56 protein-coding genes and 1 pseudogene (2 of these 57 only partly in view) are annotated in these 54,625 nt (G+C 70.5%); 29 read left to right on the top strand and 28 right to left on the bottom strand.

Annotation, left to right across the window (positions count from 1 at the left end):
• The 4 genes from ACZ4D5_RS33730 to ACZ4D5_RS33715 form a co-directional block, all read left to right on the top strand.
• A protein-coding gene (locus tag ACZ4D5_RS33730; protein ID WP_467776282.1) for a D-isomer specific 2-hydroxyacid dehydrogenase family protein crosses the window boundary here: on the top strand, window positions 1-241 show its final stretch. The gene continues 773 nt to the left of window position 1, outside the view; 241 of the gene's 1,014 nt are visible here — the last part of the coding sequence; its start codon lies off the left edge, out of view; its stop codon occupies window positions 239-241.
• Window positions 234-1,301, top strand: a complete 1,068-nt coding sequence (gene vanA, locus ACZ4D5_RS33725; protein ID WP_467776281.1) for a D-alanine--(R)-lactate ligase — start codon at window positions 234-236, stop codon at window positions 1,299-1,301. The genes ACZ4D5_RS33730 and vanA overlap by 8 nt, the downstream gene beginning before the upstream one ends.
• Window positions 1,294-1,917 carry a D-Ala-D-Ala dipeptidase VanX gene (gene vanX, locus ACZ4D5_RS33720; protein WP_467776280.1) on the top strand — a complete coding sequence of 208 codons (624 nt, stop codon included), beginning with the start codon at window positions 1,294-1,296 and terminating at the stop codon, window positions 1,915-1,917. Before vanA ends, vanX begins: the two co-directional genes overlap by 8 nt.
• A gap of 152 nt (window positions 1,918-2,069) precedes the next feature.
• Window positions 2,070-3,431 carry a UDP-N-acetylmuramoyl-tripeptide--D-alanyl-D-alanine ligase gene (locus tag ACZ4D5_RS33715; protein ID WP_467776279.1) on the top strand — a complete coding sequence of 454 codons (1,362 nt, stop codon included), beginning with the start codon at window positions 2,070-2,072 and terminating at the stop codon, window positions 3,429-3,431.
• A 15-nt stretch (window positions 3,432-3,446) separates the two neighbouring features.
• On the opposite strand, the gene ACZ4D5_RS33710 is transcribed toward ACZ4D5_RS33715, so the two are convergent.
• From ACZ4D5_RS33710 to ACZ4D5_RS33700, 3 genes are all read right to left on the bottom strand, one after another.
• The gene (locus ACZ4D5_RS33710) at window positions 3,447-4,601 is read right to left on the bottom strand and encodes a lipid II:glycine glycyltransferase FemX (protein WP_467776278.1); all 1,155 of its coding nucleotides are present in this window, start codon (window positions 4,599-4,601) and stop codon (window positions 3,447-3,449) included.
• Window positions 4,602-4,970: 369 nt separating this feature from the next.
• Window positions 4,971-5,411, bottom strand: a complete 441-nt coding sequence (locus ACZ4D5_RS33705) for an OsmC family protein (protein ID WP_467776277.1) — start codon at window positions 5,409-5,411, stop codon at window positions 4,971-4,973.
• Window positions 5,412-5,546: 135 nt separating this feature from the next.
• The gene (locus ACZ4D5_RS33700; RefSeq protein ID WP_467776276.1) at window positions 5,547-6,218 is read right to left on the bottom strand and encodes a molybdopterin-dependent oxidoreductase; all 672 of its coding nucleotides are present in this window, start codon (window positions 6,216-6,218) and stop codon (window positions 5,547-5,549) included.
• 192 nt (window positions 6,219-6,410) lie between these two features.
• Between ACZ4D5_RS33700 and ACZ4D5_RS33695 the strand changes: the two genes are divergently transcribed.
• Window positions 6,411-7,322: a helix-turn-helix domain-containing protein gene (locus tag ACZ4D5_RS33695; protein ID WP_467776275.1), complete on the top strand. Its 912-nt coding sequence runs from the start codon at window positions 6,411-6,413 to the stop codon at window positions 7,320-7,322.
• A 93-nt stretch (window positions 7,323-7,415) separates the two neighbouring features.
• Window positions 7,416-8,474, top strand: a complete 1,059-nt coding sequence (locus ACZ4D5_RS33690) for a vWA domain-containing protein (protein WP_467776274.1) — start codon at window positions 7,416-7,418, stop codon at window positions 8,472-8,474.
• Between the two features lie 83 nt (window positions 8,475-8,557).
• On the opposite strand, the gene ACZ4D5_RS33685 is transcribed toward ACZ4D5_RS33690, so the two are convergent.
• From ACZ4D5_RS33685 to ACZ4D5_RS33675, 3 genes are all read right to left on the bottom strand, one after another.
• The gene (locus tag ACZ4D5_RS33685; protein ID WP_467776273.1) at window positions 8,558-9,304 is read right to left on the bottom strand and encodes a DUF4232 domain-containing protein; all 747 of its coding nucleotides are present in this window, start codon (window positions 9,302-9,304) and stop codon (window positions 8,558-8,560) included.
• 190 nt (window positions 9,305-9,494) lie between these two features.
• Complete coding sequence (locus ACZ4D5_RS33680) at window positions 9,495-10,058, bottom strand: GNAT family N-acetyltransferase (protein WP_467776272.1); 564 nt, start codon at window positions 10,056-10,058, stop codon at window positions 9,495-9,497.
• Between the two features lie 286 nt (window positions 10,059-10,344).
• A complete protein-coding gene (locus ACZ4D5_RS33675) occupies window positions 10,345-10,815 on the bottom strand; it encodes a DIP1984 family protein (protein ID WP_467776271.1) in 471 nt (156 codons plus the stop codon).
• Between the two features lie 161 nt (window positions 10,816-10,976).
• Here ACZ4D5_RS33675 and ACZ4D5_RS33670 point away from each other — a divergent pair, with 161 nt between their 5' ends.
• Window positions 10,977-11,504, top strand: coding sequence for a hypothetical protein (locus ACZ4D5_RS33670; RefSeq protein ID WP_467776270.1), 528 nt, complete (start codon window positions 10,977-10,979; stop codon window positions 11,502-11,504).
• 52 nt (window positions 11,505-11,556) lie between these two features.
• Here the strand turns inward: ACZ4D5_RS33670 and ACZ4D5_RS33665 are convergent, their stop codons facing one another.
• Together ACZ4D5_RS33665 and ACZ4D5_RS33660 are read right to left on the bottom strand one after the other, a co-directional pair.
• Complete coding sequence (locus tag ACZ4D5_RS33665; RefSeq protein ID WP_467776380.1) at window positions 11,557-12,591, bottom strand: endonuclease/exonuclease/phosphatase family protein; 1,035 nt, start codon at window positions 12,589-12,591, stop codon at window positions 11,557-11,559.
• 227 nt (window positions 12,592-12,818) lie between these two features.
• Window positions 12,819-13,472: a M15 family metallopeptidase gene (locus ACZ4D5_RS33660; protein ID WP_467776269.1), complete on the bottom strand. Its 654-nt coding sequence runs from the start codon at window positions 13,470-13,472 to the stop codon at window positions 12,819-12,821.
• Between the two features lie 406 nt (window positions 13,473-13,878).
• On the opposite strand from ACZ4D5_RS33660, the gene ACZ4D5_RS33655 reads away from it, so the two are divergent.
• A complete protein-coding gene (locus ACZ4D5_RS33655) occupies window positions 13,879-14,793 on the top strand; it encodes a GNAT family N-acetyltransferase (RefSeq protein WP_467776268.1) in 915 nt (304 codons plus the stop codon).
• Between the two features lie 186 nt (window positions 14,794-14,979).
• Here the strand turns inward: ACZ4D5_RS33655 and ACZ4D5_RS33650 are convergent, their stop codons facing one another.
• Window positions 14,980-15,741: a VOC family protein gene (locus ACZ4D5_RS33650; RefSeq protein ID WP_467776267.1), complete on the bottom strand. Its 762-nt coding sequence runs from the start codon at window positions 15,739-15,741 to the stop codon at window positions 14,980-14,982.
• A gap of 229 nt (window positions 15,742-15,970) precedes the next feature.
• On the opposite strand from ACZ4D5_RS33650, the gene ACZ4D5_RS33645 reads away from it, so the two are divergent.
• The gene (locus tag ACZ4D5_RS33645; protein ID WP_467776266.1) at window positions 15,971-16,300 is read left to right on the top strand and encodes a deoxyxylulose-5-phosphate synthase; all 330 of its coding nucleotides are present in this window, start codon (window positions 15,971-15,973) and stop codon (window positions 16,298-16,300) included.
• 18 nt (window positions 16,301-16,318) lie between these two features.
• On the opposite strand, the gene tpg is transcribed toward ACZ4D5_RS33645, so the two are convergent.
• Both tpg and tap read right to left on the bottom strand, forming a co-directional pair.
• Window positions 16,319-16,876, bottom strand: coding sequence for a telomere-protecting terminal protein Tpg (gene tpg / locus ACZ4D5_RS33640; RefSeq protein WP_467776265.1), 558 nt, complete (start codon window positions 16,874-16,876; stop codon window positions 16,319-16,321).
• Window positions 16,877-16,882: 6 nt separating this feature from the next.
• On the bottom strand, window positions 16,883-19,117 hold the full coding sequence (gene tap, locus ACZ4D5_RS33635; RefSeq protein ID WP_467776264.1) for a telomere-associated protein Tap: 2,235 nt from the start codon (window positions 19,115-19,117) through the stop codon (window positions 16,883-16,885).
• Between the two features lie 328 nt (window positions 19,118-19,445).
• Between tap and ACZ4D5_RS33630 the strand changes: the two genes are divergently transcribed.
• Window positions 19,446-20,222: a dienelactone hydrolase family protein gene (locus ACZ4D5_RS33630; protein WP_467776263.1), complete on the top strand. Its 777-nt coding sequence runs from the start codon at window positions 19,446-19,448 to the stop codon at window positions 20,220-20,222.
• 232 nt (window positions 20,223-20,454) lie between these two features.
• Here ACZ4D5_RS33630 and ACZ4D5_RS33625 read toward each other — a convergent pair whose 3' ends face one another.
• Complete coding sequence (locus tag ACZ4D5_RS33625) at window positions 20,455-20,913, bottom strand: carboxymuconolactone decarboxylase family protein (protein ID WP_467776262.1); 459 nt, start codon at window positions 20,911-20,913, stop codon at window positions 20,455-20,457.
• Window positions 20,914-20,995: 82 nt separating this feature from the next.
• Between ACZ4D5_RS33625 and ACZ4D5_RS33620 the strand changes: the two genes are divergently transcribed.
• From ACZ4D5_RS33620 to ACZ4D5_RS33610, 3 genes are all read left to right on the top strand, one after another.
• Entirely contained in the window at window positions 20,996-21,910 is a 915-nt protein-coding gene (locus ACZ4D5_RS33620; RefSeq protein WP_467776261.1) for a sigma-70 family RNA polymerase sigma factor, read from the top strand.
• Between the two features lie 348 nt (window positions 21,911-22,258).
• On the top strand, window positions 22,259-23,029 hold the full coding sequence (locus ACZ4D5_RS33615; RefSeq protein ID WP_467776260.1) for an alpha/beta fold hydrolase: 771 nt from the start codon (window positions 22,259-22,261) through the stop codon (window positions 23,027-23,029).
• A gap of 78 nt (window positions 23,030-23,107) precedes the next feature.
• Entirely contained in the window at window positions 23,108-24,133 is a 1,026-nt protein-coding gene (locus ACZ4D5_RS33610; RefSeq protein WP_467776259.1) for an aldo/keto reductase, read from the top strand.
• A gap of 592 nt (window positions 24,134-24,725) precedes the next feature.
• Here the strand turns inward: ACZ4D5_RS33610 and ACZ4D5_RS33605 are convergent.
• Together ACZ4D5_RS33605 and ACZ4D5_RS33600 are read right to left on the bottom strand one after the other, a co-directional pair.
• Window positions 24,726-25,241 carry a lytic polysaccharide monooxygenase auxiliary activity family 9 protein gene (locus tag ACZ4D5_RS33605; RefSeq protein WP_467776258.1) on the bottom strand — a complete coding sequence of 172 codons (516 nt, stop codon included), beginning with the start codon at window positions 25,239-25,241 and terminating at the stop codon, window positions 24,726-24,728.
• 270 nt (window positions 25,242-25,511) lie between these two features.
• Complete coding sequence (locus ACZ4D5_RS33600; protein ID WP_467776257.1) at window positions 25,512-27,359, bottom strand: coagulation factor 5/8 type domain-containing protein; 1,848 nt, start codon at window positions 27,357-27,359, stop codon at window positions 25,512-25,514.
• Between the two features lie 256 nt (window positions 27,360-27,615).
• Here ACZ4D5_RS33600 and ACZ4D5_RS33595 point away from each other — a divergent pair, with 256 nt between their 5' ends.
• Window positions 27,616-28,203, top strand: coding sequence for a GNAT family N-acetyltransferase (locus ACZ4D5_RS33595; RefSeq protein WP_467776256.1), 588 nt, complete (start codon window positions 27,616-27,618; stop codon window positions 28,201-28,203).
• 392 nt (window positions 28,204-28,595) lie between these two features.
• Here the strand turns inward: ACZ4D5_RS33595 and ACZ4D5_RS33590 are convergent, their stop codons facing one another.
• Window positions 28,596-28,967, bottom strand: a complete 372-nt coding sequence (locus tag ACZ4D5_RS33590) for a VOC family protein (RefSeq protein ID WP_467776255.1) — start codon at window positions 28,965-28,967, stop codon at window positions 28,596-28,598.
• A gap of 74 nt (window positions 28,968-29,041) precedes the next feature.
• Here ACZ4D5_RS33590 and ACZ4D5_RS33585 point away from each other — a divergent pair, with 74 nt between their 5' ends.
• The 3 genes from ACZ4D5_RS33585 (at window position 29,042) to ACZ4D5_RS33575 (ending at window position 30,716) form a co-directional block, all read left to right on the top strand.
• Complete coding sequence (locus ACZ4D5_RS33585) at window positions 29,042-29,503, top strand: MarR family winged helix-turn-helix transcriptional regulator (protein WP_467776254.1); 462 nt, start codon at window positions 29,042-29,044, stop codon at window positions 29,501-29,503.
• A 25-nt stretch (window positions 29,504-29,528) separates the two neighbouring features.
• Window positions 29,529-29,819, top strand: a complete 291-nt coding sequence (locus tag ACZ4D5_RS33580; protein WP_467776253.1) for a hypothetical protein — start codon at window positions 29,529-29,531, stop codon at window positions 29,817-29,819.
• A gap of 135 nt (window positions 29,820-29,954) precedes the next feature.
• Entirely contained in the window at window positions 29,955-30,716 is a 762-nt protein-coding gene (locus ACZ4D5_RS33575) for a dienelactone hydrolase family protein (protein ID WP_467776252.1), read from the top strand.
• Between the two features lie 116 nt (window positions 30,717-30,832).
• On the opposite strand, the gene ACZ4D5_RS33570 is transcribed toward ACZ4D5_RS33575, so the two are convergent.
• The 4 genes from ACZ4D5_RS33570 to ACZ4D5_RS33555 all read right to left on the bottom strand — a co-directional run bounded on the left by ACZ4D5_RS33570 (window position 30,833) and on the right by ACZ4D5_RS33555 (window position 33,703).
• A complete protein-coding gene (locus ACZ4D5_RS33570) occupies window positions 30,833-31,717 on the bottom strand; it encodes a S41 family peptidase (RefSeq protein WP_467776251.1) in 885 nt (294 codons plus the stop codon).
• A gap of 85 nt (window positions 31,718-31,802) precedes the next feature.
• On the bottom strand, window positions 31,803-32,063 hold the full coding sequence (locus ACZ4D5_RS33565; RefSeq protein ID WP_467776250.1) for a hypothetical protein: 261 nt from the start codon (window positions 32,061-32,063) through the stop codon (window positions 31,803-31,805).
• A gap of 67 nt (window positions 32,064-32,130) precedes the next feature.
• Window positions 32,131-32,490: a hypothetical protein gene (locus ACZ4D5_RS33560; protein ID WP_467776249.1), complete on the bottom strand. Its 360-nt coding sequence runs from the start codon at window positions 32,488-32,490 to the stop codon at window positions 32,131-32,133.
• A 127-nt stretch (window positions 32,491-32,617) separates the two neighbouring features.
• Window positions 32,618-33,703: an LLM class flavin-dependent oxidoreductase gene (locus ACZ4D5_RS33555; RefSeq protein WP_467776248.1), complete on the bottom strand. Its 1,086-nt coding sequence runs from the start codon at window positions 33,701-33,703 to the stop codon at window positions 32,618-32,620.
• A gap of 240 nt (window positions 33,704-33,943) precedes the next feature.
• Between ACZ4D5_RS33555 and ACZ4D5_RS33550 the strand changes: the two genes are divergently transcribed.
• From ACZ4D5_RS33550 to ACZ4D5_RS33535, 4 genes are all read left to right on the top strand, one after another.
• Window positions 33,944-35,449: a hypothetical protein gene (locus tag ACZ4D5_RS33550; RefSeq protein WP_467776379.1), complete on the top strand. Its 1,506-nt coding sequence runs from the start codon at window positions 33,944-33,946 to the stop codon at window positions 35,447-35,449.
• Between the two features lie 43 nt (window positions 35,450-35,492).
• Window positions 35,493-36,524 carry an ADP-ribosylation family protein gene (locus ACZ4D5_RS33545; protein WP_467776247.1) on the top strand — a complete coding sequence of 344 codons (1,032 nt, stop codon included), beginning with the start codon at window positions 35,493-35,495 and terminating at the stop codon, window positions 36,522-36,524.
• Window positions 36,525-36,569: 45 nt separating this feature from the next.
• A complete protein-coding gene (locus ACZ4D5_RS33540; protein ID WP_467776246.1) occupies window positions 36,570-38,507 on the top strand; it encodes an SMI1/KNR4 family protein in 1,938 nt (645 codons plus the stop codon).
• Window positions 38,508-38,746: 239 nt separating this feature from the next.
• Window positions 38,747-39,322 carry a HEAT repeat domain-containing protein gene (locus tag ACZ4D5_RS33535; RefSeq protein WP_467776245.1) on the top strand — a complete coding sequence of 192 codons (576 nt, stop codon included), beginning with the start codon at window positions 38,747-38,749 and terminating at the stop codon, window positions 39,320-39,322.
• A gap of 82 nt (window positions 39,323-39,404) precedes the next feature.
• Here ACZ4D5_RS33535 and ACZ4D5_RS33530 read toward each other — a convergent pair whose 3' ends face one another.
• Window positions 39,405-40,346, bottom strand: coding sequence for a LysR family transcriptional regulator (locus ACZ4D5_RS33530; protein WP_467776244.1), 942 nt, complete (start codon window positions 40,344-40,346; stop codon window positions 39,405-39,407).
• A gap of 112 nt (window positions 40,347-40,458) precedes the next feature.
• Here ACZ4D5_RS33530 and ACZ4D5_RS33525 point away from each other — a divergent pair, with 112 nt between their 5' ends.
• Complete coding sequence (locus tag ACZ4D5_RS33525) at window positions 40,459-41,373, top strand: NAD(P)H-binding protein (protein ID WP_467776243.1); 915 nt, start codon at window positions 40,459-40,461, stop codon at window positions 41,371-41,373.
• A complete protein-coding gene (locus ACZ4D5_RS33520; protein ID WP_467776242.1) occupies window positions 41,363-41,767 on the top strand; it encodes a darcynin family protein in 405 nt (134 codons plus the stop codon). The genes ACZ4D5_RS33525 and ACZ4D5_RS33520 overlap by 11 nt, the downstream gene beginning before the upstream one ends.
• A gap of 75 nt (window positions 41,768-41,842) precedes the next feature.
• Here ACZ4D5_RS33520 and ACZ4D5_RS33515 read toward each other — a convergent pair whose 3' ends face one another.
• The 4 genes from ACZ4D5_RS33515 to ACZ4D5_RS33500 form a co-directional block, all read right to left on the bottom strand.
• Window positions 41,843-42,823 carry a helix-turn-helix transcriptional regulator gene (locus ACZ4D5_RS33515; RefSeq protein WP_467776241.1) on the bottom strand — a complete coding sequence of 327 codons (981 nt, stop codon included), beginning with the start codon at window positions 42,821-42,823 and terminating at the stop codon, window positions 41,843-41,845.
• Between the two features lie 108 nt (window positions 42,824-42,931).
• Window positions 42,932-43,516, bottom strand: coding sequence for a VOC family protein (locus ACZ4D5_RS33510; protein ID WP_467776240.1), 585 nt, complete (start codon window positions 43,514-43,516; stop codon window positions 42,932-42,934).
• 204 nt (window positions 43,517-43,720) lie between these two features.
• The gene (locus ACZ4D5_RS33505) at window positions 43,721-44,848 is read right to left on the bottom strand and encodes an FAD-dependent monooxygenase (RefSeq protein WP_467776239.1); all 1,128 of its coding nucleotides are present in this window, start codon (window positions 44,846-44,848) and stop codon (window positions 43,721-43,723) included.
• A 101-nt stretch (window positions 44,849-44,949) separates the two neighbouring features.
• Entirely contained in the window at window positions 44,950-45,522 is a 573-nt protein-coding gene (locus ACZ4D5_RS33500; RefSeq protein ID WP_467776238.1) for a TetR/AcrR family transcriptional regulator, read from the bottom strand.
• Between the two features lie 70 nt (window positions 45,523-45,592).
• Here ACZ4D5_RS33500 and ACZ4D5_RS33495 point away from each other — a divergent pair, with 70 nt between their 5' ends.
• The 3 genes and pseudogenes from ACZ4D5_RS33495 to ACZ4D5_RS33485 all read left to right on the top strand — a co-directional run bounded on the left by ACZ4D5_RS33495 (window position 45,593) and on the right by ACZ4D5_RS33485 (window position 48,705).
• On the top strand, window positions 45,593-46,486 hold the full coding sequence (locus ACZ4D5_RS33495) for an NADP-dependent oxidoreductase (protein WP_467776237.1): 894 nt from the start codon (window positions 45,593-45,595) through the stop codon (window positions 46,484-46,486).
• A 100-nt stretch (window positions 46,487-46,586) separates the two neighbouring features.
• Window positions 46,587-47,711 carry an FAD-dependent oxidoreductase gene (locus ACZ4D5_RS33490; RefSeq protein ID WP_467776236.1) on the top strand — a complete coding sequence of 375 codons (1,125 nt, stop codon included), beginning with the start codon at window positions 46,587-46,589 and terminating at the stop codon, window positions 47,709-47,711.
• Between the two features lie 68 nt (window positions 47,712-47,779).
• Window positions 47,780-48,705, top strand: a pseudogene (locus tag ACZ4D5_RS33485) (NADP-dependent oxidoreductase).
• 78 nt (window positions 48,706-48,783) lie between these two features.
• Here the strand turns inward: ACZ4D5_RS33485 and ACZ4D5_RS33480 are convergent.
• Window positions 48,784-49,464 (bottom strand): TetR/AcrR family transcriptional regulator, encoded by a 681-nt coding sequence (locus ACZ4D5_RS33480; RefSeq protein ID WP_467776235.1) that lies wholly within the window; start codon window positions 49,462-49,464, stop codon window positions 48,784-48,786.
• Between the two features lie 70 nt (window positions 49,465-49,534).
• Here ACZ4D5_RS33480 and ACZ4D5_RS33475 point away from each other — a divergent pair, with 70 nt between their 5' ends.
• Entirely contained in the window at window positions 49,535-50,644 is a 1,110-nt protein-coding gene (locus ACZ4D5_RS33475; protein ID WP_467776234.1) for an FAD-dependent oxidoreductase, read from the top strand.
• Window positions 50,645-51,173: 529 nt separating this feature from the next.
• Here ACZ4D5_RS33475 and ACZ4D5_RS33470 read toward each other — a convergent pair.
• Window positions 51,174-51,461 carry a hypothetical protein gene (locus ACZ4D5_RS33470; protein WP_467776233.1) on the bottom strand — a complete coding sequence of 96 codons (288 nt, stop codon included), beginning with the start codon at window positions 51,459-51,461 and terminating at the stop codon, window positions 51,174-51,176.
• A 403-nt stretch (window positions 51,462-51,864) separates the two neighbouring features.
• On the opposite strand from ACZ4D5_RS33470, the gene ACZ4D5_RS33465 reads away from it, so the two are divergent.
• Both ACZ4D5_RS33465 and ACZ4D5_RS33460 read left to right on the top strand, forming a co-directional pair.
• Complete coding sequence (locus ACZ4D5_RS33465) at window positions 51,865-53,034, top strand: FAD-dependent oxidoreductase (protein WP_467776232.1); 1,170 nt, start codon at window positions 51,865-51,867, stop codon at window positions 53,032-53,034.
• 111 nt (window positions 53,035-53,145) lie between these two features.
• Entirely contained in the window at window positions 53,146-53,682 is a 537-nt protein-coding gene (locus ACZ4D5_RS33460) for a CAP domain-containing protein (protein WP_467776231.1), read from the top strand.
• 255 nt (window positions 53,683-53,937) lie between these two features.
• Here the strand turns inward: ACZ4D5_RS33460 and ACZ4D5_RS33455 are convergent, their stop codons facing one another.
• Both ACZ4D5_RS33455 and ACZ4D5_RS33450 read right to left on the bottom strand, forming a co-directional pair.
• Complete coding sequence (locus tag ACZ4D5_RS33455) at window positions 53,938-54,390, bottom strand: hypothetical protein (protein ID WP_467776230.1); 453 nt, start codon at window positions 54,388-54,390, stop codon at window positions 53,938-53,940.
• A gap of 75 nt (window positions 54,391-54,465) precedes the next feature.
• Window positions 54,466-54,625: the 3' end of an FAD-dependent monooxygenase gene (locus ACZ4D5_RS33450; RefSeq protein WP_467776229.1), read on the bottom strand. It continues 1,061 nt past the right edge of the window; 160 of the gene's 1,221 nt are visible here — the last part of the coding sequence; the start codon falls outside the window, past its right edge; it ends in the stop codon at window positions 54,466-54,468.

Raw genomic sequence — 54,625 nt, 5'->3', positions numbered from 1 at the left:
GCTGGAGGACGGGCACCTGGGCGGTGTCGCCCTCGACGTCGTCGAGGGCGAGGAAGGCGTGTTCTACACCGACCGACGGAACGCACCCATCGACAGCAAGCCACTGCTGCGGCTGCAGGAGATGCCGAACGCGTTCATCAGTCCGCACACCGCGTACTACACGGACCGTGCCCTGAGCGACACGGTCGAGAACTCGATCACCAACTGTCTGGAATTCGAAAGCAGGAATCAGCATGCCTAAGGCCAAGCTTCAGGTCGGAATCCTCTTCGGAGGCTGCTCGGAGGAGCACCCCATCTCCATCAAGTCCGCGCAGGAGATCGCGCGGAACCTCGACCCGGACACCTACGAGCCGTACTTCATCGGGATCACCCGCAACGGCGCCTGGAGACTCTGCGAGGGCCCCGCCACGGACTGGGAGAGCGGCGCAGACCGGCCCGCCGTGCTGTCCCCGGACCGCGGCGTGCGCGGACTGCTCGTCCTCGACCAGGGGAAGTACGAGACGATCGGCCTGGACGTCGTGGTGCCCGTCCTGCACGGCAAGCTCGGGGAGGACGGCGCGGTCCAGGGCCTGCTCGAGCTGTCCGGAATCCCGTACGTGGGCTGCGACGTCCAGAGTTCCGCGCTGGGCATGGACAAGTCCCTCGCCTACGTCGTCGCCGCCGGCGCCGGAATCGCCACGCCGCGTTTCTGGACGGTCGCGGCGGACGAGGACATCGAAGCCGACCGGCTCACCTACCCCGTCTTTGTGAAGCCTGCCCGCTCGGGATCGTCCTTCGGGGTCAGCAAGGTGGCGAACGCGGAAGAACTGCCGGCCGCGCTGGACGTCGCCCGGCGGTACGACACGAAAGTACTGATCGAGGAGGCGGTCGTCGGCAGCGAGGTGGGATGCGCCATCCTGGGCGACGGAACGGACCTGACCGCGGGAGAAGTCGACCGCATCGCCCTGTCCCACGGATTCTTCCGGATTCACCAGGAGGACGAACCCGAGACCGGCTCCGACAATTCGACGCCGATCGTCCCCGCCGATATTCCGGCTGAATCCCGGGCACGCGTCCAGGAAGTGGCGAAGGCCGTCTACCGCGCCCTGGGATGCAGCGGACTCGCCCGCGTGGACCTGTTCCTCAAGGAGGACGGACAGGTCGTCCTCAACGAGGTCAACACATTCCCCGGCATGACCTCGTACAGCCGATATCCGAGGATGATGGCCGCCGCCGGGGTTCCGCTGCCCGAAGTGATCGACCGACTGGTGACCGGGACGCTCGCCCGGCCCCTGACTCCGACGGAGCAGGCCGATGCCTAACGACTTCGTCTTCTTGGACGAGTTCATACCCGGGGTCCGCTGGGACGCCAAGTACGCCACCTGGGACAACTTCACCGGAAAACCGGTCAACGGATACCTGGCCAATCGCATCGTCGGCACCAGGGCCCTGTGTGCGGCATTGCAGAGCGCGCGAGAAGAGGCCGCCTCGCACGGATTCGGCCTCCTTCTCTGGGACGGCTACCGCCCGCAACGTGCCGTGGACTCTTTCCTGCGCTGGTCGGAGCAGCCGGAGGACGGCCGCACCAAGCACCGCCACTACCCCAACATCGACCGGCCCGCGATGTTCGAGAACGGATACGTGGCCGCCAAGTCGGGCCACAGCCGCGGCAGTACCGTCGACCTGACGCTGTACCACCTGGAAACCGGCGACCTCGCCGTCATGGGCGGCGACCACGACCTGATGGACTCGATCTCGCACCACGGAGCGGAAGGAATCTCGCGCGCCGCGGCGGACAACCGCAGGCGCCTTCGCTCCATCATGGAGACCAGTGGATTCAGCTCCTACGCATGTGAATGGTGGCATTACACGCTCAAGGACGAGCCCTACCCGGACACCTATTTCAACTTTCCCATCACACAGGTGAGTCTGGGATGAACACGGCGAGGCTCCGGCGGTCCGGCCGGAGCCTCGGCGTCCCCGGACACCGAACGGCGAAAACGAGCACCCCCACCCGAGCCGCCCACCTATCGCCGGCGTATCGAGAACCGCATACGCGCCCGCAACACCCCGCCGCCTTCACTGAAGCCATGACTCAGAGCCAGCCATCCCTCGCCCCGCACCCCCTCTCCCTCGCCGAGATCGCCGCGCTCGTCGGCGGCCGGGTCACGGGTGACGCGACCGTCGCAGTGAGTGCGCCGGCCGTACTCGACAGCCGGCACGGCGAGCCGGGCGGTCTCTTCGTCGCCATGGCCGGTGAGCGCGTCGACGGCCACGACTACGCCGGCCACACCCGTGCGACCGCCGTGCTCGGCTCACGGCCGACACCTCTCCCCACAGTCGTCGTCGACGACGTACCGGCGGCACTGCAGACACTCGCCGCCCACACCGTGGCCCGGCTGCGCGAGCGGCTGACCGTCGTCGCGGTGACGGGCTCGCAGGGCAAGACCAGCACCAAGGACCTGCTGTCCGTGGTCCTTTCGGGCGCCGGGCCGACCGTCGCCACACACGGTTCGTACAACAACGAACTCGGCGTGCCCCTGACCATGCTGCGCGCCAACGCGCACACCCGCTTCCTCGCCCTCGAAATGGGCGCCCGCCACCTCGGCGACATAGCCCACCTCACCGGCCTGGTCGCACCCGACATCGCGGTCGTGCTCAACGTCGGCCAGGCCCACATCGGGGAGTTCGGCTCGCGCGCGGCCATCGCACGGACCAAGGGCGAACTCGTGCGCGGCCTCGCTCCCGGCGGCACCGCCGTCCTCAACGCCGACGACCCCCGCGTCGTCGCGATGCGCGCGCTGACCGACGGGCCGGTCCTGACCTTCGGCCGCGCCGAACACGCCGACGTGAGTGTCACGGACCTGGTCCTCGACCGCCTGGGCCGGGCGACCTTCACGCTGCGCGCCTCCGGCGCCTCGGCCCGTGTCGCACTGCCGCTCGTGGGCGCCCACCAGGCACTCAACGCGGCGGCCGCCGCCGCGGCGGGACTCGCGGCCGGCATCCCCCTGGTCACCTCGGCGGTGGCCCTCAGCACCGCTTCACTGTCCAGGTGGCGCATGGAGCGCAGAACCCTGGCCTGCGGCGCGACACTGCTCAACGACTCCTACAACGCCAACCCCGACTCCACCCGAGCCGCCCTGGACACGCTCGCCGCGGTCGCGGGTCGGCGCCGTATCGCCGTACTCGGCGCGATGCTCGAACTGGGCGCCGGCAGCGAGGCCGAACACCGAGCCGTGGGCGAGTACGCGGCCGCGCGCGCCGACCTGGTGGCCGTCGTCGGCGAAACCGCCCGTCCCGTCGCCGACGCCGCGGGGAAGCGGGCGGTCGCGTTCACGGACAACCAAGCAGCCGCCGCCTGGCTGCGCGAGAGCCTCACCGGCGGCGACGTCGTCCTCATCAAGGCGTCGCGCGGCGCCCGCCTCGACGAGGTGGCCGCCGCGCTCGGGTAACCGTGCGGCGCGGGCTCAGCGCCCGCGCCGACGCATGTACAGGTCAAAGGCGCGGTAGACCAGCGGTCGCAGCGGCAGATCCCACTCCCCGACGTACCGCACCGCCCGCCCCCCGGTGCCGACCTTGAACCGGACCAGGCCCACCTGCGGATCAGCGGCGTCGAGTGTCGGCGTGATGCCCCGCAGGTCGTACACGTCGCAGCCCGCCGCCAGGGCGTCACGGATCATCGCCCACTGGCACGCGTGGGACCCCCGCACCTCACGTTTGGCCGTCGAGGAAGCGCCGTACGCGTACCAGGCGTGTCCGCCGACCCGCACCAGCAGCGTCGCGGCCACCAACTCGCCCTCGTGGCGTGCCAGATAGAGCGCGATCCGCCCGGGATCCTCGGCGCTCAACTCCGCGAACATCGTCTCGAAGTACGCCGGCGGCCGCGGCGTGAACCCGTCGCGCCCGGCGGTGTGCACGTACAGCTCGTGGAACGCCGCGAGGTCCGACGCGGCACCGACCGTGACCTCGACCCCCGCCTTCGCGGCCTTCCTGATGTTGCGGCGCCACTGCTGGTTCATGGCCTTCAGGACGTCGGCCTCGGACCTTCCCGCCAGCGGCACCTCGTACGTGAACTGCGGCTGCCCGGCCCCGAACCCGTCCTCAGGGCTCTGCGGCAGCCAGCCGGCCGCCCGGAGCCGTCGGCTCACCTCGGCACCGATCGGATCGACGTGCCCGTCGGGGAGCCCGGTGAGCCGCCGCACCCCCGGATCGGCCACGCCGTCCTTGACCTGCGCCGCATCCCAGGTGTGCGTGCGCACCGGCGGGCACAGCCGGATCGCGAACGCGCCACGGGCCTTGAGATGTGCCGCCAGCGGGTCGAGCCACGCGCCGATGTCGCCGGACCAGTCGATGTCAGGGCCCCACGGCACATACGCAAGCGTGAACCGCGAAAGCCCCGGCACCGGCCGGTGGAGGACGAGCCCCGCCCCCGCAAGCCGCCCGCCGTCGAACCAGCCGAGCGACTCGCTGCGCCACTCCGTCTTCACCCGCCCCCACGCCGGGGTCTGCGCAAAGTTCACCGACCGCCGCGCCCGCACGAAGGCCAGGTGCTCGGCGTCGCTGATCGGCGCGACGGTCAGCGACGCGGAAAGGGACAGGGGTGCTGGTTCACGGTAGGACATGACACCAGTCAAATCGGCCCTGTGTTGCCGACACGTATCCGCTTTTCGATACGCCGACGATACGCGCCGCTCAGGCAGGAGTGAGGTCGTACAACGCAACGCGCGCATAGAGCTACGCCCGTCGACGGCCCGGTGGGTGCGGGCGACCCGGAGTCGGCGGCCGCGGGTGCCATCCGGCTGCACGATCACGGAAACAAGGTCCGGTTCCGTGAGGTGTGGGTGGAGCCGCTGTACGGACGATGAGCTGTCCTGACCATCCACCGCCCTGAGGTTTCTCCGTCCTGACCGGGCCCCTGCCGTCGACTCGCGGGTCGACGGCAGGGGTTTTGGCAGGGGTTTCCTCGCGCTCATCCCCCGGTCGTTCCCCGGTCATCCCCCGGCGAAGAGCGTGGCCCCGTCGGGCCCCAACGCCTCGACGCGCGCGCCGTGTTCGACGGTGCGGCTGACCGTGCAGTACTTCTCGTGGGTCAGCCGGATGGCGCGCTCCAGCTTCTCGGCGGCGTTGCCGTCGCCCTCGGGCAGCTCGATTTCGTAGGCGACCCGGACGACGCCGACGCGGCCGTCGTCCTCGGGCCGGGAGACCGAGTCCACGACGATGCGCAGCCCGTCGTGGTCGACGGTCCGTGCCGTGCGGTCCACGACGAGTCCGCCGCAGCCGCCGAGCGCGGCGAGGAGGAGTTCGACGGGGGTGAAGGAAGGCTGGGCGTCGGGGTTGTCGGCGGCGGCGATCCGGACCTCGGCGCCGCGGTCGTTGCGGGCGGTCCAGTCGCGTTCGCCATTGCGTACGGTCTCGATGCGGTAGTCGGCCATGGCGGAACGGTAACCCGGTGGCGGGCCCGCCACCGGGCAAGCAGGTGGCGGTGGCCACGCGTCGCGCCCGCGACCGCCGTCGACCGCGCCGCGGTTGAAGCGGCTGCTACCAGGTGCGGACCGGGACGAGCGGTCTCACCGCGGCGACGTGCGGCTGCCGCGGGCGCTCAGTGCGCGGATCGGCCCGATCAGCGCCCGGTACACCGGCCTCACCACCCTGCCGGGAAGATAGCGGTGGCGTTCCTCTTGCCAGACCCTCGCCCTGCGGTGCGACACGATGGGCGACCACCGGTCCGGATCCCGGGGGCGGGTGGTGTGGAGTTCGATGCGGCAGAGGTGCTTGGTGCTGACGAAGCCGTACTGGCTCGGGCTGACCAGTCGCACCGGAGCTCCGTGGTCGCCGTCGAGCGGCTCTCCGTCGAGTCGGTCGGCGATGAGCACGTCGTCGCCCAGGGCGTCCTCGAGCGACACGACCGACCGGAAGCCGTCGAGCCCCTCGAAGGCGACATGGCTGACGAGGACGCCCGACGCGAGCAGCGGCTCGATCCGAAGGCGATACACGACCGCGAACGAGACACCCTCCCAGCGCAGGCCGGTTGCCGACCATCCGGCGACACAGTGGAAGTCGGCCGCGAGCTGTTCACGCGGCAGCTTCACGAGGTCGGTCACGGCCAGGGTGACGGCCTCGATCATGGCCCCGCCGATCTCGATCACCGGGTCGGCGGGGACCGGCGGAGGCGGGTGATGGAGGTGGGTGCCGAAGCGCGGGAATCCGTCGACGGCGCGTTGGCCGGGTGGAAGTGTCATGTCGATCCCCCATCGGGTGCCGGGCTTCAGTCCTGCTGGTCATGGATCCCTGTACGTGTGCGCAGCGACCCGGCTCCGGTGGCCTCCCCCGCCCTTCACCGGAGCCGGGCCGTCCGGCCCCCTGCCTCGTGCCGTTGGGCCGGTGCTCCATACGCTAGAACCTCCACCGCAGGGGAGATTCAAGGGGCTGAGATGGAAGTCACTTGGTCGATCGGCGAACTGGCCGCGCGCACGGGGTTGTCGGTGAAGGCCATCCGCTACTACACCGACATCGGCCTGCTGCCGACGGCCCCGCGCAGCGAGGGAGGCCACCGCCGCTATCCGCCACAGGCCCTGGAACAGCTGCGCATGGTCCGGCAGTTGCGTGCGCTGGACGTACCGGTCGCGGCCATCGGCGACGTCGCGGCCGGTGGGCGCCGTCTCGGCGATCTGGTGACCCAGCACTTGGAGAACACCAGGACACGGCTGGCCGAACTGCGGTGGCGCGAGGCGGCGTTGCAGGCACTGGAGGAGAGCTCCGGCCCGGAGCGGCTGCGTCGGCTGCACGTGCTGGCCAGGGTCGCGTGCCGACCGCAGGCCGCCGCGGACCTCGCCCAGGCGTGGCAGCGCGTCCTGCCCACCGGCCTGCCGGCGCGCCTGGCCGACGCCATCACCGCGCAGGCCGTTCCCGAACTGCCGCCCGACCCGACACCCGAGGCCGTACTGGCCTACGCCGAGCTCCATGTCCTCGTGGCGGAGCCCGCGTTCCTGGACTACTGGGCCGCGCCCCACGTGCGGGACAAGGCGTCGATGTACGCGGCGCTCCTCGACGCCCAGAACGGCGCCGCACCGGCCATCGCCGCCGGGCGCGCGCCGCACCGGTGCGAGGCGCTGGAGGCTTTCTGCCGCGCCTGTGCCCGTGCCCGCGAGATGGAGGACACCCCCGCCTTCCGGGCGTTCATGGCCGCTGACATGCAAGTCACCGTCCCCCTGTTCCGTCGCTACTGGCAGCACCGGGACACTCTCGTCACCACCGCCGAGCCGAGCCTGGGAAAGGCGCACTGCTGGCTCGTGGAGGGGGTCATCGCCGAGCACGGCCCCCGCGCGGTGAACCGGCGCGGGTGACTGCCCGTCAACGGCCTTCGCCAAAGGCCGTTGTCAGTGCCTCCCCATAGAGTGAAACCATCACTCGGGGAGCCTCGGAGGGGGAGCAGAAACATGCCTGCAAACAAGATCCAGCACAAGGTGAATCACGTCGCTCTGGTGGTGGACTGTTCGGGTTCCATGCGTCCGCATCAGAGTCAACTCATCCGCGTTGTGGACGAATTCGTCGCGGGGCTCAAGGCCGAGTCGGACAGTCTCGGCCACGAGACCCGAATCAGCCTCTACTCCTTCGACCACCAAGTCGAGAACCTGGTCTGGGACATGGATGTGAAGCACCTTCCGTCCATGCGGGGTCTGTATCGGGTCAACAATGGAGCCACGGCGCTCATTGAGGCTTCTTTGAAGTCCCTGGACGACCTGGGCCACATCTGGGAGGAATACGGCGAGCACAGCTTCCTCCAGATCGTGGTGACGGACGGCGAGGAGAACGCCTCCGGCGGTGACAGGCGGCACGACGGCGACATGACGATCCTCGGCCCCTGGCTCGACAGGATCACGGCGAAGATGGGCGCGCTTCCCGGCCACTGGACCTCCGCGATCCTCGTGCCGAACTCCCTGGCCAAGCGCACCGCCCAGAACTACGGCTTCCCCGCGGGGAACATCGCCATCTGGGACGCGGACTCCCAGAAGGGCGTCGAGGAGGCGATCGGCACCGTGCGCGCCGCCGCCACCAGCTTCCTCCGAGGACGGGAGCAGGGAGTGCGCGGCACCAAGAACCTGTTCGCCGTCGGACAGGACATATCGGTCGACGAGGTGCGAGCCAATCTCGAACCCATTCCGGCCGACAAGTACCGCCTCCTGAAAGTCGACCAGGAGACCGAGATCCGCCCCTTCGTGAATTCACATCCGGGCGTGACGTACGAACGCGGCGCCTGCTACTACCAGTTGGGCGCCCGAGCACAGGTGCAGCAGAACAAGGAAGTCATCGTGGTCGAGAAAGACACCGACCGCGCCTATACGGGAGACGCGGCACGCAGCCTTCTGTTCGGTACGGGTATCCAGGGAACCGTCTCCGTGAAGGCGGGCAACAATCCCAAGCTGGAGGTATATGTGCAGAGCCGTTCGGTGAACAGGAAACTCAAGCCGAATACGCGCCTGCTCATCATGCTCTGAAACCAGAGGAGTCGACGCGCCGCGTTCGGTGACCGACGGAGGCGCTCAGCCACACACCTCGGCGTGCGGCTGAGCGCCTGCGTTCACTTCGACATGATGAAGTCCAGGGCGACGCCGGATGCCGTCGTCCAGTAGGTGACGAGCTGCCCGTCGTCCGCGTACAGCGTGTCGACGGGCATGGGGACGTCGATCGACTCACCCGCCTTGCTGCCGAGCTTGCTGCCGTGGAGGGTCAGGCCGATGCTGTTCGCCTCGTACTCGTCCCTGGCACCGCCCGCGACGAGCAGGGCGGCGTGCGCCTCCTCGCCCGGCGCGATGGTCATGGGCTTGCCCGGGTCCGGGCTGCTGCCCTTGATCACGGGAGTCGTGGACCGGGCTTCGCCGATCTTCACGTAGGGGTAGTGGTAGACGTTGCACTTCTTGTCGCCGGTGTTCTGGACGGTGATGAGGAGGTGCCTGGCCTCCTTGCTGTCCGCGGGCTCCTTCTCGGCGGAGACGGCCAGCTCGTCGGCGGTGCAGGCGGCGATGGCGGTGTCCGCGCCACCCTTGCCCCCGCTGTTGCCATCGCTGTTGTCGTCGCCGCCGTCACCACTGTTGTCGCCGCCGCCCTCACCGCCCGGCGTGGCCGGACCCGTCACGCTCGGGCGGTCCGCGGGCTTGGCGTCACCCGAGTCCTGATCAGCGCTCGACTCGCATGCCGTGGCCCCGAGCAGCGCGGTGACCGCGGCGGCCCCGAGTGCACAGGACCTCCACCGCCTGAGGTTCGTGTGGTTCTTACGGCCGCTGTGGCTCTCGTAGCTCTTGCGGCTCTTGCGGACAGCAGTATTCATGGTGTTCCCCCGTTGTCAGACACACAGAAGTTCTCGGCTCTCGACAGCTCTCGGCTCTCGATCGCGAGCAGATTCTGCACCAGGAACCGCCCTCAACACGTGTGCCGTGTACGTCTGTTACCGATCACGTACAAGAAAGACACGGTTGCCACGGACCGCGCGACACGGGACGGGGCGGAATCCGGGGGCATCAGGACGTGCTGTCGGCGGGCGGCGCAGGGCGGTTCAGCCGCCAGACCACCACGATGCCGCTGCCTGCGGGAGCCACGGGCTGCGTCGCCGGTTCACGCAGGACTTCCGTGAAGCCCAACCGGCGCGGGACGGCGGCGCTGGACGTGTTGGCCAGGTCGTGCGCGATCTCCAGGTACTCCACGTCCGGCAGGGTGAACATCTCGGCGACCACGGCCGCCGCCGCTCTCGTGGCGATGCCCCGGCCGGTGGCGGCGGGGTGCAGCCAGTAGCCCACGCGTCGGCCCTGAGGTTCGGCCCCGCGGTAGGTCTGGCACATGCCCAGGAGAGTGCCGTCCTCGGCGATCGCGTAGGTGTACACGTCGCCGCTCGCCCACTTCGCCTCGGACTTGGCGAGGAAGTCCCGGGTGCTCTGCTCGCTGTGCCGGGCCGCCCACGGCTCCCAGGGGCGCAGGTGGTCCAGCGACTCCTCGATCAGCTTGAACGCCGGAGCGAAGTCGGCCTGCCCCCGCCAGCGTCGCAGGACGAAGTCTCCGCACTCGATGATCTGCCTCGGTCGCTGCATGGCGACCATGCTTCTTCGCGGAACCGCTCGCCGCAACGGCCTGTGGGGAGATGCGATGTGGAGAGCCCCGAACCCGCCCTCACCGCTTCGGATCTGCACGTGGTGATGTGCCGTGCGATGTGCACTGTTACCTGTACACCGTGCTGAGCTGCACTGTTGATGGGGAGTCGAACCCCGGCGTTGCTCTTCACGCGCCACAGGTGAGCCGGAAGAACCGCCGGCCCTCGGCGTGTGCACGCCTCCGAAGCAGCTACCTGCTCCACACCGTCTCCGCCCGCCGGACCGGTCAGTCCAGCAGGTCGACCTCCCAGTTCGTGCGCTGGATCAGCACATCGACCTCGCGGATCTCCCTGGCGAGGACGTCCGCCTGGGCGCGCAGTTCCGCCACCGGAAGCGCGGAGAGCATCATCAGCTCCGAACGGAGCTGCCGGCCGTAGCCGCGATCGCCGGAACCCGCTGCCGCGTCCGCCGCCGCGGTGACCACCGAGTGACGCAGCCGCAGGACGTCCCGGCGTGCCAGCGCGTCGGTGAGCGTGCTGTCCGGGCCCAGCTCCACCGCGGCGTTGGTCCGGTTGATCCGCCGGATCAGCGATTCGAGGGTGTCCAGGGCCTCACCGGCCTCGGCCAACAGCTGGCCGGCGTCCTCTGAGGGCGTCTCGCCTTCCTGGTACCGCGCGTTGCTGACGACTCGCGCCCGCAACTGCTCCACACGCCGTGCGGCTTCCGCGCGTTCCGCCAGCGCCTCGGCAAGCTTCACTGCCCCCACCTCCGTCTTCCTTGAGCTCGCACGAGTATACGAGTGCAAACCGGCGCATACGCACCAGGTTCCTCCCCGCCGAAGATGGCAGAGTCCTTCATATGCAGATATCCGGATCCAGATCCACATGTGTGATCGGTGCCCTCGCCCTGGGAACCGCTTTGACCCTGACCGCCTGCGGACAGCAGCACGCCGGTCCGACGGCGACCGGCTCCGCCCCGAGCCCTGACGCCACGCGCTCCCCTGTCGGCCCCGCGCGCGGCAACGTGGAGCCCGACTCCCACGACGGAGCCCCGCACTACCGCGAGAACAACGGCTTCAAGATTCCCGCGGACATGTCCCCCGCCGGTGAGAAGGCCGCCCGCGAAGAGGCCGCCCGCATCGAACCCGTCCTCAAACGGCTCTGGGCAGCCAAGGTGTGGGATCCGAAGACGGTACGCGCGGCCCTGGTCGAACTGGGCTACCGGACAAGCGCGGACGGCGAGCAACGCCTCGGAACGCTCACCGTGCAGGAGATGGACTCGCGCTTCGAAACGGACCACTACGTCACGCCCGAAGGCACCCAGATCGCCCTCCGCGTCCGCAAGGACGCCTGCGTCACCGCGTTCACGCAGCCGACCAACTATCAGGTCTCCACCAACGGGCCGTACATGGAGACCGGTTGCTTCGAGCCGCGAGGCGGCCACTGAGCACCGTGCTCTCGGGACGCATCTCGCGTACGGGCTTGCCCGACTCCGGCGTTCACCAGCTGATCCCGGCCGCCACCGGCCGGTGATCGCTCCCGGTGGCCGGCAGCACCCACGAACTCGCCGGCTCCACGCCCCGGACCAGGATCTGGTCGATCCGCACCACCGGGAACTTCGCCGGCCAGCTGAAGCCGAAGCCGTCCCCGGCCGTGTCCTGGGCCGAGCGCAGGTGCGAGGTGATGCCGGCGAACGCGCGGTCGTCCATGGTGCCGTTCAGGTCACCGAGCAACACCACCCGCTCGTTGCGCTCGGCGGCGACGGCCTCGGCGAGCGCCTGTGCGCCGCGATCCCGGTCGTCCGTCGCGAAGCCGACCCCGGGGACCACACGTACGGACCCGAGGTGGGCCACGTACACCACCAGCGGCCCCTGGTCCGTGGCCACCGTGGTGCGCAGCGCCCGGTTGTCGGCCATCTTGGCGTCGGCCGGCTTGGCGTCCCCCAGTGGCCCGACATCCTGCTCGGTGTCGACGGGCCGGGTGTCCGACAGCGGCAGTCTGCTCCACAGTCCGACCGTGCCCTGCACCGTGTGGTGCGGGTACGCCTTCGCCAGTTCCTTCTCGTACAGCGGCTTCGCCTGCGAGCTGATCTCCTCGAGGGCCAGCACGTCCGCGCCTGAGGCGGCCAGGTCGCGGGCGGTACCTGCCGGGTCGGAGTTGTCGGCGTCCACGTTGTGGCTGACCACGGTGAGATCGCCGCCCGAGTGGGACTTGTCGACGAGCAGCCCGCCGTAGAGGCTCAACCAGCCCGAGACCGGCAGCAGCAGCGCGAGAACCGCGGAGGCGGAGCGGCGCCACAGCGCCCCGGCCAGCAGCACCGGGATGAACAGGCCGAACCACGGCAGGAAAGTCTCCACCAGGCTGCCGAGGCCCCCGCGGTCCGTGACGTACGTGTGCAGCAGCATGAGCAGGCCGAGCAGCAGCGCCAGCGCCGCGAGCACCAGGCCGCGCTTCCAGGGATCCGGCCGGAAGGCGAGAGGGGCATCGCCTGCGCGACCGAAGCCGAGAGTTCGGGGAAGGGGCGTTCGGCGGATGCCCGCGCGCCCGGCCCCGGTTGCGGTTCCGGCCCCGGAGCTGGTGTCGGAGCCGGTTCCAGAGCCGGAGCTCGTGCCGGTTCCTGGGCCGGAGCCGATGCCGGTCCCAGGGTCAGAGCCAAAGCCGGATCCGATGCCGGATTCGGTCTCCCGAGGGCCCGCGCCCTCCTGTCCGGCCTGTTCCGCCGTGTCGACCTGCACGATCGTCTGCCCTCGCTCGCTACCGGTCACTGCTGCATCCTCGGGTCCTGGGTGGGGTCGGCGTACATCCGCGGGCAGCCGTCCTCGATCGCTTCGGGGCGCAGTTCGTAGTGCCAGGGCTCGTTCCCGTAGATCTGGCAGAGCCCGTACTCGTCGCCGTGGTCGGACAGCCACTCCGTCGCGTTGGAGCGCCCGATGTCGACCGCCTCCCCCGCCACGTGAGGAGACGTCTTCGCGGTGGCCACCCACCGGGCGGCCTCGGCCTTTGACCCGTACTCGGAGACCGCCTCGCGAAGAAGCTGCTCCTGGTATGCCGGGGAACGCCAGCCGCTGTTGACGAACAGGGCGACCCCGTCGCCGGCGGCGTCGTGTGCGGCTCGGCGGAGGGCCTTGAGCACATCCGGATCGAGGTTTCCCACGGCCGGGACATCGCCGTCGAAGACCGTCGTGCCGTCGGGGACGGCACCGTCGTCCTCACCCAGCGCACCACGGTGCCCACCGGGCGGATCCTTCGAGGGCGGTGCGACCAGGGAAGACGAGGCGGACGAGGGGGACGACGAGTGCAGGGCCCGGTAGCCGAGGGGCACGGTGATCGCCGCAAGGACGGCTATCAGACCGACGACAAGACTCCAGTGAATCCGGCGGGGCGTTGTCCGCGCCGACGGCGGCATGTGATTCATGCCGTCAGTCAAGGCAGTGCGGCGTTGCCGGCACGTATGCGGTTTTTGATACGTCGGCGATATGTGCCGACTCTTAGCATCAAGGGCGTGCGCGTGTTGATCGTCGAGGACGAACCCTTTCTGGCTGACGCCAAAGGGCACCGGGCGCTGCCAGAGGTGTCTGGATGGCATAGGCCACGAACCGCCGGGAAGGCCGGGTGCCGGGGCACAACCGCCCCGACTGAACGCGGAGCGGACGACGGCCGTATGAACCCCTGGGCCGCGAGGCCGTGTCGGGGCACCGCACTGCGAGGCACCTTGCTCCAGGGCACCTCACTTCCGCACGGTCCCAGCGCTGACGTACTGTTGTCCGCATACCGCACCGTATGGCGGCCTCCTCGCACAGTTCTCCGACCGGAGGTCACCCATGTCCGCACCCACGGTGCGTCTCATGCGCCGCGACGACCGCGACCAGCTCACGGAGTTGGTCAACCAGCATGTCGCCGCTGTCGTTCCCGGAGTCTCGGTCTCCGTCAACACCGTTCTCAGCTGCCTGGAGCGGCAGCCGGACGAGTTCATCACCGATCCCTGGGTGGGCGAGCGGATGACGCTCGTCGCCGAGCAGCGCGGATCCGTGGTGGCCGCGGCCCACCTGCTCCGCTACCGCGCCGACGCCGAGGTCGGCGAGGACTACCGGGACGCGGGCGACATCAACTGGTTCGTCTGCCGTCCGTCGGCCTCCTTCTGGCCCGACTCCGACGCCGCCGCGCATCTGCTGATGACCGCCTGCCTGGCCCAGCTCGCACGGTGGAACGTCCGTGTCCGCCACGCCTCCGGCGAGCTGCCCGCCCCGGTCGTCCACGGCCTGCCGCGCAACTGGCCGCACGTTCGCGCCGTCTACGAACGCGCGGGCTTCCGGCACGTCGGGGACACCGAAGTGATCCTGATCGCGCGGACGGCCGACCTTCCGGCGCACAAGCCGCAGCCGGGGCTCACCATCGAGCGCACGCTCGGGGAGTGCGGTACCCGATTCACGGCGTACGAGGAAGGGCGCTCGGTCGGTTTCATCGAGGTCGACACGGCCTTGTCCCGCGCCGAACGCCACACCCGTTCCGCGGGCCTGGCGGACATCGGCAACCTCCACATCACCCCGGCCCACGAGGGCAACGGCCTGGAACAGGTGCTCATCGCGCAGGCCGCCGATTGGCTCCGCCTGTGCGGCGTGGACCGCCTCGTCGCCTATGAATCAGCCGCTGACCGGACGGCGATCGACCGGCTGACCTCGGCGGGTTTCCAGGAACTCACGCGCACCGACCGCTGCTGGGAACACCGCCCGCAGTGACCGCGCCCCAGGACCAGCACGCCCGGCATGGGCGTGCTGGTCAGGCCTCGCGCAGGATGGGGACGGGGTACGACGGGGGCGGCGTACGACGGGCACGGCGCATGACGGACGCAGTACATGACGGACACGACCACGACAGGCATGGCCCACGCGCGGACAAGGCTCACACGCCCGAGTGCCGGAGTCTCATGCGGGCTTCGCCTCGGCACGAGGGGCGAGGACGCAGAACTCGTGCCCCTCCGGGTCGACCAGGCACCGCCACGGGACATCGCCCTGGCCGAGGTCGAGGTCGACGGCGCCGAGGTCCCGCAGCCTGGCCACCTCCGCCTCCAGGTCTTCACCGGGGTAGGGCAGCACGTCGACATGAACGCGGTCCGGCACGGTCTTCGTGCCCGGCGTGCGGAGGAACTCGAGGTACGGGCCGACGCCCCGGGCGGAGCGCAGCACCGCGCGGTCGTCGGTCGCCTCGTGCAGGGTCCAGTCCACCGCCTCGCCCCAGAACCGGGCCATGGCCCGCGGATCCTCGCAGTCGACGACCACCGCGGCCACCGGCCCGGTGTCCCGGTAGATCTCCCGAGGTTCGAGAACGCAGAACTCGTTGCCCTCCGGGTCGGCGAGGACCGTCCACGGCACATCTCCCTGACCGATGTCGACGGGCTTCGCACCGAGCGCCTTGAGGCGCTCGACCAACTCCGCCTGATGAGCCGCGGAGGTGGTGGCCAGATCGAGGTGCACACGGTTCTTCGTCGTCGACTTGGGCTCCGGCACCCGAACCACGTCGACGCAGACGGCGACCGGGTCCGGCCAGACGAAGCCGCCCGCGGGTTCCACGTTGGTCACGCCCGGACCCTCACTGGAAACCCCCCAGCCGAGCGCCTCCGCCCAGAACCGGCCCACCGCCGAGTCGTCCAGAGCCTTGATGTTCACGTTCACCGGTCGCAGTGCCATGCCGGTGATCTTATGCACCCGCTCCGCATCGGCATCCGCGCCGGGGCCGATCAGGGATCAACTCCCTTACCGCGCGCGGTGCTCGACTCGCGCTCGAAGGACCGGACACCACGGCCTTCACGGACCTGCGCGAACCTCGGGAGGCAACGCGGCATGAACCAGCCCCTCAGCCACCTCGTGGCGTCGACCAGCACCTGCAAAGCGCGGCAACGTGCCCTAGCCTGACCTGATGCCTCATGGAACGACCTCGTACGTCTGCCTCTCCTGCCGGGTCTCGTACAAGCAGCCGTACGACAGGACCAGGCAGCGGACCTGCCCGCGCTGTGGAGAGCCGATGCTCCATGCGGGCTCGGCATTCGCGGCGCCCCGGAGGCGGGACCTCGCGGCGTGGCGGACGCTCACCGTGTTGCTGAACGCGGGCGTGGGCTTCCACAAGAGCTGCTGCGGCGGGCCCGGCTACCGGCCCCGGACGCTGCGCGAGGTGCGCGCACGGATGACGTACGCGCGACGTACCAGCACACCGGCGGCCGAGGCGCTCGCGCGGCCCGATGTGCCATGACGCGTGCCCGGCAATCCCCTACAACTCGAAATCGATCCGCTCCACGTCGGTGAACTCCACGCCCAGGCCGTGCGCCCGGGTGTTGTTGGCGCGGAAGTACATCTCCGCCAGGCCCTCCGCGGCGATGCGCTGGAGCTGCTGTTCGGTGGCGCCCTGATCGCGGGCGGTGAACAGGCGGCCGGCCCACTCGGGCGGCAGGGCCTGGGTGATGTCGCGGATGCGGGCGTCGTCGGTGGTGCCCGGGGCGGCGGTGAACCCGAAGCGGGCCCGCGTGGAGACGACCAGGCCGTCCGTGGCAACCGCCTTCTTCTTGGCCTTCGCCCGGACCTGCGGCTGCCACCGCTTCTTGACCTCGTCCTCCAGGCGCTCGCGCAGGCCGCGCCGGGGCCGCTTCAGCCTGCCCGCCACGTACCTCTCCACCGTGCGCTGGGAGATGCCGAGCGCCTGAGCCGCGGCTTTGGTGCCCTTGAGCTGCTTGACCAGGTACTTCATCTGGGCCTGGGCGCTTTTGGGGACGGGGCGGGTGAACGCCCCCTCCAGCGCGCGGTCCAGGCTGTCCCCGAGCGAGTCCACCATGACCTGCTACTCCCCTTCCCCGGCCGCCGGGTCGGTCTTGATGAGGTTGGCGACGTTGAACACCCCGCCATGCTCCTCGAACTGCTCCTCCGCCCACAGCACGGTCTGCGTGCCCTGGTGTTTGACCATGCCCGGCGAGACACCGAGCCGGAACGTGCCCGGCGCGGGCTTGCCCTCCGGCGTGAACGGCAGGACGTCCAGCGGGGACGGGCCCGGCGAGGGGTAGACGATGGCGTCGGTGCCGATGGCGACCGGGTACAGGTCGGCCGCCGCTGCGGTCTTCATCAGCTTGCGGTGCAGGCCGATCCGCTGGTTGGCGAGGACGGCGGCCCGGATGTCGGGGCGCCACGTCTCCCGCGCGAGCGCCGGCCACGGCTCGTAGTACGCCACCTGACCGCGGTTGCGCTGGCGCAGCTTGCCGATGCCGCCCTTCGCCGTCGACTTGATCGCGCCGACCAGCAGCGCCATCACCGGGTCCACCTGCTTGGAGCGGGCCATCGCCGCCAGGAACTCGGCGCCGCCCAGGTCGCCGGTGACGCCGAGGTCGGCCATCGTCTCCATGTACGCGTCGCGCAGCCGCTTGTACCAGCCGTCCAGGTAACGGCCGGACCGCATACGCACGTACGCCTCGAGGGGCGCGACCTCGAAGCCCAACTCCACCGCGTACGCGACGGTCGGGGTGGCGTACCAGGCCGGCCCTGCGGGCCGCTCCCCCTTCGGCGTGAACGGCGACGGGAGCCGGTCGCCGTCGACGGTGCGGCCGCCCATGTCCACGCGGGACAGGTCCACGTGCGAGAGGTCGACCAGCCAGGAGCCGGGCAGCGCCGGGTCGAAGGCCGGGCCGCCCGTCAGATGGGTGGGCCCGTCGAGGCCGACCGTGAGTCCGTTCGCGGCCGCGGCGAACGACATGTTGATGTCGACGGCGACCAGGTAGCGGTGCGCGCACTCCTCATCGGTGAGCGGGCGGCACCAGTCGTAGGGCTCCTCCATCAGCATCTCGGCCGGAGTACGCAGATGGTGCCGCGCGAACTTCCCCTTCAGCAACGGGTGTTCGTCCGGCACCTCGCACTCCACCACGTCGTACACCGCGGTGAGCGCGTCGGCGTTGAACGCCCGCTCGAACTCCCCGGTCGCCTCGTTCTTGGCCGCACGGGTCGGCGGGCGCAGCGCGGTCATCAGCTCCAGGCCGGTGACCGCCGCGGTGCCGCGCGGCGTCATCACCCGCTGGGCGTACGCCCCCAAGTAGCGGGCGAGGTCGGCCGGGTGCATGCCGGGCAGCCGCGGGTCGTCCTTCTTGTCCCACTCGCGTACGTCCAGTGCGTTCCACGCCGGGATGCACAGCTGGACGCAGTTGCGCCTGGCGCCGTCGGCCGGGCGGTAGATGCGCGCCCACGGCCCGAACCCGCGCTGGGTGAGCTTCCATTCGGCCCTGACGAGCTGCTTGACCACCTTGTGGTCGTCCGCGAGGCATCCGGATCGCTGCTCCTCTTCGGACAGGGCGGCGGGCAGGCCGTAGCGCTCCAGGGCTGCGGGGGTGAGGACGAGGACGGGGTCGGCGTCGCGGCCGTTGCGGTGCAGGCGGGCCTGGCCGAGCCTGGCCTCGGTCAGCGTCCATTCGACCAGGGACGGCAAGGACTTGGCGGGCACGTCCAGGACCAGGCCGCCGACGCAGTACGCCTGGACCTGCCCGCTGTCGTGGTCGACGTCGACCACGGCGAGGGGGCCGTTCTCGAAGCGCGGGTCCGCGGCCGGAGCAGCCGAGGTGGTCGACTTCCGCGCAGCCTTCGTCGCCTTCGTCATCGGCTTGCGCGCCGCGCTCTGGGCTCCCGGGCGTCGGGAAGGCGTGGCGGGCCGTCCGGGAGTCGACGCCGGACGGGCCGCTGGGGCCGACGCCGCCGGGGCTCCGTTCGCCGCGAAGGCAGCGGGCTCGGGCCGGGCCTCGGGCGCCGCGGCCGGGGCTGACGCGGCGTCGGGAGCGGCAGCGGGGGCCGGGAAGCGGGCCGCGAGCCCCTCGAGGAGCCGGGCATAGGCGGCACGCTTCGGCGGCCGCGGCTCGGTCCTGCCCGACTCCCAATTCCCCACCGCCTCACGGCGGGTGCTCAAGGCCTGGGCGACCTGCTCCTGACTCAGCCCGGCAGCCTCGCGCAACCGCTTGCGCTCGGCGGGCGCCGGCAGACCGTCCTGAGCAGCCTGCTCCAGCAACGCGTCCACCGCACTGAACAGCTGATCCTCAGCGGGCACAGACCTCACCTCCAGCCGTCACCGTACATGGATCGCGCCTCGGTTCACGCATGAAACACGCGCCAATCGCTTGCAGATCGCATACCTATGCTGAGCTCACCGGTCCTCGGCGGCCCGGGCAGGCCCGGCGCCGGTCGCGTCACGGAGCCTCGCGAAAACCCTTTGGCGGGCCGCAACAACCGCTGCTAGCTTTCCGGAGGCCGTGCGAGAGAACGAGGAGGTGGTACCCGTGAACGCAGAATCGACATGGGTGCTCCCCTTCGGGGTCACGGTCGGGCGATAGGTCGTCCGGGAGCGCCGTTCACGAGCACTCCCGAAAGGCACGACCATGCACTTCACTTCCCAGCGGCGCCTCGACGACGGCGTCCTCGAACGCGAATTCACCCTCGGCGAGATCCCCGGCACCCTGTGGACACCCGAGTCCCCCGAACCGGCCCCGCTGATCCTGATGGCCCACAACAACGGCCTGCCCAAGGCGCAACCGCGGCTGGTGGCCCGGGCCCGGCTCACCGCGGCGCGCGGCTACGCGGTGGCCTCCATCGACGCCCCCGGGTGCGGTGACCGACCTCGTTCCGCCGCCGACGAGCAGGCCCGCGTCGACATCCGCAGGGCGATGGAGGCCGGCGAGCCGGTCGACGAGATCTTCGAGTCCTTCATCGGCCCGCTGGTCGAGAAGGCCGTCCCGGAATGGCGGACCACCCTGGACGCCCTCCTTTCGCTGCCCGAGATCGACGGCCCGGTCGGCTACTCGGGGTGGACCGCCGTCGGCATCCACCTCGCGGTGACCGAGCCGCGCATCGCGGCCGCCGGTCTCTTCGCCGGGGGCTACGTGCCCCGCGCCCAGCGCGAGGAGGCCCGGCACGTCACCATTCCGCTGCTGCTCCTGCTGCAGTGGGACGACGAAGGCAACCCCCGGCAGCGGGCCCTGGACCTGTTCGACGCCTTCGGCACCAAGGAGAAGACGCTGCACGCCAACCTGGGCGGACACACCGGCACTCCGTGGTTCGAGATGGAGGACGGTGGCCGGTTCTACGACCGGCACCTGAAGCGAGGCCGGGCCCGCCAGGCAGACGGTAGGCGGAGGCCGGTGACTGGTGATCGGTGACCGGTGACCGGTAAGGAGTAGGCGGTGGGCGGTGAGGCAGTGGGACGTGTCGACCGGACGCCGCCCGCCGGGACGACGGGCCCCGCCTCAAGGCGGGGCCCGTTTCAAGGCGGGGCCCGTTTCAAGGCGGGGCCCGTTTCAAGGCGGGGCCCGTTTCATGCCGCCACAGACAGGGGGCGCCTCCGCTCCCGGCGAGCCGACCAGTCCGTACCGCCCGGGCCGACCGGTCCGCTCACCAGGTCTTGCCTGCCTGCTCCCGGATCGTACGGTTGATGCGGTTGAAGAAGTTGGTCAGCGCGATCTCCAGGGTGATCGCGCCCAGTTGCTCCTCGCTGAAGTGGCCGGCGGCCGCGTCCCAGACCTCGTCGGTCACGCCCGGCGCGCCGTCCTGGATCCGGGTGGCGGCCTCGGTCAGAGCAAGGGCCGCCCGCTCCTGCTCGGTGTAGAAGGGCGTCTCGCGCCACGCGACCACGTTGTGCAGCCGTTCCTCTGTCTCACCGGCCTTCTTCGCCGGCTCGATCGAGGCGAAGACGCACGGGCCGCACCCGTTGATCTGGCTGGTCCGCAGATGGACCAGGGAGAGCAGGCGCTGGTCGACTCCCCCGGCGTGAATCGCCTTGTAGAGGTGCTGGATCGCGGTGATCACGTCGGGGTTCGGCGGGCTGCTCATGCGTGTCGTACGTGCTTCCATCGGTGGTGCTCCCTCATCGGTTACCTGTGCCCCTTCGGGCCCGTCATCCCCATGACGGAGCAGCGCCGAGGAAGGTAACAACATGTCCGACACCAGCTCGATGGACCCGATGGCCGAGGCGTTCGAGGCCGAGCGCGACCGGCTGCGCGCGGTCGCCCACCGCATGCTCGGGTCGCGCGCCGACGCCGATGACGTGGTCCAGGAGGCCTGGTTGCGGCTCTCGCGCCAGGACGCGGCGGCCATCCACAACCTCGGCGGCTGGCTGACCACCGTGGTCGGCCGGATCAGCCTCGATGTCCTGCGATCGCGCCAGGCCCGCCCGGAAGCGACCTACGACGACGGCCTGCCCGAGCTCGTGGTGACGCCCGACGACGGCCCTGCTCCCGAGGACGACGCGCTGCTCGCCGACTCCGTCGGGGTCGCCCTCCTCGTCGTCCTGGAGTCGCTGCGGCCGAGCGAGCGGCTGGCGTTCGTGCTGCACGACCTGTTCGCGGTGCCGTTCGACGAGATCGGCCAGATCCTCGGCAAGTCCACCGCCGCCGCCAAGATGCTCGCCAGCCGGGCCCGCAGGAAGGTGCGGACGACGGAGCGGCCGACCGGTGTCGGACGGGAGCAGCGAGAGGTGGTCCAGGCCTTCCTGGCGGCCGCCCGCGACGGCGACTTCGAGGGGTTGCTGCGGGTACTCGACCCCGAGGTGAGACTGACCGTCGACACACCGTCCGGCGTCGTCGTCACCCTCGGCGCCACCAAGATCGCAGCCGCCGCCCAGCTGTCCGCCGGCGCGGCCGGACAGGGATGCGCGGCGCTCGTCAACGGACTCCCGGGAATCGTCTCCTGGCGCGAGGACGGCACGCCGCTCTCGGTCATCGCGTTCACCGTCGTCGAGAGCCGGATCACCGACATGACGGTCGTGACCGACCCGGCCAAGCTCGCGTCGATGAACCTGCCGGACCCGACACCAGCGGCGCCCCGGCGCTCACCGGACCGCAGGCGCTGACGAAGTCCACACCTCTACCTCAGGTCGAGAGATCACTCATGCGTCGCATGAGGGTTCACCCGCATGGGCCCTGCCCCGAACAGAGCGAGCAGAGCAAACAGAGCGAGACCCATGCGGCATGATCAATGATCAGGTCGGCAGCACGTGTTCGGCAGAACGCGTGAGGAGCCGAGCGACCTCCGAGCGCGGCACCGAGCATTCTCGGAACCGGCCACGACCTGCACCTCGAACGGCCGGAGCTCCTACACACCTGCTCTCGGAGTTCCTGGAGACGCTCACCTGAGTTCCTGAAAAAACCTGACGCCCAACCGGTCGGTCGAGAGCAGTGTCGGCGTTAGCATGCGCGCCATGCGCGGGTTCTGCACAGTCGACCAACGACGCCTGTCCTTCCTGGACTTCGGCGGTCCGGGGATCCCGATGCTGGCGCTCCACGGGCATTACAACGAGGCGTCGGCGTTCGCCCCGCTCGCCGAGGCGCTGGCACCGCGATGGCGAGTGATCGCTCTGGACCAGCGTGGGCACGGTGAGTCCGACCGCGCCCAGAGCTATCGGCGGGCCGACTACGTCGCCGACGTCGCGGCTGTTCATCACCATCTGGGGCTCGGTCCGGTGCCGGTGCTCGGTCACTCGTTGGGCGGCGCGAACGCCTATCAGTACGCGGCCCGACACCCGGGCCGGGTCACGGCCCTGATCGTCGAGGACGTCGGCGCCGTGGTGAACGCCGACTGGTCGTTGGCCACGCAGCTGCCTCGCAACGCGCCGTCCCGCCAGGCGTTGGCCTCCGCGCTCGGCTCGACGGCGCCGTACCTGGAGTGTTCCTTCCGCCGGTTCGACGACGGCTGGGGATTCTCGTTCGACATCGAGCACACGGTGCAGTCCCACAAGGCCCTCACCGGCGACTACTGGAGCGACTGGGAGTCGGTGACCTGCCCGACCCTGCTCATCCGGGGAACGGACAGCGTCGTACTGACGCAGGATCATGCCCGGGAAATGATCGCCCGCCGAGCCGGCCGGGCCGAGTTGGCCGACATTCCAGCCGGGCACGTGGTGCACTGCGACGCTCCCGACCGGTTCGCCGCCGTGGTACGCACCTTTCTTTCTCAACTCCCCATGGCGTAACACTCACACGTCGGATGAAATCGGGGGTCGGGGACGACTCCCTCCCCGACCTTGCCCCCTGACAAGGAGAATCACCCCATGCGTACCCATCAGCTCGGCCGCAGCACGGTAGAGGTCACTGAACTGGGCTTCGGTGGCGGGCCGTTGGGAGGCCTGTTCGCGCCACTGGACGACGAGACCGCCGCGGAGGCGCTGAGCGCCGCGTGGGACGCCGGTCTACGTTACTTCGACACCTCGCCGCACTACGGCATAGGGCACTCCGAACGCCGCATCGGCCAGATGCTGGGAGGGAAGCCGCGGGCGGCGTTCACCCTCTCGACGAAGGTCGGCCGGTTGCTGGTGCCGCAGGATCCGGCCGGACGGATGGACGAGGCGTTCGCCGTACCGGCCACCCACCGCCGGGTGTGGGACTTCTCCCGCGACGGCGTCCTGCGCAGCGTCGAGGACTCGCTGACCCGTCTGGGCACCGACCGCATCGACGTGCTGTACCTGCACGACGCCGAGGAACACTTCGAGGCCGCACTGCGCGACGGCTATCCGGCGCTGGCCGAGCTGCGCGCCCAGGGCGTGGTCGGTGCCGTCGGCGCGGGCATGTACCACCCCGGCAAGCTGACCCGCCTGGTGCGGGAGACCGACGCGGACGTGGTGATGCTCTCCGGCCGCTACACCCTGCTGGACCACAGCGCCCTCGACGAACTTCTGCCCGCCTGCGCGGAACGGGGCGTCTCGGTCCTGGCCGCTTCGGTCTTCAACTCCGGCCTGCTGGCCACCGACCGCCCCGAGCCGGGAGCCCGTTTCGACTACGCCCCCGCCGCACCGGAACTCTTGAAGCGGACGAACCGGATCGCGGACGTCTGCGAGGCACACGGCGTGACAGCCCCTCAGGCGGCCCTGGCCTTCCCTCTGCTGCACCCGGTCGTCGCCGGAATCGTGGTCGGCATGAGAACCACGGACGAAGTACGGCGCAACCTCGAGGCCTTCGACGCACGGATACCTCCACAGCTCTGGTCCGACCTGTGCGAGGAGGGCCTGCTGGACGAACGCGCCGTGCAGGAAAGGACACGCGTCCCCTCCCGGCCCTCCCCCTCGGACGCGGGTGAATGACCTCCCTCGCCGGTGAGGCGCCGCTCAGGTAAGAACCCGTCCTCGTGGAAACGCGTACGGAGGTGCCTCCTCGAGAGGTGGGTCGCCACTGAGAGACTCCCCCTATGGGATCTTGGGGAACCTCGGGGCCGGTGCTGTTGTCTCTCGCCAGGGTCACGCTCGGCGCCGGTGGCTCGCTGCTGGGCCAGTACCTAGGCATCGCGTTGCAGGTGGACAAGGCGGCATGCACGGACTCGGACAGTGGCAACCCTCAGCCTGACCGAAGCAGCCCGAGGCGTGATGTCCGACCCTTCCGTGGCGCGCGGGGCGCAGGTCCGTTTCATGGACGCGGCGTACGACGACATGTGGCCCGGCCGGCGACGCGCAGACGGGCAACCCGTCGCACCCCGGTGAGATCGCCTGTCGAGCCCCAGGAGGCCATGAGTCATGGCCGTCGATCCTGCGATCCGTCGTCTCCCGTGGGACCGAAAGCCGGACCGAAAGCCGGACCGTCTGCCCGGAGCAGGTCCTGGGCGCGCTCCAGGTCCCGCTCCGTACGCATCAACGGATGACAAACCGTCACCCTTCAGCTCGTTCAGCTTGTTCAGCTCGTTCAGCGGATGTTGACGTCAATGCAGGCGTAGAAGGCGTTGGCCGTGTCGCCGATGTTCCACACCGCCAGGACCTTGTGCCTGCCGGTGAAATTGCCGAGGTTGACCTGGTGCGAGACGGTCGACGGGGGCTGCTGGTTGTTGCCGTCGATGGTGGCCACCTTCGTGCCGTCGACGAAGTACTCGTAATTCGCGGTGCGGTGCCGGGCCGTGAACGTCCAGGTGAAGGTCTGCGTCCTGCTGACGTCGCTGACCTTCCAGCCCTTGCTGTCGTCGTTGAGCTCCGCGAACCTGGCGTTGCCGCCGTGGCAACTGCGCAGACCCTTGGGGCCCTCGACGCTCTGCGGTTCGTACTTGATGTCTCCGCACGGCACCGTCCTGGCGGCGCACTGCGCCTGACGGCTCGCCGGTGCGTTGACGTAGCCGTGCGCGCTGGCCGAGCCGGTCGGCAGCGTGAGGGCGAGGACCGGTGCGAGGCCGGCGCCGATCGCGGCGGCTATCTTCCGCTTCTTGTCCATGCATGACTCCTTCACGGCATTGCTTCATGGGGGTGTGCGGCGTGAAGAGCTCTCGTGGGGGTGCGAGGTAGGGGGCAAGCGTTGTGGTCGGTGGGGCCGAGCGGAGGCCAGATACGTGCGACCACCGATTAGTCCAGACCATAGACTTTGGCGAGACCCGGTCAAGGCCGGTTTCGAGCCACGCCTCGGCACGGATGTTCTCGGCGCGGTCGGCATACGTCTGGGACTTCCCGTCCACCGACCCCGTCTCCGTCGAAGTGGGGGCGGTGGTCAGGGGTACGCGACCACAGTGGAGGGCTTGGTGTCCGTCCCGGAGGTGGGGCTGCCGGTGGAGTTGATCACGTGCGCGTACTGGCCCTTGCCGCCGAGGGAGACGACCAGCAGGTGGTGGAACTTCACGCCCGGCTTGTTCGGAGCGGCGAAGCCGTGCTCCTGGACGATGGTGGGGTCCACGTTGTAGTAGCAGTACGAGCCGAGTCCCCAACCCTCGTGGCTGGTCACGGAGTCGGCGACCTTGTAGGCGGCGAAGCCCCGCAGGTTCCCGTTCTGGATGGCGGCCTGGTCGGGGGCGTCGTACGCCTTCTCGTTCTGGAAGAAGATCGTGCGGCCGCGCTCGCCCTTCCACTGCACGTCGTACTTGTTGAAGTGCTCCACGAACAGCCCTGTCGCCAGGACGTCGTCGCCGTTGACCACGACGCCGTGGTCGGCGCGGTTGGTCTCCCAGCCGACACCGTCGCCGTGGTCGGCGCGCCAGACCCAGGTGTGGTCGACGATGGTGTGCCGGCTGTTGACGACCATGCTGGTGGTGGCCTTGCCCACGCCCGCGCCGCCGATGCGGATGAACACGTCCTGCAGCGTGATGGGGTTGCCGGCGTGCCCCGCCGACGACCCCTCGGGGCCCACCTCCAGGAGTACCGCGGAGTTGTCCCGCCCCGCGTCGACGAGGACACCGGCCAGCCGCACGCCGTCGACGTCGGCGATCTTCATGGCGGTCACCCCGCCGTCGGGCACGAGGGTGGCGTAGCCGAGACCGAGGACGACGGTGCCCTCGCGGGTGACCTCGATGGGCCGGTCGACGTGGTAGATGCCGGGGGTGAGCAGCAGGTTCTTGCCTTCCTTGAGCGCCGAGTTGAGGGACGCGGCGGTGTCGCCCTCCTTGGCGACGTGGAACGCGCTCAGCGGCAGCGACTCGCCTCGGGGAGTGCCTCCGGCCCAGCTGGTGCCGCGGGCCGCGGTGCGCAGCGCGGGCAGGAAGACCTTGTACTCCCCGCCGTCCAGATAGAGGAAGGGCTTCTCGCGCGAGACAGGGGTCGTGTCGAGCGTCGTGTAGGGCGGGTCCGGGAAGGACTGCGCGGGGGCACCCTCGACGCCGGAGAACACCATGTTCCACACACCGTTCAGCCAGCCGCCGACGGAGCTGTCGCGGGTGTACCACTGCTGCTGGGAGTACGGCTGCACGGTGCCGTCGACGCGGCTGTCGGCGATGTAGCCGCCGCTCGCCCAGCCGTATCCGTCCGGGGCCAGGTTGAGGTTGCCGCGTACGTGCATACGGCGGAACGGCGCGGCCTGGGAGACGGCGAAGCGGTTCGTGCCGTTCACGGGTTTGAGGGAGAGGTTCTCGGCGGAGCGCCAGAAGTTCTGGGTGGCGTTGCCGTTGAACCAGCCGGCGTCCACGGTCACGTCACCGTTGAAATGAGTGTCGTCGGGCGAGAGGCCCAGACCCATGATGGAGGTGTAGAAGCCGAGTTGGGCGTTGAGGCCGTTGTAGGTGCCGGGCTTGAACAGCAGCGCGTAGCGGCCGCTGCCGAACTGGGCCGATTCCTGCTTTCTGAAGATGTCGTCAAGTGTGGCCTGGATACCGGGCGTTGACGGGTCGAAGACCAGCACGTTGGGGCCGAGGTCGGGCGCCGCGGCCGCCGCTTTCCGTGCGGCACCCATCGCCTGGGGCGCGGCGAGCAGACCTGCGGCCGGGACTGCCGCGGCCGTGGCCGCCAGCACTGTCCGGCGTGAGACGCCGTGCCGGAGAGGGGCGGGGAGACCGACGGGCTCGACAGGTTCTGTGGTCACGGGTGGACTCCATGAGGTGTGGGGGTGGCGGGGGCGGCGGGGGTGGTTCATGCGATTGGGGACGTACGGCCGACACGGAGGTCCGCGCTCCCCTGTTCAGAAAATGAACACCGGACGGCCTGAGAGCGCTCTCTCGCGTTGGATGGTTACGGCAGTGAAACGTGGCGTCAAGGGGGTGCGCACGTACGAGTCGGACCGGAGCCTCGGGCCTCAACTCCCGTACGCCACACGGGTTGTACGCGTTGAGACGGGTTTACTCCGGCCGACTGTCCGGAGTGCCGAGCGACACTTGTGATCAAAATGTCGGATGACATCGTTCTGGACAGGCAAGCGGATACGGCTGCGCGGCATCGAGCCCGACGACTGGACCACGTTCATGGGCTTCGCAGTGGAGGAGGAGCGGCTGGGTGATGTCCTGCATCCGCCCCGTTCAGCGGACAGCTTCCGCACCATGGCCAGGGAACAGGCTGCCGCCAAGTCCGACGACGACTGCTTCGGGCTGGCCATCGAAGCGGTCGCCACGGGCGAAACCGTCGGCGTCATCGGCCCGCACCAAGCCGATCCGCGCGCGGGTTGGTTCGAGTACGGCATCACGATGGGTGCGGATCATCGGCGCAAGGGTTATGCGGCAGAGGCCGTGTCCATGCTGCTGCGTTTCATGTTCGCCGAGCGGCGCTACCACAAGTGCGAAGCGAGGATCTTCGCCCACAACGAGGCATCACTGGCGCTGCACCGTCGGCTCGGTTTCGCCGAGGAGGGTCGCCTCCGCGATCACGAGTTCTTCGCCGGCCGGCACCACGACCTGGTCATGATGGGGATGCTCGCCGACGAGTTCGCCCACCTGCATGCGGTGAGCGAGCCGCGAGCTCGCCCAGATGGCCGTCGAGGACCGTGAAGGCCGTGCAGGTGACGAAGGCCGTGCACGTGAGGGGGAATTTTCCCCCCGGTACCACCGCAGGACGGCGAACGCGGTGGCGGTGTCGCCGCGTTCGCGGCTCGCGCCCGGCGATGGCGCCGGGCGGTCGTGCGGTCGGGCGGTCGTGCGGTCGTGCGGTCGTGCGGTCGTGCGGTCGTGCGGCGTGAGCATGGAGCGAGCCGTACGTAGGTTCCGGTTCCGGTTCCGTTCCTGACGAGGATGTCGGGCGGACCGGGCGCGATTCGCCGAACGCGCCACGCCCACGGGGCACCCTGCACGCAACCGGCCCACCCCCATGCCCAGTTGGCCGACGAGCGCGGCCTTTGGGCGCCCCCCCTGGGCAGCCCCGAAAAGAAGGGCGGCGGTTTCGATCAGCCGCCGTGCGCCGTCAGCGTGTACCCCTCCGGGCCCTCGAAGGAGAACTTCGGCCCGAAGGGGCTGTCCGCCATGGGTTCGACGATCTTGACGCCGGCGGCGACGAGCTGGTCGTGGAGCTGATGGGCGTCCGTGGTCCGGAACCAGAGCACCACGCCGAGGCCCGGCCGCGCGGCGTCGGCGAGGTCGACGCCCGGGAGCAGCGCGCGGACGGCGAACGGGGTCGGCTTGGTGTCGAACACGACCGCGTGCGGGGGCGAGACGGCGGCTCGGCGCAGCCCCAGGTGCTTCTCGCAGAAGACCGCCGCGGCCTCCACGTCGTGGACCTGCAGGGCGACGAAGTCCGGACCATCGATGGCGACAGGCATGAGCTCCCCTCTCCTATGTCAATGCTTTGACATAAGAGATTACGAGGCCGCACCTCACATGTCAAAATGCTGACATGGATGAGAGTGTGCCGACGGAACCGTTCCGCCCAGCGGACGACATCACCCACCATGTGGGGTATCTGCTCAAACGCGCCCAGGCCGCCCTGCGCGGCGCCATGGACAAGGTGCTGCGCGAGCACGGGCTGACCGTGCCGCAGTACGCCACCCTCGAGCTCCTGGCACAGCACCCGGGCATGTCGAACGCCGACCTCGCCCGCGCGACGTTCGTCACCCGCCAGTCCGGGAACGTCGTGCTGCGCGGCCTCCAGGAGGCAGGGCTGATCACCCGCCCCGCCACCGCCGACCACGGCCGGGCCCGGCCCGCCCGCCTCACCGACGAGGGCCGCGCACGCCTCGCCGCGGTCCAGACCGCCGTGTACGCAGTCGAACAGCGCATGGTCGACGCGATCCCGTCGCGGCGCGTCACGGCACTCCTCGCCGATCTTGAGCACATCTCGGAAGCGCTGGAGGACTGACCGGACGACAGACCGGAGGTTGGCCGTGCTCGCCCTGGTCATCCACGAGCTGTCCGACACCCCCGAACTGTCCCTGCACCCGCCCGAGGCGACCGATGACCGGCTCCGCGCCGTCATCGACCTCCCGCACGCCGATCCCGCACGGCCCACGCCCCTGCCCGGGCTCGGACGCGTCGCGGGAGCCAACGGACGCACCCTGAGCCGCCTGCTTCCCAGCGAACTCGGCATGAACTTCCGCTGGTGGCGCACCACCCTGCGCATCCATCACGCACTGGCCCATCTGACGGGCCTGCACAACAGGCCCGCGCTGCCGTAGAACCCGTCGTCGAACCGGTGAGAGGTTTGTGACGGTTCTCGTGAGCCCCATCGTGTTTCAGGGGACACCCGTGCCGCTCTGCCAGCGGCAGAACAACGGCCGCACCTGACGCAACGATCACTACAGTCGCGTCTCATGACGACGATGACGACGCGTACGGTCGAGTATCCGGCCGACGGTTTGACGATGATCGGGCACCTCGCCCTGCCGGCCGGTGTCGACCGCCGGCCCGCGGTGCTGCTCGGACCGGAGGGCATGGGGCTCAGCGACGTCGAGCGCCGCCGGGCCGATGCTCTCGCCGAGCTGGGATACGTAGCGCTGGCCTTCGACCTTCACGGCGGGCGCTATCTGGGCGACCCCGAGGAGATGCTGGCCCGTTGCCTGCCGTTGCTCGCTGATCCCGACCGGCTGCGGGACATCGGCCATGCGGCGCTCGACGTGTTGCGCGCCGAACCTCGGACCGATTCCGACCGGATCGCCGCCGTCGGCTACGGCACCGGGGGCGCCGTCGGGCTGGAACTCGGGCGCGACGGCGTCAACCTGCGCGCGATCGGCACAGTCAACGCAGTGACCACGGGCCGACCGGGCGAGGCGGCGCGTATCCGGTGCCCGGTGTGGGCCGGGGTCGGGTCGCAAGACCCGATCATGTCGTCCACGCAACGCGAGGCGTTCACCGCTGAGATGCAGGCCGCGGGCGTCGACTGGCGCCTTGCGGTCTACGGCGGCGCGTTGCACGCCTTCCACCATCCGCCGGTCGACCACCCCGTTGTCCCCGGCGTCGGTTACCACCCGCGGCACGCTCAACGAGCCTGGCGCGACATCGTCGACCTGCTCGCCGAGTGTCTGCCCGTGACGGAGGATCCGGGGCGAGGCAGTGGAGGGACACAGTCACGGTGACTCGGATACGGAGGTGACGACATCTGCCCGTCCTGGCAGTGCACTTCCCGCGGCTTCGCCGTACGCATGAGCAGATCGCCCGGACGAACCTGGAGACCGAGGCGGGCCTTCGTCGTTCAGGTCCGGAGCCACGCCACGGCGGCGGCGAGAGCATCTTGTGAGGGCACCAACTCGTCCGGCGGGACAGGGGCGTTGCCGTACACACGACCCAGCCGGTCGGCCTCCCGGACCGCGGTGAGCACGAGCATCGCACCGTCACTCAGCTCGATCGCGGCGTTGCCGGTCGCCAGCCCGCCGGTCGGCTCCCCGAAGGTCCGTACGTTGTCCTTCCCCAGGAAGGCGATGAGCGTGGCCTCCGCGGCGCTGATCGTCCTGCCGTCGGTGAGCACCGCCACGCGTGCCTGCGGGACAGCGAGTCGACAGGGATTGGGCACCGGCGACATGTCTGCCTCGTCGACGCGGACGATGCCGTCGTGCAGATTCCATCGGCCCGCCGTCTCCCCGTCCGCCAACGAGCCGAGCAGCCCGTCGCCGAGCAACGGGGCGAGCACGGTCAGCATGGGGTACATGTTGCCGCCGGTATTGCCGCGAAGGTCGACGACCCAGCCGCTCGGCCGCCGTGCGTCCAGCTCCCGGACGAGCTCGGCGCCCCTTTCCGTGTAGCGCCGGTCGGCGTCCTCGTCTCCGGTCGCTGCCGGGACGACGACCAGCGGGTGGCGCCCGTCGACCAGTCGCCCGCTCGGCATCGGGACTGCCGTCGTGGTGTCCTCGCGGAACTCCGCGGCGACGTCTTCCGGCGTGAGGAAGAACGTGTGAGGGTCGTTCAGAGCGGCGATCGCCTTGCGGATCTGGCCGTAGGTGTCTGGAGAGGACGTCGCGTCCGCGATGGCCTCGTACGCTGCCTGCCGAAACTCGACCCAGTCCACTTGCCGACGGTTGAGGGCGTGCTCCTGGATCAGGTCGAGAACCCCGGAGAAGTAGTCTTGCGCGGCCTCTCGCACGATCGCTCTTCTGGTCGAGGGCTGGGTGAAGGTGCTGGAGTTCGGGCGCGAGGTGGTGAGGTGGTGAGGTGGTGAGGCGAGGATGTCAGGCGAACGGGTCGCCCGCCGCACCGCTGAGGCGTACCAGCCCGGGCCTGCCGTTGTCGGTGGCGCGCACGTACAACGTGTAGGCCGAGTCCGTCTCCCCCGCCTTGCGGCGGGCCCAGTCCAGGACCTCATCGACGTCGGCGCCGGTCACCTCGTACTCGTCCGAAGCCCCTGCCGACCGGTCCCAGAAGTACACCCGGTAGGTCGCCTCGTCGCGCTCCCAGGTGGTGTCTCGCGGATCCACTCCTCGTACGTGCATGGAGCAACCGTATCGACCCGGCTCGGGGCGGTCGGCACCCGGCCGATGCCTCCCCGAAGGCCATACCTCAGGTCGCCGCCTCCGCCCTCACCTCTTCGTAGATCGCTGCCGGGTCCCGCTGAGCCAGGTAACGGAAGTGCCATCGGAGGACACCGTCGTCGGAGGCGAGCGAAGTCAGCGGGGCGTCCCCGGGCGTGATGAGCCGGGGCTCCGTCCACTGCTGTGCGACCACCCCGAGCGAGACGCCGGCACTGGTCACGACCCAACTGGCCTCGCCACCCGCGATAGAAGCGAGGTATCCGCTCCTGACGACGGAGTCGACCGCTTCACGGACGGACATCTCGGCGGGCAGATCCTTGGTGTCCTCGTGCGGAGCGAAAGCGTCGTCGCCCATGGCGACGCTGTCCCGGGTCAGATGCACCTTCATGCTGGGATCCTAAGCGGTGGCGCCGACACTCATGCCCGCCCGGGCGACCCGGGCGATGCCGCCCGTCGGCCGCGCAATTCTCCGGGGGCGCGGGTCGCAGGCGTGCGGCAGACGGGTCAGGGCCAGCTCAGGTGAGGAGTTCCGCGAGCAGGGCCATCTCGGTGGGAGGATCGATCACCGGCTGGATGAGGAGTTCGTCGACGCCGGCCTGTTCCAGGGCGGTGATGCGGGCGAGGATGTCGTCGCGGGTGCCGACCAGGGCCAGGCGGTTCATCAGCGAGGGCAGCACCAGGTCCCGGTCCTGCGGCGCGATGCGTCCGAGGTAGTTGGGGTAGAGCTTGGTGTGCCGGTCCGGCGCCGTGGCGGTGGTGCCGCGCCGGTCGAGGAGCCGCCGCACCGCCTCGCGTTCCTCGGGGCCGAGTTGCTCGGCGAAGGCAGGTGTCTCGGCGGCCGTATCGGCGGCGAAGGCCAGCAGCGACAGGACGAGGTGGCCCGTCGCGTCCCGGGCCGCGTCGCCATGGGGGTCCCCGGCCTCGTCTTCGTACTCGTCTTCGTCGAGCAGGTGGAGCGCGGTGATCACGTACGAGTCCGGGTGGGAGTCGGAGTCTTGGGGTGTGTCCTGGGCGGCGTGACGACGGGTGTCGTGCAGCGCGTGCCAGGCGGCGGGCTCCAGCAGGCCGACGGAGATGAGGCCGGTTCCGCGGCGGCCGGCGACGGCGGCGGCCTTCGGCCCGAGCAGCGCGGCCACGACGAACTCGATCGGGTCGGCGATGTTCACGTGCGCCCCGGTGTGCAGGAACCGGATGTCACGGACCCGGTCCCCTTCGCGGTACTCGGTCGGGCGCCCGGCGCACAGGTCCTGCAGTGCGCCGGTGAAGCTCTCCAGCCTGGCGGCCGTGGTCGGCCGCATGCCCAGCGTGCGCCGGGCGGTGTTCCCGGTGCCGACTCCGCAGATGATCCGGCCCGGTGCCAGGGCGTTGAGGCTGGCGAGCCCACTCGCGGCGGCCGGGGCCGAGCGCAGCGCCGGTGAGGTCACGCCGATGCCGAGCCTGATGCGGCTGGTGGCCTTCGCGCACAGGCTCAAGGCGACGAAGGGGTCGCCGTGGACCATCGGGGTGTCGTTGACCCAGAAGCTGTCCAGGCCCAACTCTTCGGCCCGCACGGCGAGTTCCTCCACACCGGGCTGCGCGGCGACAACGACGCCTGCACGCATCAAGACCTCCAGGGTGCGCTGACGGGGTGGCCGGTCGGGCTGCCGGAACGGCCGGTCGGGCCGACGGACCGGCCCACTCCGTGGACGGGGAGCACATCATCCGTCTGTGAGTATGGAGCTGATCGCGGCATCCGCGGTAGACGGCGACGCCCGCGGCGGTGGACGGACCGCTGCTCAGCGGTCCCGGTTGCCTGCCCGAGGCGATCCCCCTTTAGGCAAACTGTCTCCGTATACCACACCCTGTGCGGGCTCGCCGCCAATCCAGCTCTGCCGTCCGAGCTCGTCGACCGCCTCATATCCCTCGCGGACGACGACATCGCCACGGAACTTGCCTCTCGCTCCGACCTCACCACCGCACAGGCCGTCGCGTTGGCCGAGCACGGCGACGCGTGCGCCGTCCAACTCGCCTACGGGGGAAGGATCACCGCCGACGACATCCACCCCTCCCGCCTGCCTGACGTCGCCCTCGCCCTGCTCGCCCAAGGAGTCGGCCGGCCGGAGTGGGCGCGTCTCCTTGCCGCGGATCCGGCCCGTGGGCGCCGGGAGAGACTGGCGGCCTGCCCCGGACTCCCCTCCGACGTGGTGGACGTGCTCGCGGCGGACCCGGACGTCCATGTCGTCGCCGAGGTCGCGTTGTGGGCCGGCCCGGACGTGGCCGCGAGGCTCGCGGCGCATCCGCACGCCGAGGTCCGCCGTGCGGTGGCGAACAACGAAGCCACGCCTCCCCCGGCACTGGCGGCGCTGGTCACCCGGGAGCAGCTGCCCGCGGCGCGACACTGCCTGGTCTGTGACCGCGAGGAGATCCCCTTCGTCCACGACCCGGAGTGCCCACGGCACGACTGCGATCTGCTGCCGGGTGCCTCCTGCGACGGCTCCCACGAGTCCACCGTCCACGACATGTGGGAGGCGGCGATTCGTAACCCGGCCACCCCCGTCGAAGCTGTCGTCGGCTTCGTGGACCATCCGTCGATGATGCTGCGCTGGGCACTCGCCGCCCGCGAGGACCTGCCCCAAGAGGCGTGCGAGCGGCTGGCATCGGATCCGACCCCCGGTGTCCGCGCCGACCTCGCCGAGAATCCCGCGGTCGATGAGGCCCTCATCCGTACGCTGGCACACGACCGTGACTCCGAAGTGCGCCGCAGGCTCGCCCACCACCCGCGCGTGCCCCTCGACGTACTCACCCGCCTGGCCCGAACTGCCAGGATCGGCAACACACTTCTGCCCCGCGTCGCCGCCGCCTCCCCCACCGAGATCCAGGAGCTGGCCGCATCCCCGGATCCCGCCGCCCGCGTGCTCGTGGCCCGACGACGCGACCTGCCACCCGAGATACGCGACCGCCTGGCCGACGACCCCGACGCGAAGGTGGTCAAGGCACTCGCTCCCCACCCCGGCCTTTGCGAAGCGCAGTTGCGTGCCATGATCGGTCGGCACGGCACCCAGGTCCTCGCCAAGGTGGCGACCAACCCCGATGCGTCCCCGGCACTGCTCGAAGACCTGGTCCGGCACGAACCAGCGGTGCGCAGGGCGTTCCGTGAGGTGGCCCGGCATCGCGCGGCGACGGCCTCGGCGCTGCTCGTCTGCCTGGCGGACGAACGGGCCAGGCCTGTCGCCGCCGGTCACCCGGCACTCCCGCCGGCGGCCGTCGTGGAGCTGCTCGCAGACACGGATCCGCGGGTCGTGGAGGCAGCGGCGGCCAACCCGTCCCTCCCGCCTGCCGTCATGTCGGATCTGGTGTGCCGTCGGTGAACCCCGGGCGCTCTCTGCGGCAACCGTTCGATAGCCTCGCCCCTTGATCAGCGATCGATGGTCGTACGAGTACGCCGAGACCGAGACCTGGGGCCCTTCGTTGGAAGAGCAGACCGAGAGCCTGGCCAACCGGGCCGACATCGAAGAGCGTTTCGTACGGGACTGGGGGCTCGAACTACCGGAGTCCGCCTTCCGGTTCTGGACGTGGCTGCATGCGCTGAGCCCGGCCGAGCAGCGGTCCCTCAGGGACATGGACGTGACACCGCTCGGCATCACGCACCTCGCCTCGGATCCCGGCGCACGGCCACGCGCCGGGATCGATGTGCGGGTACACGGCCGCTACTACCGTGACCCTCCGGAGTTCGTGTCCTTCCTGCACGGCGGGTCCGACGGTCTCCACTACGGCCTGTGGTTCGACGACGGACGCACCTGCCGAGGAGTCGCGTCGTACTACAACAACGACGGCGGCGGAATCGACATGAGCGCGGCAACCCCGCTGGAGGCGGTCCGCGCGATCCTCGAACGCCGCTGGCGCGACCTCGACGACGCACAGGACGAGGAGGGCGTGTCCGCTCGGCGCTCCCAACTGGCGCTGCTGCGCGACGCGCTGACCGCCGTCGAGACCGGAGACCGGCCCGAGGTGGGCCTCGCCTACTCCCGGGCGTACGACATGGCCAGGCCGCCCGTGGACCCCGCCCGGGTCACCACATTGGACGAAGCGGGCGCGCTCGCGGCCGGAGAGACCGCGCTGGGCCGTCCTGCCCACAACGCTGCCGACGAGCACAAGTTCGCGACCTACATGTACGCCGTCTTCGAGGACCCCGCGGCCATGACGGCCGCCGTGGAAGAGGCCCGCGTCCGCTGCGCCGCCGGGGATCCCGCGGAAGCCCTCGTCCTGGGCCGCGACCTGCACTGGGCCTCGGGCGGCGACCCGGCCCGCGAGCAGCTCGCGAACGAACTGCTCGTGGTGGCCTACCGCGCCCTGGACCGCCCCGCGCTGGCGCGCATCGCCGAGGCGCACCACCGGCACCGGGCCTTGCCGAGCGTGGACGCCCTGGAGACGAAGACGTCCTAGGTCTCCTGGACGGGCGTTGTCAGTGCCGGGTGCGACGATCGCCCCATGACTGAGACGACCGGCCCGAGCGGCGACTGGCAGGGTTTCCTCACGCGGTGGAGCGAGGAGTGGGCGGACGCGTGCGATCCCGACGACCTGCGGGACGCCGGTGACGAACAGGCCCGGCGCGCCCGCTGGTTGGGCTTCCCTCCCGCGACACCCGCGCGCGTCGCGGCACTCGAAGAGCGCCTCGGACACCGGCTGCCTCCGTCGTACCGGGCCTTCCTCGAGGTCACCGACGGCTGGCGGCACGCGGGCGGATTCGTGTGGCTGCTGGCGGGCACGGAGCAGGCCCAGTGGCACGAGGACGACGCCGAGATCGCCGACATCTTCCAGGAGGACCTGGAGGAGGACGCGACGCGGGAGGAGATCCTGGAGGCCACGATCTGGACCCGCGGGCTCGAACTGGCCGTGGAGTCCGACGCGGTGGACGTCATGCTGGACCCGGAGGACGTGGACGAGCACGGCGAATGGGCGGTGTACACGTGGGCGCCCTGGCGGGCCAGCCCTCCTGAACGGTACGCGTCCTTCTGGGAGTTCATGCAGGACGCGTACCGGCAGTTCCACCACCTGCGGGCGAGAGCCGACGACGCGCCGGAGTTCAGGAACGCCACGACCGAGTCGCTGGATGCCGAGGTGGAACAGGCGCGGCGTGACGCGCTGCGCGGCGACCATGAGCGGGCCGAGCCGGTCCTCGCGAAGGCGCAGTCCTTCGGCAGGCCCCGCGCCGGTGCGCTGGGCGACCAGATCAGATGGCTGCTCGGCGACCGGCACACCAGACACTTCGACGGACTCGCCGGCGATTCCGTGTACGCGCAGGATCTGCTGCCCGCCCTGATCGCCGGCCGAGGGGATCGGCGGTCTTGGGATGAGGAGGGGGCGTACGAGTCCCACGTGCGAGGCAGAGCCGACGAGGTGCGCGCGCTGGAGCGGCGGATACTGCGGCAACTGCGGGAGGGAACCTATGTGTACACCGCTCCCGGGCCCTTCGGCGACGCCCTGGACAGGGCCCGGGAACAGGCCAGGTGGGGTGAGACGGACACGGCCTGGCGGACGCTGCTGACCGCGCTCCCCCAGTGGCAGCCGCTGGGTGCCGACCATCTGGCTCCGGTGGGCCTCACCGCGGATCCGCTGCTCGGGCCGCTGCTCACGCAGGAGCGGGCCCGCGCGCTGCTGGCCACCCCCAGGGGCGAGGAGGCGACCGGCAGGTGCGGCGTGGCGGTCGACGAGGATCCGAAGGGCCTGGCGTGGCTCGCGGAACGGCCCTCGAACGGACGGCGTCAGGGGTACCGGTTCCTCCTCGTGGAGGGGGTGGAACCCGCCGAACTGCCCGCTGTCATCGGTGACGAGAACGGCGCGGAGCTGCACCAGCCGATGACCTTGTGGGATGCGCACGCGAAACTGCGGTCGAGCGGGACGTCCTCCTCGTACGACGACAAGGCACTGGCCGCCGTCGGCCGAGCCGGGCACGGATGGAGCTTCGCCTTCGACGACCGGCCACAGGGGTTCAACGAAGCGCGGTTCGTCTCCCCGGCCGTCGCCGCCTCACAGCACGGTCGTGCCGTGGTGGTGTGGGCCGCGCCCGACGAGTTCGACAGGGGCGCCCTGTTCCACCTCTCGGTGGCCGAGCGCGGCACGGAACGCTACGGGTTCACGGTCGTCGGCGAACGGCGCGAACGCTCCGGAGAGATACCGCGGAACCTGGACCCGGACCGTCTCTTCCCCGAGGCTCGAAGCGGCGGCCCGCAGCGGGGACTGCCGGGCGAGGGCGCCGCCCTGTCGGCGATCGCCGGGACGTTCGGTGTCACGCTGCCGCGTTTCGCCCTCGACCACGGCCGACTGCACACCTTCACCACCCGCTCCTGGACGCGCCCGCCGGGCCCCGGCGAGACGTACGTCGTCCTGACCTTCAGTACGCCCCGGCCGGATTCCTCGGACACGTGAACTCCCGAAAGCCGCGGCTGCGGGCCTCGGTGCCGGGTGACAGACAACGTGCTCGTGTCTCCGTCACCCGGCAAGCGTGAGGACGGCAAGGACTGCGGTCGGCAAGGACTGCGCTCGGCAGGGACTGGGGTCGGCAAGGACTGCGCTCGGCAGGGACTGGGGTCGGCAAGGTCCGCCGCTGCCGCGCAGGGGCGAAAAACCCCTTTGCCGGGATTGCCCCGCGCCCCGAGACTGGGGTCATGCCGTGCCCCGACACCGAGGTCATGCTCGGATTCGCGAGGACCGACGACGAAGCCCTCGTCGCGTACCTGGGCGACCCACAGCGCACCGTTGCGGCGTACCACGAGTTGCTGCGCCGCGCAGAGACCGCGCTGAGCGCCGTCCGCGCCGGTCTGCGTGACGGGAATCCGGCCGTCCGTGAGGGCTGTTGCCGCCTTCTGGATCATCTGGTCGACACCGATTCCATGGGTGAACTCGTCGCCATGGCCGACGACCCGGACCCCCGCGTCAGGATCGCCGCCCTTCACGCTCTGGCCTGTGACCGGTGCAAGGGCGGCACCTGCGCACCGGGCCCGGACCAGGTCCTCGTACCCTCGCTGCACCGCCTGGTTGACGACCCCGACCCGCACGTCCGGGCCATGGCCGCCGAACTCGTCGGCAAGTTCGTCCACTCCGACCCGCGCGCTCTCGTCGCCTTGGAGGCGTCCCACGCCAACGACCCGAGCCCCGCGGTACGGAAGAAGGCGGGCTGGTTCACACCCGGCGGGACCATCTACGAACGGACCCTTCCGACCCGCGGCCCCTTGAACCCGTGACCCGTTGAGCCCGTGACCCCAGGTCGGCGCGAGAGCAACCACCGGCTGCGACCTGCCAGTTCATGCCCTGCTGCCGCAGGCCTCAGGGACCCCCGGGCGCGTGAAGGGTCCGGCGAACGGCGTTGCGGAGCCAGCGATGGCCGCCGTCGGCGGCGTGGCGGGGGTGCCACGCCATGCCGATGGTCAGCGGCGGCAACGGCAGGGGGATGTCGAGGAGGCGGAGCCCCAGAGCCGTGGCGGCATCGGTGAGCGGGGAGGCAACACCGCCCGGAGGTGCGGTGGGGACGAGGCAGACGATGTCGCTGCGGGCAGCGAGGGTCATCGCGGCCATGTGGCTGGGGAGGACGACAGAGACCCGCCGGCGGAGGTTCCGCTCGGCCAGAGCGGTGTCCAGGGGTCCGGTGAACCGACCGCGGCGGCTCACCACCACGTGCTCGGCGGCAGCGAGCCGGTCCGGGGTCAGGGCCCCTTCGGTCAGGGGGTGGCCGGGCCTGACGGCCGCCGCCATCCGAAGGACGACCAGCTCTTCGACCCGGGTCTCGGGGTCCGCGTGGTCGATGGACCCGATCTCCAGGTCGATGCGGCCGTCGCGCAGCGCCGGTCCGGCCTCCAGCTCCTCGGCCCGGAAGCGGAAGGAGATCCCAGGCGCCTCCTGCCGGGCCAGCCGCAACATCCCCGGAACCAGCGCCGCGCCGACCAGGTCGGCCGCCTGAAGGGTGAAGGTGCTGCGCAGGACCGCCGGATCGACGCCGGCGCCGGGAGCCAGCAGCGCTCCGAGACGGCGTACCACGGCGGCCGTCTCCTCGCGCAACTCCCGGGCACGGGGCGTGGGGACCATGCTCTGGCCGGCCCGGACCAGCAGAGGGTCCTGAAGGATGCGCCGCAGCCGGGCGAGGGTGCGGCTCATGGCGGCCGGCGACGTGTGCAGGCGGGCGGCGGCCCGCGTGACGCTCTGCTCCGTCAGCAAAGCGTCCAACGCGACGGCGAGATTGGCGTCGATGGCAGGTTCCGCACCGCTGGTCATAGGCGTTATTCCATTTCAGGCAATGATCCCGTGCTCAAGTTCCCATTGTGGCAATGCCCTTGGCCTCCACAGGATGAGGGTCGTCCCGATCCGGCACGACCCACGAGGACCCATGATCGTCATCACCGCCCCCACCGGGAACACCGGCCGTCATCTGCTGCCTCTGCTCCTGGAATCCGCCCCCGCCCGCGACGAGGAACTACGCGTGGTCGTACGTGACCCCGCACGGCTGCCCGACGCGGTGCGCGACCGCGTCGAGGTGATCACCGGCTCGCACGGTGACGCCGAGGTCGTCGACCGCGCCTTCGAGGGCGCCGACTCCGTGTTCTGGCTCGTCCCCCCGGACGCGTCCCGGCCTCCCGAGGACGCCTTCCGCGGATTCACCCGGCCCGCCGCGAAGGCCGTCGTCGCCCACGGCGTCGGCCACGTCGTCGGCGTCTCCGCACTCGGCCGCGGCACCGCGGTCGCCCATCGCGCGGGGCTCGTCACCGCTTCCCTCGCCATGGACGACCTCATCGCCGAAACCGGCGTCGCCTACCGCGCCCTGGCCTGCCCGTCCTTCTTCGACAACCTTCTCGAGGACGCGGACACGATCCGGGAGACAGGCGTCTTCACCGACGCCGTCGACGCCGACCTCAAGACACCTCGCGTCGCCGTCGCCGACATCGCGGCCGTCGCCGCGGACCTGCTGGTGAACCGCACGTGGTCCGGCAGCGACAGCGTCCCCGTACTCGGGCCGCAGGACCTCTCCCCCAACGACCTGGCCCGCATCATGACCGAACAGCTCGGCCGCCCCGTCCGCTACGAACGCCGGCCGCTCGACGAGTTGTACGCCGACCTTCTCGGCCACGGCATCGACGAGGCGTTCGCCCAGGGCATCGTCGACATGAAAAGGGCCAAGAACGAAGGCCTCGACACAGGCGTCACCCGCACCCCGGCCACCGGCTCCCCCACCGCCTTCCACCGCTGGTGCGCCCAGACCCTCAAGCCCGCAGTCCTCCCGGAAGGAACCCGTCATGCCCGCTGAGACGTCCACACACACCACGCACTCCACCCAGTCCACCCAGAAGACCGCCCCGCCGGTCACCGCGTTCATGCTCGTCAAGACCACACCCGAGTGGCTCGCCATGACACCCGAGGAACGCGTGAACGCCTTCGCCACCGAGGTCGTCCCCACCGTCGAGGCCAAGACCACCGGCGTCCGCTCACGCTTCTACGACACGGAGTTCTACTCCACCCGCGTCACCGACGTCTGGGTCTGGGAGGCCGACGACCACGACGCGTACCAGCTCCTCATCGACGCACTGCGTGAAACCCCTTTCTGGGACCGCTACTTCACGGTCGTCGACCTCCTCGTCGGCACCGAGAACGGCTATGCCCGCACCTACGGCCTCGAGGCCGTCACCACCATCTCGACCTGACGCCTCACTTCACTTCGCACACCGAAGCGAAGACAGGCAGGGAGGGAAGGCGGGAAGGAGGGAGCAAACGCCGGACTACCTGCGGGCCGCGGTCTCGGAGGGCAGTTCGGCGAAGCGGTCGCGGTACGCGCCGGCGAAGCGGCCGAGGTGCGAGACGCCCCACCGGTAGGCGATCGTGCCGACGGGGTCGCTGGAGGCGAGGATGTCCTCACGAACCCGGTCGAGCCGCAGGTTGCGGACGTAGACCATGGGCGAGAGGCCGAGCCCGGCGCGGAATGCCGAGCTGAGGGTCCGCGGGCTGCAACCCGCGGCCTCGGCGATGCCGCCGAGGCTGAGGTGCTCGGCGAGGTTCGCTTCGATGAACGCGAGGGCCGCGCGCAGGGAGCTCGGGTAGCCGCGTCGCGGACCGTCGTGCAGCTCGCCGGTGTGCGAGTGCGACTGGGCCAGGAGCAGAGCCGTGACGAGGCAACGCAGCTGGCTGCGCTGCAGCTCCGCGCGCTGGAACAGGGGGTCTTCCGAGTCCAGCTGCTCGATGAGGGAGCGGACCAGGAGCCGCACCGCCCTGCCCTTGGGCTTGGCCAGGTCGAGGGCGAAGTCGAAGCGCACGGTGGACACCGGCGGATGCCCGGTCAGCGCGGCGAACTCCTGATCGACCAGGGCAGCGTCGATCCGCAGACCCAGGAACCGCGTCCGCCTGCTGCGCAGGGGCCGCAGTTCCTGCGTGTCTCCGGGGTTGACGACTCCCGCCGTCGCTTCGTCGAGGGTCGCCCGCAGGCCGCCGCACGACGCCGAGACGGCACCGGAGACACCGATGTTGACGAAGTACGAGCCGCGGTCGCGGTCCTTGGCCGAGGTGACACGCACGCCGAGTGGCGAGACGAAGTAGCCGACCGCGAAGTCGGGTGCGGCGACGCCGCGCAGTTCGTGATCGCCGCCGCACAGCTCACCCAGCGGCGATGTGGCGATCGAGCCGCCGAACAGGCGGGTGGCGGCGTTGAGCAGGTCGGCGGGGTTCCGGGACCTGGTGATGAGGTGGTTGCGCAGCGGTGTCGGCACGGTGGTGGGGGCACCTCCCTGGGGCCCATTGTCGGCATGGCGGTCGGCGGGTTCCGTTGCGCGCGTACGAATCAAGCCGTGCGTCACGGCTTCTTCGGCGCGCTCCGCTCATATCGGCGGGGCCACGGACAGCCCCGGATCGACGCCGTTGTGGGACTTGGCCGCCATGAACTCGTCGATTCCGCGCATCTCGTAGGAGGCGTGGTGGAAGGCCGCGTGCGGCCCGCGCACGATGCCGAAGCCGTGGTGGAAGGTGTTGCACCGCAGAAACCACATGATCTCGCCACGGTCGCCCAGACACATGGTGTCCGATAGGCGGAACCCCACATGCTTGATGTGCCAGGCCACCGTGGCCTCCGGGGTGGAAGAGTTCATCAGCACATGAGAGAGGCGTACGGGGACCGGTTCGCGGGCCTCGATCTTGCGGTGTCCGCGGGCGGAGACGTCGGCGGAGACCTCGACCGCGCGGCCCTCGTTGTCGAAGAAGCGGACCGCGTAGCCACCCCCGGGAGTGTCGATGGACCTCGGTTCGTGGACCAACCGCACGCCCTGGGCGGCCAGTTGTGCGGCCAAGGTGTCGACGTCGTCGGCGCCTGCGGCACCGAAGACGATGAGGTCGGTGCGCTTGTGCGCGTCCTCGCGTAACCGCACCACGTACTGCTCCGGGGAACCTTCGGCCGCCAGAAATGACACCCCGGTGTCACCAGCGAGGTCCCTCAGGTGCGACGAGGCGTCGCGGCTGCGCGCCTGCCCTGTGGGCTGGAAGGTCAGGTGGACGCCCCCTCCCCACTTCCGCGTCCAGGCCCTTCTGCTCGCGCAGCCACTCCTGTGCCTCGGCCAGGCTTCGAGTCGGGGCGGGGACCATGGCCAAGGTTCGGCCCCCTTCACACCGGATGGTTACGCGGGCTCGGCCATGAGCCGGTGGCAGGAGTCGGTCAGCGGATACACCTCATGGTGGCGCTGCGCCTGCTCCAGGCCGACGATCGCCACCGAGGTCTCCACAAGCGCGCGGCACCGCTGCGCGCGCCGTCCCGCGAACGCCTGGAGCCCCGCCACCACGGACGCGTGCCGCGCGAGTTCGCGGGCCAGCACGAGCCCGTCCTCGATGGCCAGGGCAGCTCCACTGGCCATCTGAGGTGCGGGCGCATGCGCGGCGTCACCGATGACCACGGCGTTGCCCCGATGCCAGGCGCCCTCCAGGAGCGCCGTGCGGACCGGGCGGCGCACCACCGATTCCGATGCGGACACCAGGCAGCGGATCTCCTCCACCCGGCCGGGGAAGGCCTCCAGCAACTGCCTGAGGCGCAAGGCGAGTTCGGCATCGGGCAGGACGCTCCGGTCCACTCCGTTCTCCGTCAGAAACACGTACGCCTGACTGTCCGAGAGAGGCACGAGGCCGGCCGTGTGGGCCTTCCCGGCGAACTGGTGGATGCCGGTGGCCCACAGCGGACGGGGCACCAGGGCCCGCCAGACCATCTGCCCGTGAAAGGCGAGCGAGGCCTCAAGGCTCAGCAGGCCCCGCGTCGCCGAGCGGATCCCGTCCGCGCCCACCAGCAGCGCGACCCTCCGCACCGTCCCGTCCGACAAGCGCACGCAGACCAGCCCCTTCTCCTGGTCCACCGCGGCAACCGTCATTCCGTGGCGTACCACTACGCCGCACCGCTCGGCTTCCGCGTACAGGATGCGGTGCAGTACGGGGCGCGCGATGCCGACCATCGCGGGCCGGCCCGCACCGATCAGGCGGGGCAACTCGGCCTCGCCCGCGGGCTCGCCGTCCACGTCCACGTGCGTGACGGTGCTCATGCCGTAGCCCTCGGCAAGGCAGGCGTCCGCAAGCCCCAACTCGTCCAGCGCGCGCAGCGAAGGGCCGGTCAGGCACAGCCCCCATCCAGAAGTCGCCTCCGGCGGGCCGGCCTCGGCGATCTCCACCTGCCATCCGTCGCGCGCCAGGGCGGTGGCCGCGGTCAGACCGGCCACGCCCGCCCCCACGATCACGGCCGTCCGCAGACCGCGGCAGCTGTCCATGTACGCCTCCAGAGCTCCGACTTCCTGGAAACCGTAGGACTCGTCGGCGCTCCGCCTTGTCCGAATCGGGCGGCGGCCATCCGCTGTCGGCAGGCGGAAGGTCAGGCGACGTCCCAGGCCGCCTCGATCATCTGGAAGATCTCGTCCACGGCGGCCTGCGGGTCGGCGGCCTCGCGGGCCAGCGCATAGGCGTCGATCACGAACCTCGCAATCGCCCGGCAGGCCGTCTCGCTCCGCGCCAGACCAGGGTCGGCGACGAGGGCCGTTGCCAGCGACTCCGCGTGGCGCAGCCGCATCGACTCCTCGTACTCCCGCAGGGCGCGTGACTCGTCGATCATCCGGTAGACCGGGGCGGTACCGTCCGCCGTGCAGTGCCGGACCATGGCGTGGATCTCGCGGCGCAGGGCGGGAATGAGCGGCTCGTCCGGCTCCCGGTCGGTGACCGCCCGCGCAAGGCGCTGCTCGAAGTTGCCGTCCTGCTCGAACACCAGGGCCTCTTTCGAGGCGAAGTGGGAGAAGAGCGTGGTGACGGCCACGTCGGCCTCCGCGGCGACGTCACGGATACCCACCGCGTCGTACCCGCGTTCCAGGAAGAGCCGCAGCGCGGTGTCGGCGATCTTCTGGCGGGTCGCGGCCTTCTTGCGCTCACGGCGTCCGGTCGTCGGCACGGTCATGCCCTGACACTAGCAAATACAAATCCGTAACCGTTCCAAAACACTAACCGTTAGTGTTACGGTCGGCCGCATGAAGAGAGTGAGCTTCGCCGAGTTCGGCGGCCCCGACGTCCTGCACCTCGTCGACGCCGAGGAGCCCCACGCGGGCCCCGGCCAGATACGCGTCGCCGTGCGGGCGGCGGGCGTGAACCCCGTCGACTGGAGGATCCGCGAAGGCCAGTTCCAGAAGGTCCGCCCGATCGAACTGCCCGCCGGGGTCGGGCAGGACGCCGCCGGGGTGGTGGACGAGGTCGGCACCGGGGTCGAAGGGGTCGAGGTCGGCGACCACGTGTTCGGACGAGGCTCGAGTACGTATGCCGAGTTCGCCGTGCTGGCGGCCTGGGCCCCGATGCCCGAGCTGCTGACCCATGAAGAGGCCGCCGGGTACCCCTCGGTGGTGGAGACCGCGCTGCGCATCATCGGCCAGTCCGGTGTGCGCCCCGGGCAGACGCTGCTGGTCAGCGGCGCGTCCGGCGGCGTCGGATCGGCGGTGCTGCAGATCGCCCGCGAGCGCGGCATCACGGTGATCGGCACGGCCGGGGCCGCGAACCAGGACTATCTGCGCGACCTGGGCGCCCGCGCCACCACGTACGGCGAGGGCTGGGTCGACCGGGTGCGGCGGCTCGGCCGGGTCGACGCGGCGCTCGACCTGGCCGGCTCGGGCGTGATCCGCGAACTCGTCGAACTGACCGGGGATCCGCGGAAGGTGGTCTCCATCGCCGACCTCGGCGCGCCGGACCTCGGTGCCCGGTTCTCCGGCGTGACCGGGAACGTGCCGCGCGCCCTCGCCGAGGCCGCCGACCTCATCTCCCGCGGCAGGCTCCACATTCCGGTCGAGAAGACGTACAGCCTCGCCGAGGCCGCGGCAGCACACATCGACAGCCAGGCCGGTCACACGCGCGGGCGCCGAGTCATCACCGTGTGAACTGCTGCGCTTCGCCGGGGCGCGCGGCCCGGCACATCGCCTTCCTTTCAGCGATCCTGCCGGGACCCACCCGGCAGGCGTGCGACACGCGAGGAGCCCCATGCACACTCCTGTCACGATCATCGGCGCCGGACTCGGCGGACTCGTCCTGGCCCGCGTCCTGCACCTCCACGACATCCCGGTCACGGTCCACGAGGCGGAACCCTCCCCGACGACGCGTTCGCAGGGCGGGATGCTCGACATCCACGTACACAACGGCCAACTGGCTCTCAGGGCAGCCGACTTGATGGACGAGTTCCGCGACCTCATCCTTGAGGGCCGCCAAGCGATACGGCTTCTCGGCCGGGACGGGACCGTCCTGTTCGACAAGGCCGACGACGGCACGGGCGCAAGCCCCGAGGTGCAGCGCGGCGCACTGCGGCACATGCTGCTGGACGCACTTCCCGAAGGCGCCGTGCGATGGGGCCACAAGGCCACCGGCGTCCGCGCCCTCTCCGAGGGCCGCCACGAGGTGGCCTTCGCGGGTGCCGCTCCCGTCGTCACGAGCCTGCTGGTCGGCGCGGACGGCGCGTGGTCACGAGTCCGGCCCCTCCTCTCCGACGCCACCCCCGAGTACGTCGGCCGGTCCTTCGTCGAGACCTTCCTGCACGACGCCGACACCCTGCACCCGGCGACCGCGAAGGCGGTCGGCGGCGGGACGCTCGTCGCGCTCGACCCCGGCGAGACCGGAAAGTGGTTCGTGGCGCACCGGGAGAAGGGCGGGACCCTCCACGCGTACATCACCCTGGCCAAGCCGCAGGAGTGGTTCGCCACCATCGATTTCACCAATGCCGCCGCAGCCACCGCGCGGATCGCGCAGGAGTACGACGGCTGGGCACCGGAGCTCACGGCCCTGATCACCGCCGGCCGGACCGCGCCGGTCCTGCGCCCCCTCCACGCCCTGCCGGTCGGGCACCGCTGGGACCGGGTGCCGGGAGTGACCCTGCTCGGCGACGCCGCCCACCTCTCGACGCCCAACGGTCAAGGCGCCGGCCTGGCCATGCAGGACGGCGCCGAACTCGGCCTGGCCCTCGCCGCACACCCCGACGACATCGAGACCGCCCTCACCGCATACGAACAGGCGCTGTTCCCCCGCAGCGCCGCGGCCGCCGCCGAAGTCGCCCACGACCCCACGCCCCAGGAAATGATCAATTTCTTCACCGCCCCGGAGCAGGCAGGAATCTGACGGTTCCTCAGAGGGGAGGACCGCAAGCTCTCCCGCTCAACGACGTGCCGGATGTACGGAGGTTGTCTGTGTTCGCTGTGCGATACCACCGCTACGGCGGTTCCGAAGTCCTCCGCGTGGAGGAGGCCGAAGAGCCGCACGCCGGGCCCGGCCAGGTCCGCATCGCGGTGCGGGCCACGGGCGTCACGCCCTCTGACTGGTACCTGCGTTCAGGGATGCTGCGGGACATCGTCACCCTGGACTTCCCCCACATCCCCGGCGTGGATGCCGCAGGAACCGTCGACGAGGTGGGAGAGGGAGTGACCGGCACCGCCGTGGGAGACGAGGTCTACGGCCTCGTCCCCTTTGCGGACCAAGGAGGCGCCGCGGCCCAGTACGCCGTGCTGGAGGCATGGGCACCCAAGCCTCAGAAATGGTCCTTCGAGGAAGCAGGCGGCGCCGCGGGCAACATCGACACGGCCACCCGCGTACTGGCGGCCCTGGAGACGGCCGAGGGCATGACCTTGCTGATCGACGGTGCCGCCGGAGGCGTCGGCACCATCACCGCCCGACTCGCCCAGGCGCGCGGCCTCACCGTGATCGGCACCGCGAGCGAAGGCAACCACGGCTTCCTCGAACAGCTCGGAGTCGCTCCGGTCACCTACGGGGCAGGGCTGGCCGATCGCCTTGCCCCACTGGCACCGCACGGGGTCGACGTGGTTCTGGACGCGGCCGGCAAGGGCTCTCTTGCCGACCTGGTGGCCATCGCCGGCGACCCCCACCGCGTGGTGACCATCGCGGACTTCGACGCCAACCGGCACGGCGTGCGGTTCTCCCGCTCCGCAGCAGGAGAGTCGCCGGGCTGGGGGGCCTGCCGTGGGCGGCGGCTCTCGCCGATCGCGGCCGCCTCACCGTCCCGCTGCACGCCGTGTTCCCGCTGAAGGAGGCCGCCACCGCCCACGACATCAGCGCCGCGGGTCACGCGCGCGGCAAGATTGTCATCACCGTTCCCTGACCGCCGTGGCCTTGGCCACGCTCGCTGCCCCGCGGGATGCGCGCGCCGCTGGTGAGGGTCCGGCCGTTCGTCCGCGCGTCACTTCGCGATGCGGGCCTCGATGCCGTCCAGCAGGAAGTCGAGGCCCATCCGGAAGGTTTGGTCGGCGTCCAGGGGGGCGGCATCGCGCACCACCGTGGCCAGCGCGGGGAAGCGTCCGGTGGCGAAGGTTCGCTCCAGATAGGGACCGAGTGAGGCCTGCCACCGCTTCTCGTCCATTCCGGTGGCCCGCTCGGCACGCCGCTCGGCGATCTCCCGGCGCACCGCGCCGATCACGTACGCGTCGACCGCGGTGACCACCGGCATGACGGCATCCACGTCGACGTCGCCCAGCGCGGCCACGACGGCCTCTCCCCTGGCCAGGGCGTGCGGCCCCAGCTGCGGTCGTCCGCCGAGCAGGTCGGCCAGCCATTCGTGCTGGTGAGCGGCCTGCCGAGTGGTCTCGGCAAGAGACCGGAGCGTCTCCCGCCAGTCGTCTCCGACCGGCTGGATCTCGGCGTAGGCGGCGTCGACCATCAGGTCGAGCAACTCCTCCTTGCCGGCGATGTAGCTGTACAGCCGCATCGGTCCGACGCCCAGCGCGGTGGCGACCTTGCGCAGCGACACCGCCTCGAGACCGTCCGCGTCGGCCAACTGGATCGCCGCTCGTACGATCCGCTCTCGGTCCAGCGGGGCCGGAACGGGTCGATTCGGCGGCTCCGGCCTCTCCCACACCAACATGCCGCCAACAGTACATCGCATCGGGCGATACAGTGTATCGGCCAATACGGTGTATCGAGGAGAGGCAAACATGACCATCGCCATCGTCGGAGCCGGCCTCGGCGGCCTGGCTCTCGCCCGTGTCCTGCACGTGAACGGCATGAATTCCGTCGTGTACGAACGTGAATCCTCACGCGCCTTTCGCGGCCAGGGCGGCATGCTCGACATCCACTCCGGCCAGCGGGCGCTGCGCGAGGCCGGCCTGATCGACGAGTTCTTCGCGATGGCCCGCGGCGAAGGCCAGGACATGCTCCTTCTCGAGCCGGACGGCACCCTGTTGCTCCGGGAGGACACACCCGACGACGCCCCGCTCGAGCGCCCCGAGGTCGACCGCGCCGATCTGCGCGACCTGCTCCTTGATTCCCTCCCCGACGGCACGGTGCGCTGGGGGCACGCGTACGAGTCCGCCGACCACGGCCTGCTGCACTTCGCCGACGGCGGCAGCGCTCCGTACGACCTGCTGGTCGGCGCGGACGGCGCGAACTCCCGTGTCCGCGCGCTGCTCACCGACGCCCGCCCGGCGCACATCGGCCAGAACGTCATCGAGATCGGCATTCCCGACATCGACCGCACGCACCCCGACCTCGCGGCGATGGTCGGGCGCGGCAACTACTGGGTGATCGGCAAGGGCATATCCCTGGCGGCACAGCGCAACGGCGACGGACGCGTGCGCATCGGCATCAGCTTCTACGACACCGCCGAGGACTGGTTCGCCACCAGCGGGATCCCGTTCGACGACCCGGCCGCCGCCCGGGCGCGGCTGATCGAGCTGCTCCCCGGCTGGGACCCGCGGTTCACCGCGCTGATCGCTGCCTGCGACGACACGGTCGTGCCGCGGTCGATCACCACTCTCCCGGCAGGCCTGACCTGGCCGTCGAGGCCGGACGTCACGCTGCTCGGCGATGCCGCGCACCTGATGCCGCCAGTGGGTGAGGGCGCCAACATGGCACTGCTCGACGGCGCCGTGCTCGGACTCGCGCTGGCCGCACACCCGGACGACGTTCCCGCCGCCGTCAAGGAATACGAACGCGAGATGTTCGACCGCACCAGTGCCGCCGCCCGAATGTCCACGGACATGCAGGACTTGCTGATGTCGCCGGATGCCGCCCAGAAGTTGCTTGCCTTCTTCCAACCCGGCTGAAGGCGAGCGAGAGGTCGGCCCGTCACGCGCAGGTGTGCCGGGCCGACATCCATCACGGGAGGACGGGCTCGGCCCTGGCTCACCTCTCCCCCCGGCCTGCTCCTGCTCCTGCTCCTGCGGCTGGGGCCGCGGCGGCATGGCGGGGACGAGCAGGGAAGCGAGCAGGCCCCGGACGACGACCCCGGCCGCGACGCAGCCGCTGACGGCGGTGTCGTCGGACATCGCCGAGCGGGCCGCCTCGCCGACCGAGGCCGTCTGCGGGCTGCCGGCCGACGGGCCGCTCGCGGCGCAAGCGAGGTCGGCAGGATCATCGCCGCGCTTGCGCCTGCGCCCGCGCCCGCGCCCTGCGGGAAGCGGGCCAGGCTCAGCACTCCTCGACCACTTCAGGGCCCTGTTCGCAGAGATGTGCACTGCCATGGACATCCACCTCGCACAGGTGAACCGGGACACGTCATGGCCTCCGGCACGAGGGGCGCCGGTCCGCAGGCGCTGCCTTGTGGTTCTCGTGCCAAGAAACCCCGAAAGCCGACTAAGAGACCCGATCCCGCCGCACCCGAACCGGCCGTGCCTGCTCCCCCGCCATGACGCGGGCGTCCTCCTCCGCGGCCCGGCGCGCCAGGGCGTGCCGGCGTGCGGCGTACGCGCGGTCGGCCGGCTCGGTCTCGCGGACCACGGCGATCACCGACATGGCCGAGGCCACGCCGAACATCAGCACGGCCCATGCGGCGCCGTTGCGGGCGGACTGCACGGTGCAGTAGGCGAGCCATACGAGGACGGCGCCGTGCATGGTGCACAGCGCGCGGGTGAGCCTGGTCAACAGGGCCTCCAGAGTAGGGAACAGGGCCGCTGGGTCAGAGGCGGGTCGGCGGCCGTCATGACGAGAACGACGGCGGGACGAGACAGGGATCACAGGCCGGGGCCCGACGCCGCCCTGCCTGATTCCTGCCACTGTGCACGCCGCCGATGTGCTGCCCGCCGACGAGGCGGCCGAGGCCCGGCGGCCGCGGGGTCGGCTGGTGCCGAACTTCTCCTGAGGCTCCGGTGGACGGCTTCGCGCCGCTCGTCCCGGCTGATGTCGCCCGGCGGCAGCTCTCGGACGGCATCGGTCCCATGTCGGGGGATGTCGGTCCGATGTCGCCGACTTGTCGGCGGGGCCTGAGAGGTTTCCGGTGTTCCTGCCGGTGCCCATCCGGCAGGTGGGCGACACGCAAGGAACCATCATGACCACTGACATCACGGCCAAGGACGTCTCGGCCAAGGACATCACGATCATCGGCGCCGGACTCGGCGGCCTGGCCCTGGCACGTGTCCTGCATATCCACGGCATCCCGTCCACCGTCTACGAAGCGGAGGCCTCGCCGACGGCACGCGCGCAGGGCGGATTGCTCGACATCCACGACTACAACGGCCAACTCGCCCTTCAGGACGCCGACTTGATGGACGAGTTCCGTGGCCTCATCCTCGAAGGACGCCAGGCGATGCGGGTCCTCGACCCGAACGGAACCGTCCTGCTCGACAAGGCCGACGACGGCACGGGCGGACGCCCCGAGGTCCAGCGCGGCGAACTGCGCCAGATCCTGCTCGACTCGCTCCCCGCCGACACCGTGCGGTGGGGCCACAAGGTCGGCGGAGCCCGCTCGCTCGGCGACGGCCGCCACGAGGTGACGTTCGCCGACGGCGGCACCGTCGTCACCGGCCTGCTGGTCGGCGCGGACGGCGCGTGGTCGCGAGTACGGCCGCTGCTGTCCGCCGCCGTCCCCGAGTACATCGGCAAGTCGGTCGTAGAGACCTACCTGTTCGACGCCGACACCCGGCATCCCGCCGCCGCCAAGACGGTCGGCGGCGGGATGATGGTCGCCGTCACGCCGGGCAAGGAGATCTTCGCCCACCGGGAAAAGGGCGGCACTCTGCACGCCTACGTGGGGCTGTACGAACCGCAGGACTGGTTCGCCGCCATCGATTTCACCGACGCCGACGCGGCCGCCTCGCGTATCGCGCGCGAGTTCGACGGCTGGGCCCCGGAGCTCACCGCTCTGATCACCGACGGCGACATCGCGCCGATCCTGCGTCCCCTTTACGCCCTGCCGGTCGGGCACCGCTGGGAGCGCGTGCCCGGAGTGACCCTGCTCGGCGACGCCGCCCACCTCTCGGCCCCGAACGGCGAAGGCGCCAACCTGGCCATGCTGGACGGCGCCGAGCTCGGCAGGGCCATAGCCGCGCACCGCGGCGACGTCGAAGCCGCACTCACCGCGTACGAGCAGGTCATGTTCCCGCGGAGCGCCGAAGCCGCCGATGACGGCGGCGCCGGGCTCCACGAGTTGCTCTTCGGCGACGACGCGTCCCAGGGCGAGCAGGCAGCCGGAAACGGCAGCGCTGGTTCATCCGTGTGACACCGGCCCCGTCGGCCGGGCCGGTGTCCGGGCGGCGTTGGCACACTGCGGCCGACGAGCCGGTCGGCTCGTCGCGCTCGCCAGAGAGGTGCCGATGTGAATCGCGTGACGATGGCTGCGGTCGCAGCCGCGACGATCGCCCTGTGCGGATCGCTGTCCCCGACGCAGGCCGTGGCCGCTCCGACCCCCGCCCCCTCGCCCGGGCCACGACAGGGCGTACCGCAGGACCACTACTACCCGGACGTCGACTGGATCGTCTGCGAGATCAACAAGGAGCGGACGCGGCAGGCTCTTCCCACGCTCCGGATCTCCGACCAGGCATCTCGCGTGGCCCGGAATCACGCGCGCGACATGGCCGCGACGGGCAGGCTCACCTCGACCGGCAGCGACGGCAGGGACCTGCGGTCACGGCTCGGCGACGCCGGCCTCTTCTCCTCCTACATCAGCGAGTACATGCTCCGCGGCTACCACCACGACGGACACTTCGCGGACATGGCCACCGATCCCGACCCGGACAACGGGCTCCACGAAGCCCTGATGAGCCCGGAGGTCGTGGCGATCGGCATGGGGTACGCGCACAGGTACTGGGACGTGAACCTCTTGGGCAAGCACCGTCACCTGGTGACCAGGTCACCTTCCTGCCTGTAGGAATCCGGCCTGAAGAGTTCCGGCCTGGGTCCGAGGGGCCCCGGCCGGCTTCAGCACAGCCGTCGGCGCACGACGTGAAGCGCGGGGCTAGGGCCTTGCCCGCACCCTGTCGGTCCACGTCCTGCCGACCCACGTCCTGCGGGCACTGCGGGCACTGCGGGCACTGCGGGCCAAGGGTCTTGAGCACGCCGTGCTCTACCGGTCCATCAACCCCGTCAAGCGTTTCTGACCTCACGCCCGAGCAGGCGCCACCGGCTAGGTCGCGCCGGGGAGCCCCAACGCGACCAGGAGCGCCGCCGAAAGCTCTTCCGCGAACAGGGCCGACCCGGTGAGCGTCTTGCGGACGGCCTCCTCATCGGACGTCAGTCCGGCGGCCGCCGCCCAGGCGAGGGCTCCCGCCACCGCGGGTTCGACCGGGAAGTGCTCCAGCGGTATGTCGTAGCTCTCCGCCATGTCGCGGTTGAGCAGGCCCTCCCAGGTGCCGCCGTCCGGCGTGGCCGCCTCGATGAAACCCAGGTCGCTGTCGAAGTAGGACACCACGAGGGCCGGTGTCCCGGTCCGCTGGACGAGGGCCGTCACGCTGCGGGGTCCGGCGTCGGCGAAGTGCGTCGTCTGCCAGCCCTCCGCCAACGCCTCCGTCTCGTCGATGCCCGTGAACCCGGCCGCCTCCATGAGCTGGTGCAGCTCCCCCGTGGCCCGGGTCGTCAATGTTCCGCCTGAGTTTCCCATGGTCGGAAAGTTAACGGACGCCTCTGACAACCCGGCACGCGCCCGAGCTCGAGCTCACGTCATCGGCATGAACTCCGGCAGCGTGAGGGCCGAATGGGCCGGTCGTCCCTGCGCGGAGGGCATGGCGTCGAGGCCGCGGAGCATGTCGTTGCGCCGCTCCAGGGCTCGGGCGGTGGTCGGGAAGAGGGGGGCGTCGCCCTTGCCGACCTGGTTC

This window comes from Streptomyces sp. NPDC025651 (assembly GCF_055558735.1).
Note: the sequence above shows the minus strand (reverse complement) of the source record. Positions and strands in the feature narration are given on the sequence as shown.

Excerpts from the sequence above, each read along its gene's own strand:
- ACZ4D5_RS33460 (WP_467776231.1), top strand. The coding sequence starts at position 53,146 with ATGGCTGCGGTCGCAGCCGCGACGATCGCCCTGTGCGGATCGCTGTCC.
- ACZ4D5_RS33565 (WP_467776250.1), bottom strand. The coding sequence starts at position 32,063 with ATGCACGTACGAGGAGTGGATCCGCGAGACACCACCTGGGAGCGCGAC.
- ACZ4D5_RS33695 (WP_467776275.1), top strand. The coding sequence starts at position 6,411 with ATGGAAGTCACTTGGTCGATCGGCGAACTGGCCGCGCGCACGGGGTTG.
- ACZ4D5_RS33715 (WP_467776279.1), top strand. The coding sequence starts at position 2,070 with ATGACTCAGAGCCAGCCATCCCTCGCCCCGCACCCCCTCTCCCTCGCC.
- ACZ4D5_RS33705 (WP_467776277.1), bottom strand. The coding sequence starts at position 5,411 with ATGGCCGACTACCGCATCGAGACCGTACGCAATGGCGAACGCGACTGG.
- ACZ4D5_RS33575 (WP_467776252.1), top strand. The coding sequence starts at position 29,955 with ATGACGACGATGACGACGCGTACGGTCGAGTATCCGGCCGACGGTTTG.
- ACZ4D5_RS33465 (WP_467776232.1), top strand. The coding sequence starts at position 51,865 with ATGACCACTGACATCACGGCCAAGGACGTCTCGGCCAAGGACATCACG.
- ACZ4D5_RS33610 (WP_467776259.1), top strand. The coding sequence starts at position 23,108 with ATGCGTACCCATCAGCTCGGCCGCAGCACGGTAGAGGTCACTGAACTG.
- ACZ4D5_RS33595 (WP_467776256.1), top strand. The coding sequence starts at position 27,616 with ATGACATCGTTCTGGACAGGCAAGCGGATACGGCTGCGCGGCATCGAG.
- ACZ4D5_RS33620 (WP_467776261.1), top strand. The coding sequence starts at position 20,996 with ATGTCCGACACCAGCTCGATGGACCCGATGGCCGAGGCGTTCGAGGCC.
- ACZ4D5_RS33700 (WP_467776276.1), bottom strand. The coding sequence starts at position 6,218 with ATGACACTTCCACCCGGCCAACGCGCCGTCGACGGATTCCCGCGCTTC.
- ACZ4D5_RS33590 (WP_467776255.1), bottom strand. The coding sequence starts at position 28,967 with ATGCCTGTCGCCATCGATGGTCCGGACTTCGTCGCCCTGCAGGTCCAC.
- tpg (WP_467776265.1), bottom strand. The coding sequence starts at position 16,876 with ATGGTGGACTCGCTCGGGGACAGCCTGGACCGCGCGCTGGAGGGGGCG.
- vanX (WP_467776280.1), top strand. The coding sequence starts at position 1,294 with ATGCCTAACGACTTCGTCTTCTTGGACGAGTTCATACCCGGGGTCCGC.
- ACZ4D5_RS33690 (WP_467776274.1), top strand. The coding sequence starts at position 7,416 with ATGCCTGCAAACAAGATCCAGCACAAGGTGAATCACGTCGCTCTGGTG.
- ACZ4D5_RS33540 (WP_467776246.1), top strand. The coding sequence starts at position 36,570 with ATGACTGAGACGACCGGCCCGAGCGGCGACTGGCAGGGTTTCCTCACG.
- vanA (WP_467776281.1), top strand. The coding sequence starts at position 234 with ATGCCTAAGGCCAAGCTTCAGGTCGGAATCCTCTTCGGAGGCTGCTCG.
- ACZ4D5_RS33660 (WP_467776269.1), bottom strand. The coding sequence starts at position 13,472 with ATGAATCACATGCCGCCGTCGGCGCGGACAACGCCCCGCCGGATTCAC.
- ACZ4D5_RS33630 (WP_467776263.1), top strand. The coding sequence starts at position 19,446 with ATGCACTTCACTTCCCAGCGGCGCCTCGACGACGGCGTCCTCGAACGC.
- ACZ4D5_RS33600 (WP_467776257.1), bottom strand. The coding sequence starts at position 27,359 with ATGAACCACCCCCGCCGCCCCCGCCACCCCCACACCTCATGGAGTCCA.
- ACZ4D5_RS33685 (WP_467776273.1), bottom strand. The coding sequence starts at position 9,304 with ATGAATACTGCTGTCCGCAAGAGCCGCAAGAGCTACGAGAGCCACAGC.
- ACZ4D5_RS33490 (WP_467776236.1), top strand. The coding sequence starts at position 46,587 with ATGCACACTCCTGTCACGATCATCGGCGCCGGACTCGGCGGACTCGTC.
- ACZ4D5_RS33645 (WP_467776266.1), top strand. The coding sequence starts at position 15,971 with ATGCCTCATGGAACGACCTCGTACGTCTGCCTCTCCTGCCGGGTCTCG.
- ACZ4D5_RS33560 (WP_467776249.1), bottom strand. The coding sequence starts at position 32,490 with ATGAAGGTGCATCTGACCCGGGACAGCGTCGCCATGGGCGACGACGCT.
- ACZ4D5_RS33520 (WP_467776242.1), top strand. The coding sequence starts at position 41,363 with ATGCCCGCTGAGACGTCCACACACACCACGCACTCCACCCAGTCCACC.
- ACZ4D5_RS33615 (WP_467776260.1), top strand. The coding sequence starts at position 22,259 with ATGCGCGGGTTCTGCACAGTCGACCAACGACGCCTGTCCTTCCTGGAC.
- ACZ4D5_RS33585 (WP_467776254.1), top strand. The coding sequence starts at position 29,042 with ATGGATGAGAGTGTGCCGACGGAACCGTTCCGCCCAGCGGACGACATC.
- ACZ4D5_RS33680 (WP_467776272.1), bottom strand. The coding sequence starts at position 10,058 with ATGCAGCGACCGAGGCAGATCATCGAGTGCGGAGACTTCGTCCTGCGA.
- ACZ4D5_RS33555 (WP_467776248.1), bottom strand. The coding sequence starts at position 33,703 with ATGCGTGCAGGCGTCGTTGTCGCCGCGCAGCCCGGTGTGGAGGAACTC.
- ACZ4D5_RS33525 (WP_467776243.1), top strand. The coding sequence starts at position 40,459 with ATGATCGTCATCACCGCCCCCACCGGGAACACCGGCCGTCATCTGCTG.
- ACZ4D5_RS33530 (WP_467776244.1), bottom strand. The coding sequence starts at position 40,346 with ATGACCAGCGGTGCGGAACCTGCCATCGACGCCAATCTCGCCGTCGCG.
- ACZ4D5_RS33710 (WP_467776278.1), bottom strand. The coding sequence starts at position 4,601 with ATGTCCTACCGTGAACCAGCACCCCTGTCCCTTTCCGCGTCGCTGACC.
- ACZ4D5_RS33495 (WP_467776237.1), top strand. The coding sequence starts at position 45,593 with ATGAAGAGAGTGAGCTTCGCCGAGTTCGGCGGCCCCGACGTCCTGCAC.
- ACZ4D5_RS33650 (WP_467776267.1), bottom strand. The coding sequence starts at position 15,741 with ATGGCACTGCGACCGGTGAACGTGAACATCAAGGCTCTGGACGACTCG.
- ACZ4D5_RS33505 (WP_467776239.1), bottom strand. The coding sequence starts at position 44,848 with ATGGACAGCTGCCGCGGTCTGCGGACGGCCGTGATCGTGGGGGCGGGC.
- ACZ4D5_RS33475 (WP_467776234.1), top strand. The coding sequence starts at position 49,535 with ATGACCATCGCCATCGTCGGAGCCGGCCTCGGCGGCCTGGCTCTCGCC.
- ACZ4D5_RS33625 (WP_467776262.1), bottom strand. The coding sequence starts at position 20,913 with ATGGAAGCACGTACGACACGCATGAGCAGCCCGCCGAACCCCGACGTG.
- ACZ4D5_RS33500 (WP_467776238.1), bottom strand. The coding sequence starts at position 45,522 with ATGACCGTGCCGACGACCGGACGCCGTGAGCGCAAGAAGGCCGCGACC.
- ACZ4D5_RS33480 (WP_467776235.1), bottom strand. The coding sequence starts at position 49,464 with ATGTTGGTGTGGGAGAGGCCGGAGCCGCCGAATCGACCCGTTCCGGCC.
- ACZ4D5_RS33605 (WP_467776258.1), bottom strand. The coding sequence starts at position 25,241 with ATGGACAAGAAGCGGAAGATAGCCGCCGCGATCGGCGCCGGCCTCGCA.
- ACZ4D5_RS33655 (WP_467776268.1), top strand. The coding sequence starts at position 13,879 with ATGTCCGCACCCACGGTGCGTCTCATGCGCCGCGACGACCGCGACCAG.
- ACZ4D5_RS33535 (WP_467776245.1), top strand. The coding sequence starts at position 38,747 with ATGCCGTGCCCCGACACCGAGGTCATGCTCGGATTCGCGAGGACCGAC.